This window comes from Citrobacter sp. Cb041 (genome assembly GCF_030336655.1).
GTDB lineage: Bacteria > Pseudomonadota > Gammaproteobacteria > Enterobacterales > Enterobacteriaceae > Citrobacter > Citrobacter braakii.
The window spans coordinates 1-57,671 of the sequence record NZ_JAOWDD010000038.1 but is presented as its reverse complement, the minus strand read 5'-3'; the positions used below and the strand labels follow the sequence as shown (position 1 = coordinate 57,671).

General features: G+C 53.0%; 51 protein-coding genes, 1 rRNA gene and 1 pseudogene (1 of these 53 running past the window's edge). 36 read left to right on the top strand and 17 right to left on the bottom strand.

Features of this window, described 5'->3' with window-relative positions:
- From mrcB to fhuB, 5 genes are all read left to right on the top strand, one after another.
- Nucleotides 1–633, top strand: partial view of a bifunctional glycosyl transferase/transpeptidase gene (gene mrcB, locus OGV52_RS11715; protein ID WP_016151745.1) — the final stretch only. Its footprint begins 1,908 nt before the window's first position; the window shows 633 of its 2,541 coding nt (coding positions 1,909–2,541); its start codon lies off the left edge, out of view; the stop codon is at nucleotides 631–633.
- Between the two features lie 232 nt (nucleotides 634–865).
- Nucleotides 866–3,115, top strand: coding sequence for a ferrichrome porin FhuA (gene fhuA, locus OGV52_RS11710; protein WP_049269202.1), 2,250 nt, complete (start codon nucleotides 866–868; stop codon nucleotides 3,113–3,115).
- Nucleotides 3,116–3,162: 47 nt separating this feature from the next.
- A complete protein-coding gene (gene fhuC / locus OGV52_RS11705; RefSeq protein ID WP_053389224.1) occupies nucleotides 3,163–3,960 on the top strand; it encodes a Fe3+-hydroxamate ABC transporter ATP-binding protein FhuC in 798 nt (265 codons plus the stop codon).
- Nucleotides 3,960–4,850 carry a Fe(3+)-hydroxamate ABC transporter substrate-binding protein FhuD gene (gene fhuD, locus OGV52_RS11700; protein ID WP_019078397.1) on the top strand — a complete coding sequence of 297 codons (891 nt, stop codon included), beginning with the start codon at nucleotides 3,960–3,962 and terminating at the stop codon, nucleotides 4,848–4,850. The genes fhuC and fhuD overlap by 1 nt, the downstream gene beginning before the upstream one ends.
- A complete protein-coding gene (fhuB, locus tag OGV52_RS11695; RefSeq protein WP_137367174.1) occupies nucleotides 4,847–6,829 on the top strand; it encodes a Fe(3+)-hydroxamate ABC transporter permease FhuB in 1,983 nt (660 codons plus the stop codon). The genes fhuD and fhuB overlap by 4 nt, the downstream gene beginning before the upstream one ends.
- Nucleotides 6,830–6,929: 100 nt before the next feature.
- Here the strand turns inward: fhuB and hemL are convergent, their stop codons facing one another.
- Nucleotides 6,930–8,210 carry a glutamate-1-semialdehyde 2,1-aminomutase gene (gene hemL / locus OGV52_RS11690; RefSeq protein ID WP_103766817.1) on the bottom strand — a complete coding sequence of 427 codons (1,281 nt, stop codon included), beginning with the start codon at nucleotides 8,208–8,210 and terminating at the stop codon, nucleotides 6,930–6,932.
- A 168-nt stretch (nucleotides 8,211–8,378) separates the two neighbouring features.
- Between hemL and clcA the strand changes: the two genes are divergently transcribed.
- The 3 genes and pseudogenes from clcA to erpA all read left to right on the top strand — a co-directional run bounded on the left by clcA (nucleotide 8,379) and on the right by erpA (nucleotide 10,226).
- On the top strand, nucleotides 8,379–9,800 hold the full coding sequence (gene clcA, locus OGV52_RS11685; RefSeq protein ID WP_019078400.1) for a H(+)/Cl(-) exchange transporter ClcA: 1,422 nt from the start codon (nucleotides 8,379–8,381) through the stop codon (nucleotides 9,798–9,800).
- A 23-nt stretch (nucleotides 9,801–9,823) separates the two neighbouring features.
- Nucleotides 9,824–9,889, top strand: a pseudogene (gene yadW / locus OGV52_RS11680) (small protein YadW).
- The gene (erpA, locus tag OGV52_RS11675; protein WP_003018581.1) at nucleotides 9,882–10,226 is read left to right on the top strand and encodes an iron-sulfur cluster insertion protein ErpA; all 345 of its coding nucleotides are present in this window, start codon (nucleotides 9,882–9,884) and stop codon (nucleotides 10,224–10,226) included. Before yadW ends, erpA begins: the two are co-directional and overlap by 8 nt.
- 119 nt (nucleotides 10,227–10,345) lie before the next feature.
- Here erpA and OGV52_RS11670 read toward each other — a convergent pair whose 3' ends face one another.
- The 3 genes from OGV52_RS11670 to mtnN are packed head-to-tail and all read right to left on the bottom strand — an operon-like array spanning nucleotide 10,346 to nucleotide 12,498.
- On the bottom strand, nucleotides 10,346–10,969 hold the full coding sequence (locus OGV52_RS11670) for a TRIC cation channel family protein (protein ID WP_006686772.1): 624 nt from the start codon (nucleotides 10,967–10,969) through the stop codon (nucleotides 10,346–10,348).
- Nucleotides 10,970–11,006: 37 nt separating this feature from the next.
- A complete protein-coding gene (btuF, locus tag OGV52_RS11665; RefSeq protein WP_016155723.1) occupies nucleotides 11,007–11,807 on the bottom strand; it encodes a vitamin B12 ABC transporter substrate-binding protein BtuF in 801 nt (266 codons plus the stop codon).
- Nucleotides 11,800–12,498, bottom strand: coding sequence for a 5'-methylthioadenosine/S-adenosylhomocysteine nucleosidase (mtnN, locus tag OGV52_RS11660; RefSeq protein WP_016151752.1), 699 nt, complete (start codon nucleotides 12,496–12,498; stop codon nucleotides 11,800–11,802). Before mtnN ends, btuF begins: the two co-directional genes overlap by 8 nt.
- An 83-nt stretch (nucleotides 12,499–12,581) precedes the next feature.
- Here mtnN and dgt point away from each other — a divergent pair, with 83 nt between their 5' ends.
- The 3 genes from dgt to cdaR all read left to right on the top strand — a co-directional run bounded on the left by dgt (nucleotide 12,582) and on the right by cdaR (nucleotide 16,968).
- Nucleotides 12,582–14,099 (top strand): dGTPase, encoded by a 1,518-nt coding sequence (gene dgt / locus OGV52_RS11655; protein ID WP_046275348.1) that lies wholly within the window; start codon nucleotides 12,582–12,584, stop codon nucleotides 14,097–14,099.
- Between the two features lie 129 nt (nucleotides 14,100–14,228).
- Nucleotides 14,229–15,662 carry a serine endoprotease DegP gene (gene degP, locus OGV52_RS11650; protein WP_287108544.1) on the top strand — a complete coding sequence of 478 codons (1,434 nt, stop codon included), beginning with the start codon at nucleotides 14,229–14,231 and terminating at the stop codon, nucleotides 15,660–15,662.
- 148 nt (nucleotides 15,663–15,810) lie between these two features.
- Nucleotides 15,811–16,968 (top strand): DNA-binding transcriptional regulator CdaR, encoded by a 1,158-nt coding sequence (gene cdaR / locus OGV52_RS11645; RefSeq protein WP_016151755.1) that lies wholly within the window; start codon nucleotides 15,811–15,813, stop codon nucleotides 16,966–16,968.
- Between the two features lie 42 nt (nucleotides 16,969–17,010).
- On the opposite strand, the gene OGV52_RS11640 is transcribed toward cdaR, so the two are convergent.
- The 4 genes from OGV52_RS11640 to map all read right to left on the bottom strand — a co-directional run bounded on the left by OGV52_RS11640 (nucleotide 17,011) and on the right by map (nucleotide 21,944).
- Entirely contained in the window at nucleotides 17,011–17,397 is a 387-nt protein-coding gene (locus OGV52_RS11640; RefSeq protein ID WP_003018562.1) for a DUF3461 family protein, read from the bottom strand.
- 109 nt (nucleotides 17,398–17,506) lie between these two features.
- Nucleotides 17,507–18,331, bottom strand: a complete 825-nt coding sequence (gene dapD, locus OGV52_RS11635) for a 2,3,4,5-tetrahydropyridine-2,6-dicarboxylate N-succinyltransferase (protein WP_003829186.1) — start codon at nucleotides 18,329–18,331, stop codon at nucleotides 17,507–17,509.
- A 31-nt stretch (nucleotides 18,332–18,362) separates the two neighbouring features.
- Nucleotides 18,363–21,035, bottom strand: a complete 2,673-nt coding sequence (gene glnD, locus OGV52_RS11630; RefSeq protein WP_016151756.1) for a bifunctional uridylyltransferase/uridylyl-removing protein GlnD — start codon at nucleotides 21,033–21,035, stop codon at nucleotides 18,363–18,365.
- A gap of 114 nt (nucleotides 21,036–21,149) precedes the next feature.
- On the bottom strand, nucleotides 21,150–21,944 hold the full coding sequence (gene map / locus OGV52_RS11625) for a type I methionyl aminopeptidase (RefSeq protein WP_016151757.1): 795 nt from the start codon (nucleotides 21,942–21,944) through the stop codon (nucleotides 21,150–21,152).
- A gap of 450 nt (nucleotides 21,945–22,394) precedes the next feature.
- Between map and rpsB the strand changes: the two genes are divergently transcribed.
- The 20 genes from rpsB to tilS all read left to right on the top strand — a co-directional run bounded on the left by rpsB (nucleotide 22,395) and on the right by tilS (nucleotide 46,093).
- Nucleotides 22,395–23,120 (top strand): 30S ribosomal protein S2, encoded by a 726-nt coding sequence (gene rpsB, locus OGV52_RS11620; RefSeq protein WP_016151758.1) that lies wholly within the window; start codon nucleotides 22,395–22,397, stop codon nucleotides 23,118–23,120.
- A gap of 134 nt (nucleotides 23,121–23,254) precedes the next feature.
- Nucleotides 23,255–24,106 (top strand): translation elongation factor Ts, encoded by an 852-nt coding sequence (tsf, locus tag OGV52_RS11615; RefSeq protein ID WP_016151759.1) that lies wholly within the window; start codon nucleotides 23,255–23,257, stop codon nucleotides 24,104–24,106.
- Nucleotides 24,107–24,251: 145 nt separating this feature from the next.
- Nucleotides 24,252–24,977, top strand: coding sequence for a UMP kinase (pyrH, locus tag OGV52_RS11610; protein WP_005132114.1), 726 nt, complete (start codon nucleotides 24,252–24,254; stop codon nucleotides 24,975–24,977).
- A 139-nt stretch (nucleotides 24,978–25,116) separates the two neighbouring features.
- Nucleotides 25,117–25,674: a ribosome recycling factor gene (gene frr / locus OGV52_RS11605; RefSeq protein ID WP_016151760.1), complete on the top strand. Its 558-nt coding sequence runs from the start codon at nucleotides 25,117–25,119 to the stop codon at nucleotides 25,672–25,674.
- A gap of 217 nt (nucleotides 25,675–25,891) precedes the next feature.
- Nucleotides 25,892–27,088, top strand: a complete 1,197-nt coding sequence (gene ispC / locus OGV52_RS11600) for a 1-deoxy-D-xylulose-5-phosphate reductoisomerase (protein WP_046275346.1) — start codon at nucleotides 25,892–25,894, stop codon at nucleotides 27,086–27,088.
- Between the two features lie 312 nt (nucleotides 27,089–27,400).
- Complete coding sequence (gene ispU, locus OGV52_RS11595; RefSeq protein ID WP_003018543.1) at nucleotides 27,401–28,159, top strand: (2E,6E)-farnesyl-diphosphate-specific ditrans,polycis-undecaprenyl-diphosphate synthase; 759 nt, start codon at nucleotides 27,401–27,403, stop codon at nucleotides 28,157–28,159.
- Between the two features lie 12 nt (nucleotides 28,160–28,171).
- The gene (gene cdsA, locus OGV52_RS11590) at nucleotides 28,172–29,029 is read left to right on the top strand and encodes a phosphatidate cytidylyltransferase (protein ID WP_016151762.1); all 858 of its coding nucleotides are present in this window, start codon (nucleotides 28,172–28,174) and stop codon (nucleotides 29,027–29,029) included.
- A gap of 11 nt (nucleotides 29,030–29,040) precedes the next feature.
- Nucleotides 29,041–30,393, top strand: a complete 1,353-nt coding sequence (rseP, locus tag OGV52_RS11585) for a sigma E protease regulator RseP (RefSeq protein ID WP_016151763.1) — start codon at nucleotides 29,041–29,043, stop codon at nucleotides 30,391–30,393.
- Nucleotides 30,394–30,422: 29 nt separating this feature from the next.
- Nucleotides 30,423–32,837, top strand: a complete 2,415-nt coding sequence (gene bamA / locus OGV52_RS11580) for an outer membrane protein assembly factor BamA (protein ID WP_016151764.1) — start codon at nucleotides 30,423–30,425, stop codon at nucleotides 32,835–32,837.
- Between the two features lie 122 nt (nucleotides 32,838–32,959).
- The gene (gene skp, locus OGV52_RS11575; protein WP_016151765.1) at nucleotides 32,960–33,445 is read left to right on the top strand and encodes a molecular chaperone Skp; all 486 of its coding nucleotides are present in this window, start codon (nucleotides 32,960–32,962) and stop codon (nucleotides 33,443–33,445) included.
- A 3-nt stretch (nucleotides 33,446–33,448) separates the two neighbouring features.
- The gene (lpxD, locus tag OGV52_RS11570; RefSeq protein WP_046275342.1) at nucleotides 33,449–34,474 is read left to right on the top strand and encodes a UDP-3-O-(3-hydroxymyristoyl)glucosamine N-acyltransferase; all 1,026 of its coding nucleotides are present in this window, start codon (nucleotides 33,449–33,451) and stop codon (nucleotides 34,472–34,474) included.
- 103 nt (nucleotides 34,475–34,577) lie between these two features.
- Nucleotides 34,578–35,033 (top strand): 3-hydroxyacyl-ACP dehydratase FabZ, encoded by a 456-nt coding sequence (fabZ, locus tag OGV52_RS11565; RefSeq protein ID WP_003018528.1) that lies wholly within the window; start codon nucleotides 34,578–34,580, stop codon nucleotides 35,031–35,033.
- A gap of 3 nt (nucleotides 35,034–35,036) precedes the next feature.
- Nucleotides 35,037–35,825 carry an acyl-ACP--UDP-N-acetylglucosamine O-acyltransferase gene (gene lpxA, locus OGV52_RS11560; RefSeq protein WP_003018525.1) on the top strand — a complete coding sequence of 263 codons (789 nt, stop codon included), beginning with the start codon at nucleotides 35,037–35,039 and terminating at the stop codon, nucleotides 35,823–35,825.
- Nucleotides 35,825–36,973 (top strand): lipid-A-disaccharide synthase, encoded by a 1,149-nt coding sequence (gene lpxB, locus OGV52_RS11555; RefSeq protein WP_003829168.1) that lies wholly within the window; start codon nucleotides 35,825–35,827, stop codon nucleotides 36,971–36,973. The genes lpxA and lpxB overlap by 1 nt, the downstream gene beginning before the upstream one ends.
- The gene (gene rnhB / locus OGV52_RS11550; protein WP_049281538.1) at nucleotides 36,970–37,566 is read left to right on the top strand and encodes a ribonuclease HII; all 597 of its coding nucleotides are present in this window, start codon (nucleotides 36,970–36,972) and stop codon (nucleotides 37,564–37,566) included. The genes lpxB and rnhB overlap by 4 nt, the downstream gene beginning before the upstream one ends.
- Nucleotides 37,567–37,590: 24 nt before the next feature.
- Complete coding sequence (gene dnaE, locus OGV52_RS11545; protein ID WP_275395734.1) at nucleotides 37,591–41,073, top strand: DNA polymerase III subunit alpha; 3,483 nt, start codon at nucleotides 37,591–37,593, stop codon at nucleotides 41,071–41,073.
- 12 nt (nucleotides 41,074–41,085) lie between these two features.
- The gene (accA, locus tag OGV52_RS11540; protein WP_003018513.1) at nucleotides 41,086–42,045 is read left to right on the top strand and encodes an acetyl-CoA carboxylase carboxyl transferase subunit alpha; all 960 of its coding nucleotides are present in this window, start codon (nucleotides 41,086–41,088) and stop codon (nucleotides 42,043–42,045) included.
- 99 nt (nucleotides 42,046–42,144) lie between these two features.
- Complete coding sequence (ldcC, locus tag OGV52_RS11535; protein ID WP_046275340.1) at nucleotides 42,145–44,283, top strand: lysine decarboxylase LdcC; 2,139 nt, start codon at nucleotides 42,145–42,147, stop codon at nucleotides 44,281–44,283.
- Between the two features lie 66 nt (nucleotides 44,284–44,349).
- Nucleotides 44,350–44,739 carry a VOC family protein gene (locus tag OGV52_RS11530; protein WP_016151771.1) on the top strand — a complete coding sequence of 130 codons (390 nt, stop codon included), beginning with the start codon at nucleotides 44,350–44,352 and terminating at the stop codon, nucleotides 44,737–44,739.
- Between the two features lie 61 nt (nucleotides 44,740–44,800).
- Complete coding sequence (gene tilS / locus OGV52_RS11525) at nucleotides 44,801–46,093, top strand: tRNA lysidine(34) synthetase TilS (RefSeq protein WP_287108542.1); 1,293 nt, start codon at nucleotides 44,801–44,803, stop codon at nucleotides 46,091–46,093.
- A 54-nt stretch (nucleotides 46,094–46,147) separates the two neighbouring features.
- Here the strand turns inward: tilS and rof are convergent, their stop codons facing one another.
- Nucleotides 46,148–46,408: a Rho-binding antiterminator gene (rof, locus tag OGV52_RS11520; protein ID WP_047417117.1), complete on the bottom strand. Its 261-nt coding sequence runs from the start codon at nucleotides 46,406–46,408 to the stop codon at nucleotides 46,148–46,150.
- The gene (locus OGV52_RS11515; protein ID WP_003018499.1) at nucleotides 46,395–46,595 is read right to left on the bottom strand and encodes a YaeP family protein; all 201 of its coding nucleotides are present in this window, start codon (nucleotides 46,593–46,595) and stop codon (nucleotides 46,395–46,397) included. The genes rof and OGV52_RS11515 overlap by 14 nt, the downstream gene beginning before the upstream one ends.
- A 188-nt stretch (nucleotides 46,596–46,783) precedes the next feature.
- Between OGV52_RS11515 and OGV52_RS11510 the strand changes: the two genes are divergently transcribed.
- The 3 genes from OGV52_RS11510 to nlpE are packed head-to-tail and all read left to right on the top strand — an operon-like array spanning nucleotide 46,784 to nucleotide 48,480.
- Nucleotides 46,784–47,326 (top strand): YaeQ family protein, encoded by a 543-nt coding sequence (locus tag OGV52_RS11510; protein WP_161623123.1) that lies wholly within the window; start codon nucleotides 46,784–46,786, stop codon nucleotides 47,324–47,326.
- The gene (gene arfB / locus OGV52_RS11505) at nucleotides 47,326–47,748 is read left to right on the top strand and encodes an alternative ribosome rescue aminoacyl-tRNA hydrolase ArfB (RefSeq protein ID WP_016151775.1); all 423 of its coding nucleotides are present in this window, start codon (nucleotides 47,326–47,328) and stop codon (nucleotides 47,746–47,748) included. The genes OGV52_RS11510 and arfB overlap by 1 nt, the downstream gene beginning before the upstream one ends.
- Before the next feature lie 30 nt (nucleotides 47,749–47,778).
- A complete protein-coding gene (gene nlpE, locus OGV52_RS11500; RefSeq protein WP_087121852.1) occupies nucleotides 47,779–48,480 on the top strand; it encodes an envelope stress response activation lipoprotein NlpE in 702 nt (233 codons plus the stop codon).
- A 47-nt stretch (nucleotides 48,481–48,527) separates the two neighbouring features.
- Here nlpE and OGV52_RS11495 read toward each other — a convergent pair whose 3' ends face one another.
- The 7 genes from OGV52_RS11495 to metN form a co-directional block, all read right to left on the bottom strand.
- Nucleotides 48,528–49,352: a YaeF family permuted papain-like enzyme gene (locus tag OGV52_RS11495; RefSeq protein WP_287108540.1), complete on the bottom strand. Its 825-nt coding sequence runs from the start codon at nucleotides 49,350–49,352 to the stop codon at nucleotides 48,528–48,530.
- 52 nt (nucleotides 49,353–49,404) lie between these two features.
- Complete coding sequence (proS, locus tag OGV52_RS11490) at nucleotides 49,405–51,123, bottom strand: proline--tRNA ligase (RefSeq protein ID WP_016151778.1); 1,719 nt, start codon at nucleotides 51,121–51,123, stop codon at nucleotides 49,405–49,407.
- 113 nt (nucleotides 51,124–51,236) lie between these two features.
- Entirely contained in the window at nucleotides 51,237–51,944 is a 708-nt protein-coding gene (gene tsaA / locus OGV52_RS11485) for a tRNA (N6-threonylcarbamoyladenosine(37)-N6)-methyltransferase TrmO (protein ID WP_047417110.1), read from the bottom strand.
- On the bottom strand, nucleotides 51,941–52,345 hold the full coding sequence (rcsF, locus tag OGV52_RS11480) for an envelope stress sensor lipoprotein RcsF (RefSeq protein WP_016151780.1): 405 nt from the start codon (nucleotides 52,343–52,345) through the stop codon (nucleotides 51,941–51,943). Before rcsF ends, tsaA begins: the two co-directional genes overlap by 4 nt.
- 116 nt (nucleotides 52,346–52,461) lie before the next feature.
- Complete coding sequence (gene metQ / locus OGV52_RS11475; protein ID WP_006686809.1) at nucleotides 52,462–53,277, bottom strand: methionine ABC transporter substrate-binding lipoprotein MetQ; 816 nt, start codon at nucleotides 53,275–53,277, stop codon at nucleotides 52,462–52,464.
- Nucleotides 53,278–53,321: 44 nt separating this feature from the next.
- Nucleotides 53,322–53,975, bottom strand: coding sequence for a methionine ABC transporter permease MetI (locus OGV52_RS11470; protein WP_016151781.1), 654 nt, complete (start codon nucleotides 53,973–53,975; stop codon nucleotides 53,322–53,324).
- Nucleotides 53,968–54,999, bottom strand: coding sequence for a methionine ABC transporter ATP-binding protein MetN (gene metN, locus OGV52_RS11465; RefSeq protein ID WP_016151782.1), 1,032 nt, complete (start codon nucleotides 54,997–54,999; stop codon nucleotides 53,968–53,970). The genes OGV52_RS11470 and metN overlap by 8 nt, the downstream gene beginning before the upstream one ends.
- Before the next feature lie 189 nt (nucleotides 55,000–55,188).
- Between metN and gmhB the strand changes: the two genes are divergently transcribed.
- Both gmhB and OGV52_RS11455 read left to right on the top strand, forming a co-directional pair.
- Nucleotides 55,189–55,755, top strand: coding sequence for a D-glycero-beta-D-manno-heptose 1,7-bisphosphate 7-phosphatase (gene gmhB / locus OGV52_RS11460; RefSeq protein WP_200047974.1), 567 nt, complete (start codon nucleotides 55,189–55,191; stop codon nucleotides 55,753–55,755).
- Nucleotides 55,756–56,119: 364 nt separating this feature from the next.
- Nucleotides 56,120–57,661: ribosomal RNA gene (locus OGV52_RS11455) — 16S ribosomal RNA — on the top strand.
- Nucleotides 57,662–57,671 lie beyond the last annotated feature (10 nt).

Here is a 57,671-nt window from a genome sequence, read left to right as displayed (position 1 = left end):
CTGTCGGCGCTGCGTTCGGTGATTGCCGAAGATGGTACGGTGCTGTATCAGAGCTTCCCGCAGGCCGAGCGTGCCGTTCCGGCGCAGGCGGCGTATATGACGCTGTGGACCATGCAACAGGTGGTTCAGCGTGGTACGGGGCGTCAGCTTGGCGCGAAATATCCTGGGCTTCATCTGGCAGGGAAAACCGGGACCACTAACAACAACGTGGATACCTGGTTTGCCGGGATCGACGGCAGCCAGGTAACCATCACCTGGGTGGGCCGTGATAACAACCAGCCAACCAAGCTGTACGGTGCCAGCGGTGCGATGTCGATTTATCAGCGTTATCTGGCTAACCAGACGCCAACACCGCTGGTGCTGACGCCGCCGGAAGATGTGGTGGATATGGGCGTGGACTACGACGGTAACTTCGTTTGTAGCGGGGGGATGCGTACGCTTCCGGTATGGACTACCGATCCTGATTCGCTGTGTCAGCAGGGTGAAATGATGCAACAGCCGACCGGGAATCCGTTCGATCAGTCAACGCCGCAGCAGCAGCCTCAACAGCAGCAGCAACAACCGGCTCAGCAGGAGAAGAAAGATAGCGACGGTGTCGCTGGCTGGATAAAGGATATGTTCGGCAGTAACTGATATTGCTCAAAACCCGCTTCGGCGGGTTTTTCTTCTTTGGTCCATTCTCAGGGCCGAATAACATTCCAGCCTAATTTATTAACCCTTTCTTTTCATCTGGTTATTTCTTAACCCCTCAGTTTTAGTAGGGACGCGTATTGCTTGCTATCTCGCCAGAGTTTCGAATATTATGCTGCCGTTATAATAATAATTCTCGTTTACGTTATCATTCACTTTCATCAGAGAAATACCAATGGCGCGTCTTAAAACTGCTCAGCCAAGTTCATCGCTGCGTAAAATCGCAGTAGTGGTAGCCACAGCGGTTAGCGGCATGTCTGTCTATGCACAGGCGGCGGTTGACCCGAAAGAAGAAACCATCACCGTAACTGCTGCACCTGCCGCACAAGAAAGCGCATGGGGGCCAGCGGCAACCATCGCCGCACGACAGTCTGCTACGGCGACCAAAACCGACACCCCGATTCAAAAAGTTCCTCAGTCTATTTCAGTTGTCACCGCCGAAGAGATGGCGTTGCATCAGCCGAAATCAGTTAAAGAGGCGCTCAGCTATACGCCTGGTGTAGCCGTAGGTACCCGCGGCGCGTCTAACACCTATGACTACCTGATTATTCGCGGATTTGCCGCCGACGGCCAAAGTCAGAATAACTATCTGAATGGCCTGAAGATGCAGGGGAACTTCTACAACGATGCGGTAATCGACCCGTATATGCTGGAACGCGCTGAAGTGATGCGCGGTCCGGTTTCCGTTCTTTACGGAAAGAGTAACCCTGGCGGCTTGTTGAACATGGTCAGCAAACGCCCGACCACAGAGCCGTTAAAAGAAATTCAGTTCAAGATGGGCACTGACAGCCTGTTCCAGACCGGTTTTGACTTCAGCGATGCGCTGGATGACGATGGTGTGTACTCATACCGCCTGACCGGCCTGGCGCGTTCCGCGAATGCGCAGCAGCAGGGCGCGGAAGAACAACGCTACGCCATCGCGCCATCGTTCACATGGCGTCCGGATGATAAAACGAACTTTACCTTCCTCTCCTACTTCCAGAACGAGCCGGAAACTGGCTATTACGGCTGGTTGCCGAAAGAGGGGACGGTGACTGAGCTGCCGAACGGCAAGCGTCTGCCTACCGATTTCAACGAAGGTGCGAACAACAATACCTACTCTCGTAACGAGAAGATGGTGGGCTACAGCTTCGACCACGAATTTAACGACACCTTTACCGTGCGTCAGAACCTGCGTTACGCGCAAAACAAGGTTTCGCAGAACAGCGTGTATGGCTACGGTATGTGCTCTGACCCGCTCTATACAAAAGATCCGGCTAACAGTCCTTGCGCCAGCGTTCCTCAGTCCGAGTGGGCTCACACGCTGACTCGTCAGTATGTTGACGATAATGAGAAATTGCAGAACTTCGCTGTTGATACCCAGTTGCAGAGCAAATTCGCTACCGGTTCCGTGGATCACACATTGCTGACCGGCGTTGACTATATGCGGATGCGTAACGATATCAACTCCTGGTTTGGTTGGGCTGGTTCGGTAGCGCCTTCAGATATTTATAACCTTGATCGCAGCGACTTTGATTTTGGGGCACATACTGGACCGGGCGCTCCCTACCGAGTTCTGAATAAACAGGAACAAACGGGCCTGTACGCTCAGGATCAGATGCAGTGGGATAAGGTGCTGGTCACTCTGGGCGGTCGTTACGACTGGGCTAAGCAGGACTCACTGAACCGTGTTTCTGGCGTGCTGGATTCGCGTGATGACAGACAGTTCACCTGGCGTGGCGGTGTTAACTACCTGTTCGACAACGGTGTGACCCCGTATTTCAGCTACAGCGAATCGTTTGAACCTAGTTCTCAGGTCGGGGAAAGCGGTAATATCTTTACTCCATCTAAAGGTAAGCAGTACGAAGCGGGCGTGAAGTATGTGCCGAGCGATCGTCCGATCGTGATCACCGGTGCTGTTTACCAGTTGACCAAAACCAACAACCTGATGGCCGACCCGAACGGATCATTCTGGTCAGTTGAAGGTGGTGAAATTCGCTCACGTGGTGTGGAAATTGAAGCGAAAGCGGCGCTGTCTGCCAGCGTTAACGTGGTCGGTTCTTATACCTATACCGATGCGGAATACACCACTGACACCAACTACAAAGGTAACACGCCTGCTCAGGTGCCAAAACATATGGCATCACTGTGGGGGGATTACACCCTTTATGACGGTGCGCTTTCCGGGCTGACGTTGGGTACGGGTGTTCGTTATACTGGCTCCAGCTATGGCGATCCGGCAAACTCCTTCAAAGTGGGAAGCTATACGCTGGTGGATGCGTTAGTACGTTACGATCTGGCGCGCGTCGGCATGGCGGGTTCCAACGTGGCGCTGCATGTGAACAACCTGTTTGACCGTGAGTACGTCGCCAGCTGCTTCAATACCTATGGCTGCTTCTGGGGCGCAGAACGTCAGGTCGTTGCAACCGCAACCTTCCGTTTCTAATTTCTTTTTGGGCACGCTTTGCGTGCCCGTTTTACAAGTTGGCTGCTATGCAGGAAAACAGATCCCATCCCGACACCACTTTCGCGTTGCGTAATGTCTCCTTTCGTGTGCCTGGCCGCACGCTTTTGCATCCTCTCTCATTAACTTTTCCGGTGGGGAAAGTGACCGGCCTTATCGGACACAACGGGTCCGGAAAATCGACGTTATTGAAAATGCTGGGACGTCATCAGCCGCCATCGGAAGGTGAAATCCTGCTCGACGAACAGCCGCTGGAGAACTGGGGCAGTAAAGCGTTTGCCCGCAAGGTCGCCTATCTGCCGCAGCAGTTGCCTCAGGCCGAAGGGATGACGGTGCGTGAACTGGTGGCGATTGGCCGCTATCCGTGGCACGGGGCGCTGGGACGTTTTGGCGTTGCCGACAGAGAGAAAGTAGAAGAAGCTATTTCGTTGGTCGGCTTAAAACCGCTGGCGCACCGCCTGGTGGATAGCCTGTCCGGCGGAGAACGCCAACGTGCGTGGATTGCCATGCTGGTGGCGCAGGACAGCCGCTGTCTGCTGCTTGATGAGCCGACTTCCGCGCTGGATATCGCTCATCAGGTTGACGTGCTGGCGCTGGTGCATCGCTTAAGCCAGCAGCGTGGGCTAACGGTGATTGCGGTGCTGCATGATATCAACATGGCGGCCCGCTACTGCGATTACTTAGTTGCGCTGCGCGGTGGTGAAATGATTGCGCAAGGAACGCCTGCTGAACTGATGCGCAGTGAAACTCTGGAACAGATTTACGGTATCCCGATGGGCATTTTGCCGCATCCGGCCGGTGCCGCACCCGTGAGTTTTGTCTATTAATGATTGAATTACATCATATTACCCGTCGGCGTCTGCTTACGGCGATGGCGCTCTCGCCGCTGCTGTGGCGGATGAATACGGCGTCCGCCGCAGCGATTGATCCGCAGCGTATTGTGGCGCTGGAATGGCTGCCGGTAGAGCTGTTGCTGGCGCTGGGTATTACGCCGTATGGCATTGCGGATATCCCTAACTACAAGCTGTGGGTCAGTGAGCCACCTCTACCGGACTCGGTGATTGATGTCGGGCTACGCACGGAACCCAATCTCGAACTGCTGACCGAAATGAAACCCTCGTTTCTGCTCTGGTCGGCAGGCTATGGTCCTTCCCCTGAAAAGCTGGCGCGTATTGCACCTGGTCGGGGATTTAACTTCAGCGACGGTAAAAAACCTCTGGTCGTTGCGCGACAATCGCTGCAGGAAATGGCGCAATTGTTCAATCTGCAGGCCTCTGCTGAACGCCATCTGACTGAGTACGATCGTTTTATTGCCAGCCTGAAGCCGCGCTTCATTCAACGCGGTGCGCGCCCTGTGCTTCTCACCTCCCTGCTTGATTCGCGGCATATGCTGGTGTTTGGCCCAAACAGCCTGTTTCAGGACGTGCTGGACGAATATGGGATCCCCAACGCCTGGCAGGGAGAGACAAACTTTTGGGGCAGCACTGCCGTGAGTATTGACCGTCTGGCTGCTTTTCAGGATGTCGATGTATTGTGCTTTGATCACGGCAACGATAAAGAGATGGCTGCACTGATGTCTACGCCGTTGTGGCAGGCGATGCCCTTTGTTCGCAGTGGACGTTTTCAGCGCGTGCCGGCCGTCTGGTTCTATGGCGCAACGCTATCGGCCATGCATTTTGCCCGCATTCTGGATAATGCGCTGGGAGGCAAAGCGTGAGTAAACGTATCGCGCTGTTCCCCATTCTCCTGCTGACGGTTCTGTTTGTTGCCGCCTGTTGGCTCACATGGGTTAACTTCTCCGTTGCGCTACCGCGCAGCCAATGGCAACAGGCTATCTGGTCACCGGATATCGATGCCATTAAACAGATGGTTTTCCACTACAGCCTGCTGCCGAGGCTGGCGATTTCGCTGTTGGTCGGGGCCGGGCTGGGACTGGTCGGCGTATTGTTTCAGCAGGTGCTGCGTAACCCACTGGCGGAGCCAACCACGCTAGGCGTTGCGACCGGTGCGCAGTTGGGCATTACCGTCACGACGCTGTGGGCTATTCCCGGTGCGCTCACCACGCAATTTGCTGCGCTGGCAGGTGCTTGTGTCGTTGGGGCGCTGGTGTTTGGCGTCGCCTGGGGCAAACGTCTTTCTCCGGTGACGTTAATCCTTGCCGGACTGGTGGTCAGCCTGTACTGCGGGGCGATTAACCAGTTGATGGTTATCTTCCATCACGATCAACTGCAAAGCATGTTTTTATGGAGCAGCGGCACGCTAACCCAAACCGACTGGAGCGGCGTACAGCGACTGTGGCCACAGCTGCTGGGCGGCGTGATGCTGACTCTGCTGCTGTTGCGTCCAATGACGCTGATGGGACTGGATGACGGCGTGGCGCGTAACCTCGGTCTGGCGTTGTCGCTGGCGCGCCTGGCGGCCTTATCGCTGGCGATTGTCATCAGCGCCTTGCTGGTTAACGCGGTTGGGATTATCGGCTTTATTGGCCTCTTTGCACCGCTGCTGGCGAAAATGCTCGGCGCGCGGCGTCTGTTGGCGCGTCTGATGCTGGCCCCGCTGATTGGTGCGTTGATCCTCTGGCTCTCTGACCAAATCATTCTGTGGCTGACCCGCGTATGGATGGAGGTCTCTACCGGTTCGGTGACTGCGCTGATTGGTGCGCCATTGCTGCTGTGGTTGTTGCCGCGCCTTAGAAGTATGAGCGCACCGGATATGAATGCCAGCAACCGTATCGCCGCGGAGCGTCAGAATGTACTGATGTTTGCGCTGGCGGGCGGGGTGGTTTTGCTGCTGACTCTGGTGGTGGCGCTGTCGTTTGGCCGCGATGCGCACGGCTGGACATGGGCCAGTGGCGCGATGCTGGATGAACTGATGCCCTGGCGCTGGCCACGTATTCTGGCGGCGTTGATTGCCGGGGTGATGCTGGCGGTAGCGGGCTGTATTATTCAGCGTCTGACCGGAAACCCAATGGCTAGCCCGGAAGTTCTGGGCATTAGCTCCGGCGCGGCATTTGGCGTGGTGTTAATGCTGTTTCTGGTCCCCGGAAATGCCTTTGGCTGGCTGCTGCCCGCAGGGAGCCTCGGGGCTGCGGTCACCTTGCTTATCATTATGATTGCCGCCGGGCGCGGTGGTTTTTCGCCGCACCGTATGCTGCTGGCAGGGATGGCGCTCAGTACGGCGTTTACTATGTTGTTGATGATGCTGCAGGCCAGTGGCGATCCGCGTATGGCGGGCGTGCTGACCTGGATCTCCGGCTCAACCTATAACGCGACGGGCGAACAGGTACTGCGCACCGGGATTGTGATGGTTATCCTGCTGGCGCTGACGCCGCTGTGCCGTCGTTGGCTGACGATTTTACCGCTCGGCGGCGATACGGCGCGTGCGGTGGGTATGGCGATCACGCCGTCACGCGTAGGGTTACTGCTGTTGGCTGCGGGGCTAACGGCGACAGCAACCATGACCATTGGACCGTTGAGTTTTGTCGGGCTGATGGCTCCGCATATTGCCCGAATGATGGGTTTTCGTCGCGCGATGCCGCATATGCTGATTTCGGCGCTGGCGGGAGGTGTGCTGCTGGTCTTTGCTGACTGGTGCGGCAGGATGGTGCTGTTTCCGTATCAGATCCCGGCAGGATTACTGTCGACGTTTATTGGCGCGCCGTACTTTATCTATCTCCTACGTAAGCAGAGTCGCTGAGGTTAATCTCTTCCATTTAGGCTGCGTCGCCATCCGGCAATAAAAAAGCCGGGTGGCGGCTTCGCCTTACCCGGCCTACGTTATTTCTGGACGTTCTCTTTTACAATTTCGCAAACACCCGGCGCGCGGCGTCGATGGTGTTATTGATATCGTTTTCACTGTGCGCGACGGACATAAAGCCCGCTTCGAAGGCGGACGGCGCCAGGTAAATCCCTTCATCCAGCATCATGTGGAAGAAACGCTTGAAGCGTTCAACGTCGCATGCCATCACATCCTGATAGCAGGTCACGGTTTCTGCATCGGTGAAGAAAATCCCGAACATCCCGCCCACATGGTTAACCACCAGCGGAATATTCGTCTCTTCGGCGGCTTCCAGCAGACCTTCCGCCAGACGCGTCGTCAGTTCGTTCAGCGTTTCATGAATACCTGGCTGGGCCACTTCGTTCAGACAAGCAAAACCTGCTGCCATCGCAATCGGGTTACCTGAAAGCGTACCCGCCTGATAAACCGGACCGGTTGGCGCCAGCGCGTCCATCACATCACGGCGACCGCCGAATGCGCCAACGGGCATCCCGCCACCGATGATTTTGCCAAGGCAGGTCAGATCCGGAACGACGCCGTAATAATCCTGCGCACCGGCCAGCGCCACGCGGAAACCGGTCATGACTTCATCGATGATCAACAGTGCGCCAAACTCATCACACAGGGCACGCAGGCCCGGCAGGAATTCTGGCAGCGGCGGGATGCAGTTCATGTTGCCTGCGACCGGCTCAACGATAATGCAGGCGATCTCCTGCGGATACTGTTCAAATGCCGCACGAACTGAAGAGAGATCGTTGTAGGTGCAGGTCAGGGTGTGTTTCGCAAAATCGGCTGGAACGCCCGGGGAGTTTGGCTGACCCAGCGTTAACGCGCCGGAACCAGCTTTAACCAGCAGGCAGTCGGCATGACCGTGATAGCAGCCTTCAAATTTGATGATCTTATCGCGACCGGTGAAACCGCGCGCCAGACGGATTGCGCTCATCGTCGCTTCCGTACCGGAGTTCACCATACGCACCATATCCATGGTCGGCACAAGTTCAGTGACCAGCTCCGCCATTTTCACTTCCATCTCGGTCGGCGCGCCGAAGCTTAAACCGCGCTCCGCGGCTTCAATCACCGCATTGCGAATTGCCGGGTGGTTATGGCCCAGTACCATCGGTCCCCAGGAACCGACGTAATCGACATAGGCTTTACCATCGACATCGTACAGATACGCGCCGTCCGCTTTTTCGATAAACAGCGGAGTACCACCCACGCCAGTAAAGGCGCGAACGGGGGAGTTAACGCCGCCAGGGATAAGTTCGCGTGCTGCGCTGTAGAGATTTTCAGACTTACTCATGGATGGGGTCCTGGTTCGTAGAAAAAGTAAATGCCCGCTATTCTAGTTATTCAGAGAAGGTTATGAAAGTTTTACGCATTTGAAACAATGCGATTTGCAGGGGATTTTCGTGAAATGTGCGAGTAGAATGCCGATTCCGTATTTGTATTACCAATTAATGATCATCTGATGAAGACTGACTCTCCCTCTTTTGAAGCACAACAAATTGTGCGTTTACGCCGCAGGGATCAAATCCGTCGACTCCTGGAACGCGACAAAACGCCGCTGGCGATCCTGTTGATGGCCGCCGTTGTCGGTACCGTGACGGGGCTTGTTGGCGTGGCATTTGAGAAAGCGGTGACCTGGGTGCAAAATCAGCGCATTGGCGCCCTGGCCCAGGTTGCGGACCATGCCATTCTGCTGTGGCCGCTGGCGTTTATTCTCTCTGCATTGCTGGCGATGGTCGGCTATTTTCTGGTTCGTAAATTTGCGCCGGAAGCGGGAGGCTCGGGGATCCCTGAGATTGAAGGCGCGCTGGAAGAGCTACGACCTGTGCGCTGGTGGCGTGTTCTGCCGGTGAAATTTATTGGCGGCATGGGCACGCTGGGAGCCGGTATGGTGCTCGGGCGAGAAGGGCCGACCGTACAGATAGGCGGGAACATTGGGCGCATGGTGCTGGATATTTTCCGCATGCGCAGCGCCGAAGCGCGACATACCCTGCTGGCCACCGGTGCGGCTGCGGGTTTGTCGGCGGCGTTTAATGCGCCTCTGGCGGGGATCCTGTTCATTATTGAAGAGATGCGCCCGCAGTTTCGCTATAACCTCGTCTCGATCAAAGCCGTGTTTACCGGCGTTATTATGTCGAGCATTGTGTTTCGTGTGTTCAACGGTGAAGCACCGATTATTGAAGTCGGGAAGCTGTCTAATGCACCGGTAAATACGCTGTGGCTGTATCTTGTACTCGGGCTTATTTTTGGCTGTGTCGGGCCGTTGTTCAACACCATGGTGTTGCGTACCCAGGATATGTTCCAGCGCTTCCACGGCGGTGAAATTAAAAAATGGGTGCTGATGGGTGGCGCGATTGGTGGCCTGTGCGGGATCCTGGGATTAATTAAACCGGAAGCGGCAGGCGGCGGGTTTAACCTGATTCCTATCGCCGCGGCGGGTAATTTTAGCGTCGGTTTACTGCTGTTTATATTTATTACCCGGGTGATCACCACGCTGCTGTGCTTCTCGTCCGGCGCGCCCGGTGGGATTTTTGCCCCGATGCTGGCGCTGGGTACGTTACTTGGCACCGCGTTCGGTATGGCCGCGGCGGCCTCTTTTCCACAGTATCATCTGGAGGCCGGAACCTTTGCCATTGCCGGAATGGGGGCTTTGCTGGCGGCTTCGGTACGTGCACCACTAACCGGTATTGTACTGGTGCTGGAGATGACCGATAACTATCAGCTCATTTTGCCAATGATTATTACCTGCCTTGGCGCAACACTATTAGCCCAATTTATGGGTGGAAAGCCGCTATACTCGACTATCCTTGCCCGCACGCTGGCAAAACAGGAAGCGGAGCAGGCGGCAAAAAGCCAGAGTACTGCCGCTGGCGAGAATACTTGAACGAAATACCAGGGTATTAGATAATGGCCTTAACCATTGGGTTATAATTTGCCCAATTGCCAATGTCGTTTGGAGCAAAATATGAGTGATGACGTAGCGCTGCCACTGCAATTTACTGAAGCAGCAGCCAATAAAGTAAAAAGCCTGATCGCTGACGAAGATAACCCGAATCTGAAATTACGCGTGTATATCACCGGCGGTGGTTGCAGCGGTTTCCAGTACGGTTTCACCTTTGATGATCAGGTGAACGATGGTGATATGACCATTGAGAAACAAGGTGTGGGTCTGGTGGTTGATCCGATGAGCCTGCAATATCTGGTGGGCGGCGCGGTTGACTATACCGAAGGTCTGGAAGGTTCCCGCTTCGTTGTGACTAACCCCAATGCGAAAAGCACCTGCGGGTGTGGTTCTTCTTTCAGCATCTGATTGCTGCCTGTAATACCGATGGTCTGATGGTGTAGGCCCGGTAAGCGTAGCGCCACCGGGCAATGTGCCGGTTGGCGGCGTAAACGCCTTATCCGGCCTACATGTTCTGCATCATCACATCAACGCCCGTTATCATCCAGAGCAAACGTCGGCAATTTCAAATGCCAGCGAATGGCGGCAAGCCTAATCAGCAGGGTGACGATCATCCCCATCATACTGGCGTTTTCCAGCGATACATTAAAGGTATAAAACGCTGTCGCATGCACGATCCCGCCGATAATACATGCCGTGGCGTAGATTTCGGTGCGCAGAATCATCGGGACTTCACGAGCTAACACATCGCGAATGATCCCGCCGCCGACGCCGGTAATCACCCCCATACAGATCGCCACCAGGGGGCCCGTCCCTGCGAGAAATGCTTTATTGACGCCAATCCCCACGAACACCGCCAGGCCAACGGCATCCAGCACCGGAAGGATCCACTTCGGTAAACGTCGTGGCTGACGTACCAGCAGGATTGTCAGCATGCTGGTGATCATTGCCACCACCAGATCGGTGGGATCCTTAACCCAAAAAACCGGCCCATGATCCAGCGCCATATCGCGGATCGTTCCGCCGCCAACGGCGGTAACCACCCCGAGGACCAGGACGCCAAACGGGTCCATACGCAATTTTCCGGCCAGTAAGACGCCAGAGATAGCAAATACCGCGGTGCCGACAATATCCAGCCAATAGACGAGCATGTTTAAATCCTCACAACAGACCTGGTGGGGGCAGGCGCTAATTTATCTGTGAAAGCGCATTACAGAGTTGTTTTGCGGCGAGGATAATACGCGGGCTCGCGCGTTCGAACCAGTCACTATTAAGTGTAATAATGGGTATTTTTAGCTGGTTTCCCCAGTATTGTTCAATTTTCAGAGTTTCGCCTGGCCCTCCGGTTGCAACAATAGCCTGGGGCGCTCGTGCCAGGACCTGCTCACGGCTAACCTGTGGCCAGGGGACCCGACTGCCGGCAAAGATGTTTTCTCCACCGCATACCTCAAGAACTTCGTGCTGAATGGAGCCTTTTCCACTGGTAAACAGAGGATTTGCGCCAAACTGGAGAAACACGCGTTTTTTCGGTTTGTTGGCATACCGAGATTTTAGTAAAGCATAGTCATCAAGCATGGTTTGCGCCGCCTGTTTTGCCTGCTCAGGCTTTGGGCTCCACGCTGCCAGCTGGCGGAGCGCATCGGCGACCTGCTCGATGGTTACGGCGTCCACCCAGATGACCTTAATTCCCAGGGCGGTCAGCTGATTCACCTGCCGCTCAGCATTTCCCCCGCGCCAGGCGACGACTAAATCCGGTTTAAGCGCCACAATGCGTTCAAGGTTCATACCTTGCCAGGTGGAAACCTCCTCGATATTTTTGGCCGCTGGCGGGTAGTTTGAGTAGCTACTGACGCCTACGGGTGTAATGCCGGCGGCAAAGGCGAGTTCGGTATTGGCTGGAGAAAGCGTCACAACACGCGGTGCGGCGTACAGGAACGCCGGAAGAGTGAAAAGCAGGGCGACCAGCGCCCTGGAGAGTAATTTAGCCATGCGCCAGTTTCTGTACCAGCGTTTCAACCATCAGGCTTGACTGTTTCGCGGCAACAACCAGGAACTCGTCAAAGCTGAGATGGGACTGCTGATCGGCGACGTCAGAGATGGCGCGAACCACGACAAACGGCACATTGAAGTTATGGCAAACGTGCGCAATCGCGGTCGCTTCCATCTCAACGGCAATGGCCTGCGGGAAGTTATGCTTAATTTTAGCCAGACCCACGGAGCCATTAATGAAGGCATCGCCGCTGACGATAAGTCCGCGAACGGCGTTCAGATTGAGTTGCGCAATGCAGGATTCTGCTGCAGCAATCAGCGCAGGATCGGCTTTAAAACCAGCCGGGCAGCCCGGTAACTGACCAAATTCATAGCCAAAGGCGGTAACGTCGGCATCGTGATAGCGCGCTTCGTCAGAAACCACGATATCGCCGACTTTCAGCGTAGAGGCCAGGCCGCCCGCGGAACCGGTGTTAATGATGGCATCCGGCTTGCAGCGTTCAAGCAGCAGCGTAGCGCCCAGCGCCGCCGCCACTTTACCGATACCTGATTTCAGTAGCGCAACCTCTGTACCGTTCAGTTGGCCGGTGTAAATTTCACAACCGCCGAGAGAGAGGGTCTGACGGTTTTCGATTTTGTCACGCAGCAGCGTAACTTCTTCTTCCATTGCACCAATGATGCCGATTTTCATAGATTTACTCGCGATAAGCCAGATTTGAGGGCATAGTCTATCATGCGCTTAAGGGGTAGCGCATTTCTCAGGCGGGAGAGGATATGGTACAGATCGATTTCCGAAAAAAAATAAACTGGCATCGTCGTTACCGTTCGCCGCAGGGCGTGAAGACGGAGCATGAGATCCTGCGTATTTTCGAAAGCGATCGTGGACGTATTATCAATTCTCCGGCTATTCGCCGACTGCAACAAAAAACCCAGGTCTTTCCGCTGGAGCGTAACGCGGCGGTGCGCACGCGGCTGACGCACTCGATGGAAGTTCAGCAAGTTGGGCGCTATATCGCTAAAGAGATCCTCAGCCGACTGAAAGAACTAAAACTGCTGGAGCAGTATGGTCTGGATGAACTGACGGGACCGTTTGAGAGTATTGTCGAAATGTCGTGCCTGATGCATGACATTGGCAATCCGCCGTTTGGTCATTTTGGTGAAGCGGCGATTAATGACTGGTTCCGCCAGCGGCTGTATCCCGCCGACGCGGAAAGTCAGCCCCTCAGCGACGACCGCTGCCTGGTGGCGGCGTTACGTTTGCGCGAAGGCGAAGAGTCGCTGAATGATATTCGCCGTAAGGTGCGTCAGGACCTGTGCCATTTTGAAGGTAATGCCCAAGGTATTCGTCTGGTGCATACTTTGATGCGTATGAATCTTACCTGGGCCCAGGTTGGTGGTATTTTAAAATATACCCGTCCGGCGTGGTGGCGTGGAAGTACGCCTACGACGCATAACTATTTAATGAAGAAACCGGGCTATTACCTTTCTGAAGAACCGTATATTGAACGGTTACGTAAAGAATTATCATTAGCGCCTTACAGTCGCTTTCCATTAACCTGGATTATGGAAGCTGCCGATGATATCTCTTATTGCGTGGCCGACCTGGAAGATGCCGTTGAGAAAAGAATCTTTAGCGTCGAGCAACTTTATCACCATCTGCATGAGGCGTGGGGGCACCACGAAAAAGGTTCCCTGTTTAGCCAGGTTGTTGAGAATGCCTGGGAGAAATCACGGTCAAATACATTAAGCCGGAGCACGGAAGATCAGTTCTTTATGTATTTACGCGTCAATACGCTGAATAAACTGGTGCCGTATGCAGCCCAGCGGTTTATTGATAATTTACCGCAGGTTTTTGACGGCAGCTTTAATCACGCGCTGTTAGAAGATGCCAGTAGCTTTAGTCAGTTGCTGGGGGTCTATAAAAATGTGGCGGTAAAACACGTATTTAGTCATCCGGACGTTGAGCAGTTGGAATTGCAGGGGTATCGGGTGATCAGCGGGTTGCTGGAGATCTATCAGCCTTTATTAAAAATGTCCCAGTCAGATTTTACTGAGCTGGTCGACAATGAAAGAGTTAAACGTTTTCCTATCGAATCACGATTATTTCAGAAGTTGTCTACTCGCCATCGCCTTGCTTATGTCGAGGCGGTTAGTAAAATATCAACGGGTTGCGCTGAGTTTTCGGTAATGGAATATTATTATCGCTGCCGGCTGATTCAGGATTATATCAGCGGGATGACCGATCTGTATGCCTGGGATGAATATCGTCGCTTGATGGCCGTAGAACAATAAATACTCATTTGTAAAGACGGCCAATAAAATTTTACTTTTTCCTTAAACTCAATTCTGGAACTTAGCGTTATAAAACGACTCTGACGTATACAGCAATTTTGCGTTACCTGTTAATCGAGAACGAAACACATGAAAAAAACCACATTAGCAATGAGTGCACTGGCTCTGAGTTTAGGTTTGGCGTTGTCCCCCCTGTCTGCCACAGCGGCTGAGACGTCGTCTTCAGCAATGACCGCCCAACAGATGCCAAGCCTGGCCCCGATGCTCGAAAAAGTGATGCCATCGGTGGTAAGCATTAACGTCGAGGGGAGCACGACGGTAAATACGCCGCGTATGCCGCGTAATTTCCAGCAGTTCTTCGGTGATAATTCACCATTCTGCCAGGACGGTTCACCGTTCCAGAGTTCACCGTTCTGCCAGGGCGGCGCACCGGGCGCTGACAACGGCGGCGGCCAGCAGCAGAAATTTATGGCGCTGGGTTCCGGCGTAATTATTGATGCCGCGAAAGGGTATGTCGTGACCAACAACCACGTGGTGGATAACGCCACGGTGATTAAGGTTCAGTTGAGCGATGGCCGTAAATTTGATGCGAAGATCGTGGGTAAAGATCCGCGCTCCGATATCGCGCTGATCCAAATTCAGGATCCGAAAAACCTGACGGCGATTAAGCTGGCAGATTCCGACGCGCTGCGTGTGGGTGATTACACCGTAGCAATTGGTAACCCGTTTGGCCTCGGTGAGACCGTGACCTCCGGTATTGTTTCTGCGCTGGGCCGTAGCGGCCTGAACGCGGAAAACTACGAAAACTTTATTCAGACGGATGCCGCGATCAACCGGGGTAACTCCGGTGGCGCACTGGTCAACCTGAACGGTGAGCTGATCGGTATTAACACCGCGATCCTTGCGCCGGACGGCGGTAACATCGGTATCGGCTTTGCAATCCCGAGCAACATGGTGAAAAACCTGACGTCGCAGATGGTTGAGTTTGGTCAGGTTAAACGCGGTGAGCTGGGTATTATGGGTACCGAGCTGAGCTCTGAGCTGGCGAAAGCGATGAAAGTTGATGCTCAGCGTGGCGCATTTGTCAGCCAGGTGATGCCGAACTCTTCCGCAGCGAAAGCAGGTATTAAAGCCGGGGATGTGATTACCTCCCTGAACGGTAAACCGATCAGCAGCTTCGCCGCCCTGCGTGCGCAGGTGGGTACGATGCCGGTAGGCAGCAAAATTAACCTTGGTCTGTTGCGTGACGGTAAACCGGTCACTGTGAATCTGGAACTGCAGCAGAGCAGCCAGACTCAGGTTGATTCCAGCTCTATCTTCAAAGGCATTGAAGGGGCTGATATGAGCAACAAAGGCCAGGACAAAGGGGTCGTGGTCAGCGAGGTGAAAGCGAATTCTCCGGCTGCACGGATTGGCCTGAAGAAAGGGGATGTGATTATCGGTGCGAACCAGCAGCCGGTGAAAAATATCGCCGAACTGCGCAAAATCCTCGACAGCAAACCGGCTGTACTGGCGCTGAACATTCAGCGTGGTGACAACTCCATCTATCTGTTGATGCAGTAATCTCACTAAACCCCTTCCTGCACAGGAAGGGGTTTCTTTTTGTGATACTTCCCACAACTCCATACTTCTCCCTCTCGCTTTGTGCAGTTGCACAATGCCGCCGCTTATTATCTTCCCTATGCTTGAGCTCTGCTCACAGGAGGGGTTTATGGCTGGCTGGCATCTTGATACCAAAATGGCGCAGGATATCGTAGCGCGAACCATGCGCATCATTGATACCAATATCAACGTAATGGATGCCCGCGGGCGGATCATTGGCAGCGGCGATCGCGAACGAATTGGTGAATTGCACGAAGGCGCGCTGCTGGTGCTTTCGCAAGGTCGGGTGGTCGATATTGACGATGCGGTAGCCCGGCATTTACATGGTGTGCGTCAGGGGATAAACCTGCCGCTGCGTCTGGAAGGCGAAATCGTTGGCGTTATCGGTCTTACTGGCGAGCCGGAACATCTGCGCAAGTATGGCGAACTGGTGTGCATGACCGCCGAAATGATGCTGGAACAGTCGCGTCTGATGCATCTGTTAGCGCAGGATAGCCGTCTGCGTGAAGAGCTGGTGATGAACCTGATTCAGGCGGAAGAGAATACCCCGGCACTGATGGAATGGGCACAGCGATTGGGCATTGATTTGAACCAGCCGCGCGTGGTGGCGGTAGTGGAGGTCGACAGCGGTCAGCTTGGCGTTGATAGTGCGATGGCGGAGCTACAGCAATTGCAGAACGCGTTGACTACACCCGAACGTAATAATCTGATTGCGATTGTTTCTCTGACCGAGATGGTGGTGCTGAAACCAGCGCTCAATCAGTTTGGCCGCTGGGACGCTGAAGATCATCGCAAGCGCGTTGAGCAACTCATTGCCCGCATGAAAGAGAATGGACAACTGCGTTTTCGCGTGTCGCTGGGCAACTATTTTACCGGGCCCGGCAGCATTGCCCGTTCGTATCGTACGGCGCGCACCACCATGATGGTCGGCAAGCAGCGGATGCCGGAAAGCCGGAGCTATTTCTATCAGGACTTGATGCTGCCGGTGCTGCTGGACAGCCTGCGCGGCGGCTGGCAGGCCAATGAGCTGGCGCGCCCGCTGGTAAGGCTGAAAGCGATGGATAACAACGGTTTGCTGCGTCGAACATTATCGGCATGGTTTCGACATAACGTTCAGCCGCTGGCGACCTCAAAAGCATTGTTTATTCACCGCAATACGCTGGAGTATCGCCTGAACCGTATTTCAGAGCTGACCGGGCTGGATCTGGGGAATTTTGACGATCGACTGCTGCTGTATGTGGCGTTGCAGCTGGATGAGCAGCATTGATTAATTGCCTGATAAGCGTAGCGCTATCAGGCAACAATCGACTTATTTGCGCGTCAGTTTTTCCAGATCGGCTTCAATCTCGCTGATCTTGTTGGTCACGACGCTTTCCAGGTGACGTAAATCATCGAGGATCTTGCGTTTAAGATCGACTTCGCTGCGATCTCTCTGGCAGATCTGATCCAGTTCGTCGATCACGTAGCGCAGGTTGGGACTGATCTCCTGCACTTCTTTGTAACCCTGACCGACGCCATCGGCGACAACCGTTTTACGCTGACGGGGATATTTGAACTTCACGCTCTTGGCAAAAAACTCGCCTTTATCCTTCTGGAAATAGATTTTCAGGATATCGTTGTTGGCTTCTTGCCGCAGGCTGTAACGATCGATCTCTTCAGGATTAGTAATGCCCAGACTTTTCAGATTGTCATACATAGCGGTACCCTTAAGCTCACTATAACCATTGAATAATTAACGAAAAGCCTTGTTTATGCCACTCGCAGATGTAAAAAAAGCGGGCTAAGCCCGCTTTTTCAAATCGCTGTTAGTCGATGGTGCGTAACAGTTCGTTGATTCCCACTTTGCCACGCGTTTTGGCATCGACTTTCTTCACAATCACCGCGCAGTACAGGCTGTATTTGCCATCTTTCGACGGCAGGTTGCCGGAGACGACCACGGAGCCAGCCGGAACGCGGCCGTAATGCACTTCGCCGGTTTCGCGATCGTAAATACGGGTGCTCTGGCCGATATACACACCCATGGAGATGACGGAGCCTTCTTCGACGATCACGCCTTCAACCACTTCAGAGCGCGCGCCGATGAAGCAGTTGTCTTCGATGATGGTCGGGTTAGCCTGCAACGGTTCCAGTACGCCGCCGATACCAACGCCACCAGACAGGTGTACATTCTTACCGATTTGCGCACAGGAACCCACTGTCGCCCAGGTATCAACCATCGTACCTTCATCAACATAAGCGCCGATGTTCACGTAAGACGGCATCAGCACGGTGTTACGGGCGATAAACGCGCCCTGACGCACTGCCGCAGGCGGAACCACGCGGAAACCTTCTTTCTGGAAGCGCGCTTCGTCGTAGTTGGCGAATTTCATCGGCACTTTATCGAAGTAACGGCTTTCCGCACCCTCGATAACCTGATTATCGTTAATACGGAAAGAGAGCAGGACCGCCTTTTTCAGCCACTGATGCGTGACCCACTGACCCTCAATCTTTTCTGCGACGCGCAGTGCACCGGAATCCAGTAAAGAAATAACCTGATTCACCGCTTCGCGGGTTACGGTATCTACATTTGCCGGAGTAATGTCGGCACGGCGCTCGAAAGCGGACTCAATAACGTTCTGTAACTGCTGCATTGTTAAACTCTTTCCATAATAAATAAAAACATTACCCTTTATCGTTTGGATTGAGGGCCTCTGTCAACCGTTGATGCACTTCCTGCTGCAGCTCATTATTAAGGGCGCGCCGGTCGGCGGTGGCGATTATGAATAAATCTTCTACTCGCTCGCCAATAGTTGTAATTCGGGCGCCATGCAGCGAAATTCCCAGATCGGCAAAAATCTGCCCGACCCGCGCCAGCAGTCCTGGCTGGTCGAGAGCGATAAGCTCAAGAAATGATTTTCGGTCGGTATGGGTCGGCAGAAAAGTGACCTCGGTATCGACGGTAAAGTGACGTAATTTTGCCGGCTGGCGACGCGGTTGCGGCGGCTGCCAGCTACGCTGGGTGATCGCCTGTTCCAGCCCAAAACGGATCGCTTCGTGTCGGTCTGACGACAGCGGGCTACCGTCTGGTTCCAGCACAATGAACGTATCCATCGCCATCCCATCGCGGGTGGTGAAAATCTGCGCATCGTGGACGCTAAGGTTGCGCCTGTCCAGTTCGGCGCAGACGGCAGCAAACAGGTAAGGGCGGTCAGGGCTCCAGATGAAAATTTCCGTCCCGCCTCGCGTGGCCTGCGGGCTGAGCAGGATCAGCGGCTTGCTGAGATCGTGTTGCAGCAGATGACGTGCATGCCAGGCCAACTGATTTGGGCTGTGACGTACGAAATAGTTGGCGCGACAGCGCGACCAGATATGGTGTAGCGCTTCTTCATCAATGTTGTCCATGCGCAGTAGCGCCAGCGCCTGAAGCTGATGATGGCGTACGCGCTCACGCATATCCGGCGTGTTTTGCATCCCGCGCCGTAACTGTTTCTCCGTCGCGAAGTACAGCTCGCGCAGCAAGCTTTGCTTCCAGCTATTCCACAGCGTTTCGTTGGTGGCGCAAATATCTGCGACGGTCAGGCACACCAAAAAGCGCAGACGATGTTCCGTTTGCACCTCTTCGGCGAATTGCTTAATGACTTCGGGATCCTGAATATCGCGGCGTTGAGCGGTAACCGACATCAGCAAATGCTGGCGCACCAGCCACACGATCAGTTGCGTTTCGCGGGAGTTCAGACCGTGCAGTTCGGCGAATTTGAGCACATCCTGGGCGCCGAGAACCGAGTGATCGCCGCCGCGACCTTTGGCGATATCGTGGAACAGCGCGGCAATCAGAATCAGCTCCGGCTGTCGTAGACGCGGCCACAGATCCACGCACAGCGGATGGCGCTGACGGGTCTCTTCGTTAGCAAAACTTTCCAGCTTGAGCATTACGCGAATGGTGTGTTCATCCACCGTATAGGCATGAAACAGGTCAAACTGCATTTGGCCGACAATATGCGACCATTGCGGCATATAGGCCCACAACACGCTGTGGCGATGCATAGGCAGCAGGCCGCGACTCACCGCGCCCGGATGGCGCAACATACTGAGAAACAGCGAACGCGCTTCCGGGATGTAGCACAGCGGCTGCGTTAAATGACGGCGGGCATGACGTAAATGGCGCAGCGTAGTGGAGTAAATTCCGCTGATCGCGCTATTACGCACCATGATGTAAAACATCCGCAATATTGCTTCGGGTTTGCGAATAAACAGGTCGTCGTCGCGCAAATCAATCAACGTGCCGCGCAGTTGAAAGTCGTCATCAATCGGACGTGGTTTTTCATCGGCGGGCAGGGCGAGGATCGCCTCGTCGAACAGTTGCAACAGCATGTGGTTCAGTTCGCTGACCCGCCGTGTGACGCGGAAATAGTCTTTCATCATCCGCTCGATAGGCTCGTTGCCTTCACCGCCGTAGTTCAGGCGTTGCGCCACGCTGAGCTGACGATCAAACAGCAGACGGTTGTCGTAACGACTAACGACCAGATGCAGGGCAAAGCGAATGCGCCACAGGATATGCAAACATTCATTCAGCTCGGCACGTTCTGCCTGCGTCAAAAAGCCGAAACCGACCATTTCATCCAGTGAGGTGGCGCCAAAATGGCGGCGGGCCACCCATTGCAGGGTATGAATATCGCGCAGGCCGCCGGGGCTACTTTTGATATCCGGCTCCAGGTTGTAGCTGGTGCCGTGATAGCGCTGGTGGCGCTGATTCTGCTCTTCAACTTTGGCTGCGTAAAACTTATCGGACGGCCAGAAACCTTCGCTAAAAATATGCTTTTGTAGCTCAAGAAACAGCGCCACATCACCAATCAGCAGGCGCGTTTCAATCAGGTTGGTGGCGACGGTTAAATCTGACAATCCTTCCAGCAGACACTCTTCCAGCGTGCGCACGCTGTGCCCAACCTCGAGCCTCACGTCCCATAGCAGCGTTAACAGTTCGCCAACTTTTTCGGCCTGCGCGTCTGGTAGCTTTTTACGACTCAGGATCAGCAGGTCAATATCGGAAAGCGGATGCAGTTCGCCGCGCCCGTAACCGCCAACGGCAACCAGCGCCAGGTCGGCAATTTGACCGAAACCGGCTTCAATCCACAGACGTTGCAGTAACTGGTCAATAAATTCGGTGCGGGCCTCAATCAGCTGCTCTGCGGAAATCCCGCTGTCAAACGCGTCACCTAACCAGTGCTGGAAAGTGTCGATATGCGCTTTAATGCCGGGGCAGTTGAGATCGTGCTGCGGCCAGGTTCCGGGGTTCTGCGGTTGGCCTGGCAGGGTAGGGAGGGCAGTATTTGCGTGTTGTTCAGGAAGAGTATTCATTATGCGCCACCCATTAAAAAAGCCGGATGACGGCGTGAACGCCTTACCCGGCCTACGAAGTAGTACAATTTGTAGGCCTGATAAGATGCGGGTGCATCGCCATCAGGCAAAACATTATTCGTCGTGTGTGATGATCGCCGGGATGGTGTCATCCTTGCGTAATGTCAGAATTTCACAGCCTTTTTCCGTCACCACAATAGTATGCTCGTACTGAGCAGACAAGCTCCGATCTTTAGTTTTCACCGTCCATCCGTCTTTCATGGTGCGGATGCGGTAATCACCGGCATTCAGCATGGGTTCTACGGTGAAGGTCATGCCCGGCTGCAGTACCACACCGCCGTCGTCTGCATCGTAGTGCAGAACCTGGGGCTCTTCATGGAAGCCGCGACCGATGCCGTGACCGCAATATTCACGGACCACAGAGAAGCCTTCGCCTTCCGCGTATTTCTGAATCGCAGCGCCCAGCGTGCGCAGGCGAATACCCGGTTTTACCATCCGCAGCGCCAGATACAGGCTTTCCTGCGTGACGCGGCACAAACGCTCGCCCAGAATGGTTGGTTTGCCGACGATGAACATTTTCGAGGTATCACCGTGGAACTCGTCTTTAATCACGGTTACGTCGATGTTGACGATATCGCCGTCTTTCAGGAGCTTGGCGTCGTCCGGGATCCCATGGCACACCACTTCATTAATAGAGATGCACACGGACTTCGGATAACCGTGATAGCCCAGGCAGGCGGAAATGGCCTGCTGCTCATTCACGATGTAGTCATTACAGATGCGATCCAGTTCGCCGGTGCTGACGCCTGGCTTAACAAACGGTTCGATCATTTCCAGTACATCGGCGGCCAGACGGCCAGCGACGCGCATTTTTTCGATTTCTTCAGGGGTCTTGATTGAGATAGCCATGAATTCTGTCCATCAGTGCCGATGATATCGGCAATAATTGTTTAAGTGGTGCCAATGGTATCAGTCCGGCATACATGCTGCCAAATTGAGAATCATTCTGAACTTCGCCTTTCGTGCCACAGGTGTGTTGGCTGAAATTTTTCACTCCAGTCGCTTACTGCATGTAAGCGCCCGGAGATGCAAAAAATTGGCTGCCTCCCTGTAACACGAAATTCATCGTTCATTCAGCACGCACCGCCAACAATTATTGGTGTCGGTAGCGTATTTGTGGTATAAAGCGCGCCGGACTTCCGATCCATTTGAAGACTACACACGATGGACGGGAGCGACAAATCTCACTTTGTGTAACAACACACACGTATCGGCACATATTCCGGGGTGCCCTTTGGGGTCGGTAATATGGGATGCGTGGAGGCTTAACCCCAACTTTTATATATAGAGGTTTTAATCATGGCAACTGTTTCCATGCGCGACATGCTCAAGGCTGGTGTTCACTTCGGTCACCAGACCCGTTACTGGAACCCGAAAATGAAGCCGTTCATCTTCGGTGCGCGTAACAAAGTTCACATCATCAACCTTGAGAAAACTGTACCGATGTTCAACGAAGCTCTGGCTGAACTGAACAAGATCTCTGCTCGTAAAGGTAAAATCCTTTTCGTTGGTACTAAACGCGCTGCAAGCGAAGCGGTGAAAGAAGCTGCTAACAACTGCGACCAGTTCTTCGTGAACCATCGCTGGTTGGGCGGCATGCTGACTAACTGGAAAACCGTTCGTCAGTCCATCAAACGTCTGAAAGATCTGGAAACTCAGTCTCAGGACGGTACTTTCGAAAAGCTGACCAAGAAAGAAGCGCTGATGCGTACTCGTGAGCTTGAGAAACTGGAAAACAGCCTGGGCGGTATCAAAGACATGGGCGGTCTGCCGGACGCTCTGTTCGTAATCGATGCTGACCACGAGCACATTGCTATCAAAGAAGCAAACAACCTGGGTATCCCAGTATTTGCTATCGTTGATACCAACTCTGATCCGGACGGTGTTGACTTCGTTATCCCGGGTAACGACGACGCAATCCGTGCTGTGACCCTGTACCTGGGCGCTGTAGCTACTACCGTTCGTGAAGGCCGTTCTCAGGATCTGGCTTCCCAGGCGGAAGAAAGCTTCGTAGAAGCTGAATAATAAGGCACGCTCGTTCGAGCCCCCTTATAAACCAGGTAGTATCACGTTTGGTTAGGGGCCCTTTAGGCCCCTTTTTCACTTTTAAATCTGTGCGGTTTCATGCCGGGCAGATCAAATCTTCCGAGGATTTTAGAATGGCTGAAATTACCGCATCCCTGGTAAAAGAGCTGCGTGAGCGTACTGGCGCAGGCATGATGGATTGCAAAAAAGCACTGACTGAAGCTAATGGCGACATCGAGCTGGCAATCGAAAACATGCGTAAGTCCGGCGCAATCAAAGCGGCGAAAAAAGCAGGCAACGTTGCTGCTGACGGCGTAATCAAAACCAAAATCGACGGCAACATCGCTTTCATTCTGGAAGTTAACTGCCAGACTGACTTCGTTGCTAAAGATGCTGGTTTCCAGGCATTTGCTGACAAAGTACTGGACGCTGCCGTTGCTGGCAAAATCACTGACGTTGAAGTTCTGAAAGCGCAGTTCGAAGAAGAACGCGTTGCTCTGGTTGCTAAAATCGGTGAGAACATCAACATCCGTCGCGTTGCTTCCCTGGAAGGCGAAGTTCTGGGTAACTACCAGCACGGTGCTCGTATCGGTGTTCTGGTTGCTGCAACTGGCGCTGACGAAGAGCTGGTTAAACAGCTGGCAATGCACGTTGCTGCAAGCAAACCAGAATTCGTTAAGCCGGAAGACGTTTCTGCTGAAGTGGTAGAGAAAGAATACCAGGTTCAGCTGGACATCGCGATGCAGTCTGGTAAGCCGAAAGAAATCGCAGAGAAAATGGTTGAAGGCCGCATGAAGAAATTCACCGGCGAAGTTTCTCTGACTGGTCAGCCTTTCGTTATGGATCCGAGCAAATCTGTTGGTCAGCTGCTGAAAGAGCACAATGCTGACGTAACTGGCTTCATCCGCTTTGAAGTGGGCGAAGGCATCGAAAAAGTTGAGACTGACTTTGCAGCAGAAGTTGCTGCGATGTCCAAGCAGTCTTAATTTTTAAAGGAGCCGCCTGAGGGCGGCTTCTTTTTGTGTCTGGCTTGTAAATTCAGCGAACCGCTATAGTGGTCATGCTGAAAAGCGACATACAATGTCGCCGGAATTAATTCATCTCATTCGTTGACAGTCTCAGGAAAGAAACATGGCTACCAATGCAAAACCCGTCTACAAACGTATTCTGCTTAAGTTAAGTGGCGAAGCTCTGCAAGGTTCAGAAGGCTTCGGTATTGATGCAAGCATCCTTGACCGTATGGCTCAGGAAATCAAAGAGCTGGTTGAGCTGGGTATCCAGGTTGGCGTAGTGATTGGTGGTGGTAACCTGTTCCGTGGCGCTGGTCTGGCGAAAGCAGGGATGAACCGCGTTGTGGGCGACCACATGGGCATGTTAGCCACCGTCATGAACGGTCTGGCGATGCGCGATGCGCTTCACCGCGCCTATGTGAACGCTCGCTTGATGTCCGCAATTCCTCTGAATGGCGTGTGTGATAACTACAGCTGGGCGGAAGCAATCAGCCTGCTGCGTAACAACCGCGTTGTTATTTTGTCTGCGGGTACTGGCAATCCGTTCTTCACTACCGACTCTGCGGCTTGCCTGCGTGGTATTGAAATTGAAGCGGATGTGGTACTGAAAGCCACCAAAGTCGATGGCGTATTTACGGCTGACCCGGCTAAAGATCCAACGGCGACTATGTACGAACAGTTGACCTATGCTGAAGTACTGGATAAAGAGCTGAAAGTGATGGATCTTGCGGCGTTTACACTGGCTCGTGACCACAAATTACCGATTCGTGTCTTTAACATGAACAAACCGGGTGCGCTGCGCCGTGTTGTTATGGGTGAAAAAGAAGGCACGTTAATCACGGAATAATTCCCGTTGCGGCTAAATGCAGGTAATATTCCGCTTTAATGTCGCGGGATACGTCCCTCAAAATTAATCAAGACTATACTTGTCACATCTTGCGTGGTGGGTATGGTCTGACTGAAACAAGCTTTCAAGGATTCGTAACGTGATCAACGATATCAGAAAAGATGCTGAAGTACGCATGGACAAATGCGTCGAAGCGTTCAAAAACCAAATCAGCAAAATTCGCACGGGCCGTGCTTCTCCTAGCCTGCTGGATGGTATTGTCGTGGAATATTACGGCACACCGACCCCGCTGCGCCAGCTGGCAAGCGTAACGGTTGAAGATTCCCGTACCCTGAAAATCAACGTGTTCGACCGTTCTATGGGGCCAGCCGTTGAGAAAGCAATTATGGCTTCCGACCTCGGTCTGAATCCAAGCTCTGCGGGTTCCGACATCCGCGTTCCGCTGCCGCCGCTGACTGAAGAACGTCGTAAAGATCTGACCAAGATCGTGCGTGGCGAAGCTGAAGGCGCGCGCGTTGCCGTACGTAACGTACGCCGCGATGCCAACGACAAAGTGAAAGCGTTGTTGAAAGAAAAAGAGATCAGCGAAGATGACGATCGCCGTTCTCAGGACGACGTACAGAAACTGACTGACGCAGCTATCAAGAAAGTTGATGCGGCGCTGGCAGAGAAAGAAACGGAACTGATGCAGTTCTGATTCGCCTGTACGCTAAAAACGCCGCTTAGAAGGCCTGAGAAGGCTGGATGGCGGCGTTTTGCTTTTTTCTGTCTATATACTCTAAATATTCGAGTTGCAGGAAGGCGGCGACGCAGGGCATCCCCGGGAGCGTACACCTGTGCGTGCAGGGGTGAACGAGGAGAGCCAACGTACATGCAACTTGAAATATGACGAGTAAAATTCTTCTGGATGTCTGATGAAGCAATTAACCATCCTGGGATCAACCGGTTCCATTGGTTGCAGTACGCTGGATGTAGTACGCCATAACCCGGAAAAATTTCGCGTTGCTGCGTTGGTGGCGGGTAAAAATGTCGTCCGTATGGTTGAGCAATGTCTGGAATTTTCTCCTCGCTATGCGGTAATGGACGATGAAAAAAGCGCTGCGTTGGTAAAAGCAGCTCTGCTGGAGCAGGGTAGTCGTACTGAGGTTATGAGCGGGCAGCAGGCTGCCTGTGATATGGCTGCGCTGGATGATGTTGATCAGGTTATGGCGGCGATTGTCGGCGCGGCGGGCTTGCTACCGACGCTGGCGGCAATCCGCGCGGGCAAAAGCATTTTGCTGGCGAATAAAGAGTCTCTGGTGACCTGCGGGCGTCTGTTTATGGACGACGTGCAACGCCACAAAGCACAGCTTTTGCCGGTAGATAGCGAACATAACGCGATTTTTCAGAGTTTACCGCAACCTATCCAACACAATCTGGGATACGCTGACCTTGAGCAAAATGGCGTCATATCAGTTTTGCTTACCGGGTCTGGTGGCCCTTTCCGTGAAACGCCATTGCGCGATCTGGTTTCTATGACCCCCGATCAGGCATGTCGTCATCCGAATTGGTCGATGGGACGAAAAATCTCTGTCGATTCAGCCACCATGATGAATAAAGGTCTGGAATACATTGAAGCGCGTTGGTTATTTAATGCCAATGCAAGCCAGATGGAAGTGCTGATTCACCCGCAATCGGTTATTCATTCGATGGTGCGTTATCAGGATGGTAGCGTTCTGGCGCAGTTGGGGGAACCTGATATGCGTACACCTATTGCTCATACGATGGCATGGCCAGAACGAGTGACGTCCGGCGTTAAGCCTGTCGACTTTTGCAAGCTCAGTGCGTTGACGTTTTCCGCACCTGATTACCAGCGTTATCCATGCCTGAAACTGGCGATGGACGCGTTTGAGCAAGGGCAGGCGGCGACGACCGCTTTGAACGCAGCGAATGAAATTACCGTTGCCGCATTCCTGGCGCAGCAGATCCGATTTACCGATATTGCTGACCTGAATTTATCCGTACTGGATAAGATGGATTTGCAGGAGCCACAGAGCGTTGATGACGTGCTGAAGGTTGATGCTATCGCGCGGGAAGTCGCCAGAAAAGAAGTGATGCGACGCTCAAGCTGATGATAATCCCTCCTCGGAGAATCGCGCTATTTGTTAGCGTTGGGCTTCAGTGATATAGTCTGCGCCACTCGATCGCGGGTATTTGTTTTTTTTCGGTCGGGTAAGCCGTGGTTTGACACGGCTTTTTTGTGGATGCACAAAATCATTCAGGTTGCATCAAGGTGGCAAGTGGATGAGTCCCCTGGAGCATACAAAGAGTATGTGACTTGGGCGAAGATCACAGCCAACGAAGGAGCAGCCTGAAGGATGAAGCGCAAAAGGCTTCAGTATTCCTGAGTACCGTATAATCCTTTCAGGGACTAAAAACGCGTTATGTTGTCTGCAACTAAACCATTAAGCGAAAATTTGCCAGCACATGGTTGTCGCCATGTAGCAATTATCATGGATGGCAATGGCCGCTGGGCGAAAAAGCAAGGGAAGATTCGCGCCTTTGGACATAAGGCCGGAGCAAAGTCCGTCCGCCGGGCTGTCTCTTTTGCTGCCAATAACGGTATTGATGCGTTAACGCTGTATGCCTTTAGCAGTGAGAACTGGAACCGACCTGCGCAGGAAGTGAGCGCGTTAATGGAGCTGTTTGTGTGGGCGCTTGATAGCGAAGTGAAAAACCTGCACCGCCATAACGTACGTCTGCGTATTATCGGGGATATCAGTCGATTTAACTCACGTTTGCAAGAACGGATTCGCAAATCAGAAGCGATTACCGCCCAGAATACCGGGTTGACGCTAAATATTGCAGCGAATTACGGTGGACGGTGGGATATAGTCCAGGGAGTCAGACAACTGGCACAACAGGTGCAGGACGGTCTGCTGCGTCCAGAGCAAATCGATGAAGAGATGCTGGGGCAGCAAATTTGTATGCATGAACTGGCTCCTGTGGATTTAGTGATAAGGACTGGGGGAGAGCATCGAATTAGTAATTTTCTGTTGTGGCAAATTGCCTATGCCGAACTTTACTTTACGGATGTTCTCTGGCCCGATTTCGATGAACAAGACTTTGAAGGTGCGCTGCATGCCTTTGCTAATCGTGAGCGTCGTTTCGGCGGCACCGAGCCCGGTGATGAAAAAGCCTGATGGGGGTCGCTTTTGCTGAAGTATCGCCTGATTTCTGCTTTTGTTTTAATACCCGTTGTCATCGCGGCGCTGTTTTTGCTGCCGCCGGTGGGGTTCGCCATTGTTACGCTGGCCGTCTGTATGCTGGCCGCCTGGGAATGGGGACAGTTAAGCGGTTTTACCACGCGTACGCAGCGAGTCTGGCTGGCTGTTTTGTGCGGGCTATTGCTGGCACTGATGCTATTTTTGTTGCCGGAATACCATCGCAATATTCATCAGCCGCTGGTTGAAGTATCGCTGTGGGCGTCGCTGGGCTGGTGGGTCGTGGCGCTGTTACTGGTGCTGTTTTATCCCGGCTCTGCGTCGGTCTGGCGTAATTCCAAAACATTACGCATAATTTTCGGCGTGTTAACCATAGTCCCTTTCTTTTGGGGAATGCTGGCGCTACGTGCATGGCACTATGATGAGAATCATTATAGTGGCGCGCTATGGCTGCTGTATGTCATGATCCTCGTCTGGGGAGCGGACTCGGGTGCCTATATGTTTGGTAAGTTGTTTGGCAAACATAAGCTGGCGCCGAAGGTTTCTCCTGGTAAAACCTGGCAGGGTTTTATTGGCGGACTCGCCACTGCGGCCGTGATCTCATGGGGTTATGGCATGTGGGCGAATCTTGAGGTTGCGCCTGTCACCTTGCTTATTTGCTCCATCGTTGCTGCCCTGGCCTCCGTGCTGGGTGACCTGACCGAGAGTATGTTTAAGCGTGAAGCAGGTATTAAGGACAGTGGTCACTTAATACCAGGACACGGCGGTATTTTGGATCGTATTGATAGCCTGACGGCTGCGGTACCGGTCTTTGCCTGCCTGTTGTTACTGGTATTCAGGACGCTCTAACGGATGGTCTTATGCTGAGTATTCTCTGGAATCTGGCTGCATTCATCGTTGCACTTGGTGTGCTTATCACCGTGCATGAATTTGGTCATTTCTGGGTTGCACGGCGCTGCGGAGTCCGCGTCGAACGCTTTTCCATTGGCTTTGGAAAAGCGCTTTGGCGGCGTACCGATAAATCAGGTACGGAATACGTCATCGCCCTGATTCCCCTCGGCGGTTACGTCAAAATGCTGGATGAGCGCGCTGAACCGGTCGCACCGGAGCTGCGCCATTACGCTTTCAACAATAAAACGGTTGGACAACGCGCAGCCATCATCGCCGCAGGTCCGATTGCCAACTTCCTTTTTGCTATTTTCGCGTATTGGCTGGTGTTTATCATCGGTGTCCCTGGCGTTCGTCCGGTTGTTGGTGAAATAACACCCAACTCGATTGCCGCACAGGCGCAAATTCAGCCGGGTACGGAACTAAAAGCGGTTGATGGTATCGAAACCCCTGATTGGGATGCCGTGCGATTACAACTGGTATCCAAAATTGGCGATGAACATACGACTCTCAGCGTGGCGCAGTTTGGCAGCAACCAGCGGCAGGACAAAACGCTGGATTTACGCCATTGGGCATTTGAGCCAGACAAAGAGGATCCTGTTTCCAGTTTAGGGATTCGCCCGCGCGGTCCGCAGATTGAATCGGTGCTGTCAGAAGTGCAGGTAAACTCCGCTGCAAGTAAGGCGGGTTTGCAAGCTGGCGACAGGATCGTTAAAGTCAATGGTCAGCCGCTAACGCAATGGATGACGTTCGTGACGCTGGTGCGCGATAATCCGGATAAGCCGTTAGCGCTAGATATTGAAAGACAAGGAAGTTCCTTGTCTTTAACGTTAACCCCAGATTCAAAACAGGTTAACGGGAAGGCTGAGGGTTTTGCGGGCGTGGTGCCTAAAGTTATTCCTCTGCCTGATGAGTATAAGACTGTACGCCAGTATGGGCCATTCAGCGCCATCCTCGAAGCCTCGGATAAAACGTGGCAGTTGATGAAGCTGACGGTCAGTATGCTGGGAAAATTGATTACCGGTGATGTAAAACTGAACAACCTCAGTGGGCCGATTTCTATCGCCCAGGGGGCTGGGATGTCAGCGGAGTTCGGGGTTATTTATTACCTGATGTTCCTTGCGCTTATCAGCGTGAACTTAGGGATAATTAACCTGTTTCCGTTGCCCGTTCTTGACGGGGGGCATCTGCTGTTCCTGGCGATTGAAAAGCTGAAGGGCGGTCCGGTATCCGAGCGGGTTCAAGACTTTAGTTATCGCATTGGCTCTATCTTGCTGGTGTTGTTAATGGGGCTTGCACTTTTCAATGATTTCTCTCGGTTGTAAGAGAGTGTTAGGAAGAACGCATAATAACGATGGCGATGAAAAAGTTGCTCATAGCGTCGCTGCTGTTTAGCAGCGCCACCGTATACGGTGCTGAAGGGTTCGTAGTGAAGGACATTCATTTCGAAGGCCTACAGCGAGTCGCCGTTGGTGCGGCTCTCCTCAGTATGCCGGTGCGCACAGGCGACACGGTTAATGATGAAGACATCAGTAATACCATTCGTGCTCTGTTCGCCACCGGTAACTTTGAGGATGTCCGCGTCCTGCGCGATGGTGATACCCTTCTGGTTCAGGTAAAAGAACGTCCGACGATTGCCAGCATCACTTTCTCCGGTAACAAATCGGTGAAAGATGACATGCTCAAGCAAAACCTCGAGGCTTCTGGTGTGCGTGTTGGCGAGTCTCTGGATCGCACCACGCTAGCCGATATCGAAAAAGGGCTGGAAGATTTCTACTATAGCGTCGGTAAGTACAGCGCCAGTGTGAAAGCGGTGGTAACGCCGTTGCCGCGTAACCGCGTTGACCTCAAGCTGGTCTTCCAGGAAGGCGTTTCGGCGAAGATCCAACAGATCAATATCGTCGGCAACCATGCTTTCTCGACCGACGAACTGATCTCTCACTTCCAACTGCGTGATGAAGTGCCGTGGTGGAACGTGGTGGGCGATCGTAAATACCAGAAACAGAAACTGGCGGGCGATCTTGAAACCTTGCGCAGCTACTATCTGGATCGCGGTTATGCCCGCTTCAATATCGATTCCACCCAGGTTAGCCTGACGCCGGATAAAAAAGGTATCTACATTACCGTTAACATCACTGAAGGCGATCAATACAAGCTTTCAGGGGTACAGGTGAGCGGTAACCTGGCTGGGCACTCCGCCGAAATTGAGACCCTGACCAAAATCGAGCCAGGCGAACTCTATAACGGCACCAAAGTGACCAAAATGGAAGATGATATCAAGAAGCTTCTGGGTCGCTATGGCTATGCCTATCCGCGCGTACAGTCGCAACCTGAAATCAACGACGCCGACAAAACCGTTAAATTACGCGTAAACGTGGATGCAGGTAACCGTTTCTACGTGCGTAAGATTCGTTTTGAAGGTAACGACACCTCTAAAGATTCCGTTCTGCGTCGCGAAATGCGCCAGATGGAAGGTGCCTGGTTGGGTAGCGATCTGGTCGATCAGGGTAAAGAGCGTCTGAACCGTCTGGGTTACTTTGAAACTGTCGATACCGATACTCAGCGTGTACCGGGTAGCCCGGATCAGGTTGATGTGGTCTATAAGGTCAAAGAGCGTAACACCGGTAGCTTTAACTTCGGCGTTGGTTACGGTACTGAAAGCGGCGTGAGCTTCCAGGCTGGCGTTCAGCAAGATAACTGGTTAGGTACCGGTTATTCAGTCGGCATCAACGGCACCAAAAACGACTATCAGACCTATACTGAGTTGTCTGTCACCAACCCATATTTCACCGTTGATGGGGTGAGCCTTGGTGGTCGCGTTTTCTACAATGACTTTAAAGCGGATGATGCAGACCTGTCCGACTATACCAACAAAAGTTATGGTACTGACGCAACGCTCGGCTTCCCGATCAACGAATACAACACCTTGCGTGCGGGTGTGGGTTATGTGCATAACTCCTTGTCTAACATGGATCCACAGGTTGCAATGCAACGTTATCTGGTTTCAATGGGTAAGGATCCTGACGCTGATAGCTTTAAATCAGACGATTTCACCTTCAACTATGGGTGGACATATAACAAGCTGGACCGTGGGTACTTCCCAACGGAAGGTACGCGTGTCAACCTGAACGGTAAAGTAACCATTCCGGGTTCTGACAACGAATACTACAAAGCGACGTTGGATACCGCGACCTATGTGCCGATCGATGACGATCACAAATGGGTTGTTCTGGGTCGCACGAAGTGGGGCTATGGTGACGGCATCGGCAGCAAAGAGATGCCGTTCTACGAGAACTTCTATGCCGGTGGTTCCAGCACCGTGCGTGGTTTCCAGTCCAACACCATCGGTCCAAAGGCTGTCTATTTACCGGCTAATCGTTATAACAACGATAGCGATTACGATAACGAATGTGACGCCACCAATACTTCACCGTGTAAATCGGATGATGCGGTAGGCGGTAACGCCATGGCTGTCGCCAGCCTGGAATTTATTACCCCGACGCCGTTTATCAGCGACAAGTATGCCAACTCGGTCCGTACCTCATTCTTCTGGGATATGGGTACCGTTTGGGATACGAACTGGGATTCAGCTAAGTACTCTGGTTATCCGGACTACAGCGATCCGAACAATATCCGTATGTCAGCGGGTATCGCTTTACAATGGATGTCCCCATTGGGGCCGTTGGTTTTCTCCTACGCCCAGCCGTTCAAGAAGTACGATGGAGACAAAGCGGAACAGTTCCAGTTTAACATTGGTAAAACCTGGTAATTGTTCTTCGCAAAGGAATGTAGTGGTAGTGTAGCGATGACTTTAGGCGATCTTGCATGGGATCGCCTGGCCACGCAAAGAACTGTACCTTCGGGTGCAAATGGGATGGTAAGGAGTTAATTGTGAAAAAGTGGTTATTAGCTGCAGGTCTCGGTTTAGCGATGGCAACGTCCGCACAGGCTGCTGACAAAATTGCAATCGTCAACATGGGTAGCTTGTTCCAACAGGTTGCACAGAAGACGGGCGTTTCTGCTACGCTGGAAAACGAGTTCAAAGGCCGTGCCAGCGAACTGCAGCGTATGGAATCTGATCTGCAATCTAAAATGCAGCGTCTGCAATCCATGAAAGCGGGTAGCGATCGTACTAAGCTGGAAAAAGACGTCATGGCTCAGCGTCAGACTTTCTCTCAGAAAGCTCAGGCTTTTGAGCAGGATCGTGCGCGTCGTTCCAACGAAGAACGTGGCAAACTGGTTACTCGTATCCAGACAGCTGTGAAATCTGTTGCTAACAGTCAGAGCATCGATCTGGTTGTTGACGCAAACACCGTTGCATACAACAGCAGCGATGTAAAAGACATCACCGCTGACGTACTGAAACAGGTTAAATAAGTAATGCCTTCAATTCGACTGGCTGATTTAGCAGAGCAGTTGGATGCAGAATTACACGGTGATGGCGATATCGTCATCACCGGCGTAGCGTCCATGCAATCTGCGCAAACTGGCAATATCACGTTCATGGTGAATCCTAAGTACCGTGAACACTTAGGCGTATGCCAGGCCTCTGCCGTTGTGATGACGCAGGACGATCTTCCTTTTGCTAAGAGTGCAGCGCTGGTAGTGAAGAATCCCTACCTGACCTATGCACGTATGGCGCAAATCTTAGATACCACGCCGCAGCCCGCACAAAACATTGCACCGAGTGCAGTGATCGATGCGACGGCGAAGCTGGGTAATAATGTTTCTGTGGGCGCAAATGCGGTCATTGAGTCTGGCGTAGAACTGGGCGATAACGTCGTTATCGGCGCAGGCTGCTTCGTCGGAAAAAATACTAAAATCGGCGCAGGTTCACGCTTGTGGGCGAATGTGACGATTTACCACGACATTCAGATCGGTGAGAATTGCCTGATCCAGTCCAGCACTGTCGTCGGATCTGATGGATTTGGTTACGCGAACGATCGCGGTAACTGGGTGAAGATCCCGCAGCTTGGTCGCGTGATTATTGGCGATCGCGTCGAGATCGGCGCTTGTACCACCATTGACCGTGGTGCGCTGGACGATACTGTGATCGGTAATGGTGTTATCATTGATAACCAGTGCCAGATTGCGCATAACGTTGTGATTGGCGACAATACGGCGGTAGCCGGTGGCGTCATTATGGCGGGTAGCCTGAAGATTGGCCGTTACTGCATGATTGGCGGCGCCAGCGTGATCAATGGGCATATGGAAATATGCGATAAAGTCACGGTTACTGGCATGGGTATGGTGATGCGTCCTATCACCGAATCTGGCGTCTATTCCTCAGGCATTCCGCTACAGCCCAATAAGGTATGGCGTAAAACAGCTGCACTGGTGATGAATATTGATGATATGAGCAAGCGTCTCAAAGCGATTGAGCGCAAGGTTAATCAACAAGACTAAAGCACCGTTTTTGCATGTCTGACTTTTCGGCCTGTCCCATTCATACGATTGCGACAGGCCGTGTTATTATTGCCTTTTAGTATATTTTGACAGGAAGAGTATTTTGACTACTAACACTCATACTCTGCATATTGAAGAGATTTTAGAACTTCTGCCGCACCGTTTTCCGTTTCTGCTGGTTGACCGCGTGCTGGATTTTGAAGAAGGTCGTTTTCTGCGCGCAGTGAAAAATGTATCTGTTAACGAGCCTTTCTTCCAGGGCCACTTCCCGGGTAAACCTATTTTCCCAGGCGTACTGATTCTGGAAGCAATGGCGCAGGCCACCGGTATCCTTGCGTTTAAAAGCGTAGGGAAACTGGAACCAGGTGAACTGTACTATTTTGCGGGTATTGACGAAGCGCGCTTTAAGCGTCCTGTCGTGCCAGGCGATCAGATGATCATGGAAGTGACTTTCGAGAAAACGCGCCGCGGCCTGACCCGTTTTAAAGGGGTTGCGCTGGTCGACGGTAAAGTTGTGTGCGAAGCAACGATGATGTGTGCCCGTAGCCGGGAGGCCTGATACGTGATTGATAAATCCGCCTTTATTCACCCAACTGCCATTGTGGAAGAAGGCGCCAGCATTGGCGCTAACGCTCACATTGGCCCATTTTGTATTGTTGGACCCCATGTTGAAATTGGTGAGGGTACCGTACTGAAGTCTCACGTTGTCGTGAATGGCCATACAAAAATTGGTCGCGATAATGAGATCTATCAGTTTGCCTCCATCGGTGAAGTTAACCAGGATCTGAAATATGCTGGCGAACCGACCCGCGTGGAAATTGGCGATCGCAACCGCATCCGCGAAAGCGTCACCATTCATCGTGGCACAGTGCAGGGCGGTGGAGTGACGAAGGTGGGCAGCGATAACTTACTGATGATTAATGCGCACGTCGCGCATGATTGTACGGTAGGCAACCGCTGTATTCTGGCGAATAACGCCACGCTTGCCGGGCATGTGTCGCTGGATGATTTTGTTATCATCGGCGGCATGACTGCGGTGCATCAGTTCTGCATCATCGGCGCGCATGTGATGGTTGGCGGCTGTTCTGGCGTTGCGCAAGACGTGCCTCCATACGTTATCGCCCAAGGCAACCACGCAACGCCATTTGGCGTCAATATCGAAGGTCTGAAGCGTCGTGGATTCACCCGCGAAGCGATTACCGCGATTCGTAATGCCTACAAAGCGTTGTACCGTAGCGGTAAAACGCTGGAAGAAGTGAAACCGGAAATCGCGGAACTGGCGAAACAGTACCCTGAAGTTCAGGCTTTCAGCGACTTCTTTGAGCGCTCAACGCGTGGTCTGATTCGTTAATGACTGAGCAGCGTCCTTTAACGATTGCCCTCGTCGCCGGAGAAACCTCCGGCGATATTCTTGGTGCAGGGTTAATTCGTGCACTCAAGGCTCGCGTTCCCAATGCGCGTTTTGTTGGCGTGGCGGGTCCGCTGATGCAGGCCGAAGGCTGTGAAGCCTGGTACGAAATGGAAGAGCTGGCGGTAATGGGCATTGTTGAAGTGCTCGGACGCCTGCGCCGTTTACTGCATATTCGCGCCGATCTCACTCGCCGATTCACCGACTTAAAGCCGGATGTTTTCGTCGGTATTGATGCGCCTGATTTCAATATTACCCTCGAAGGGAATTTGAAAAAGCAGGGCATTAAAACCATTCATTACGTCAGCCCCTCTGTGTGGGCCTGGCGACAGAAACGCGTTTTCAAAATAGGCAGATCCACCAATATGGTGCTGGCCTTTCTGCCTTTCGAAAAAGCGTTTTATGACAAATTTAACGTCCCGTGCCGCTTTATCGGTCATACCATGGCAGATGCCATGCCGTTGGACCCGGATAAAAACGCGGCTCGCGATGTTCTGGGTATTCCCCATGACGCTCACTGCCTGGCGCTATTGCCAGGAAGCCGTGGCGCAGAAGTGGAGATGCTCAGCGCCGATTTTCTGAAAACGGCGCAGTTGTTACGCCAGCATTATCCAGATCTCGAAGTGGTAGTGCCGTTGGTGAATGCCAAACGTCGCGAGCAGTTTGAGCGCATTAAAGCTGAAGTTGCACCGGAGCTTTCCGTACATCTGCTTAATGGGATGGGACGTGAAGCGATGGTTGCCAGCGATGCCGCACTGCTGGCTTCTGGCACCGCTGCGCTGGAATGTATGCTGGCAAAATGCCCGATGGTGGTTGGCTATCGTATGAAACCTTTCACCTTTTGGCTGGCAAAGCGTCTGGTGAAGACCGATTACGTTTCGCTACCTAACCTGCTGGCGGGAAGAGAACTGGTTAAAGAGCTGTTGCAGGAAGAGTGCGAACCGCAGGCGCTGTCGCAAGCGTTGTTGCCGTTGCTGGCGAATGGCAAAACCAGCCATGCGATGCACGACACATTCCGTGAACTGCATCAGCAGATCCGTTGCAACGCTGATGAGCAGGCGGCGGATGCGGTCCTGGAGTTAGCGCAATGATTGAATTTGTATATCCGCATACGCATTTAGTGGCGGGTGTAGATGAAGTTGGACGTGGTCCTTTGGTCGGCGCGGTCGTCACTGCCGCCGTCATTCTGGATCCGGTTCGCCCTATTATCGGTCTTAACGACTCAAAAAAACTGTCGGAAAAACGTCGCCTGGCGCTATTCGATGAGATTAAAGAAAAAGCGTTAAGCTGGAGCCTGGGGCGTGCGGAACCACATGAAATCGACGAGTTGAATATTTTACATGCCACTATGCTGGCCATGCAGCGTGCGGTTGCGGGTCTACATATAGCGCCGGAATACGTACTGATCGACGGCAATCGTTGCCCGGCATTACCGGTGCCATCGCTGGCGGTGGTAAAAGGTGATAGCCGTGTGGCGGAGATTAGCGCGGCGTCGATACTGGCAAAAGTCACTCGTGATGCTGAAATGGCGGCCCTGGATACGGTGTTCCCGCAGTATGGCTTTGCACAGCACAAAGGCTATCCAACCGCTTTTCATCTGGAAAAGTTGGCAATGCATGGCGCAACAGAGCACCATCGCCGTAGTTTTGGCCCCGTCAAACGCGCACTGGGACTCACGTCCTGATTCTTGTGTCGAAGGAATCTGAAGATGTCTGAACCTCGTTTCGTCCACCTGCGGGTGCACAGCGACTACTCCATGATCGATGGGCTGGCGAAAACCGGGCCGCTGGTGAAAAAGGCGGCCGCGTTAGGCATGCCTGCGCTGGCGATCACCGATTTTACCAACCTGTGTGGTCTGGTGAAGTTTTACGGAGCGGGTCACGGTGCGGGTATCAAGCCGATAGTTGGCGCAGATTTTCATGTCCGTAGCGAGCTGCTGGGCGATGAACTCACGCAGCTCACCGTGCTGGCCGCAAACAATACTGGCTATCAGAACCTGACGTTGTTGATATCGAAAGCCTATCAGCGTGGTTATGGCGCAGAAGGGCCGGTCATCGACCGGGATTGGCTGGCCGAGTTAAAAGAAGGTTTGATTTTGCTCTCCGGCGGCCGCATGGGCGACGTCGGGCGCAGCCTGCTGCGCGGTAATAACGCGCTGGTTGATGAGTGCGTAGCGTTTTACGAAGAACATTTTCCAAATTGCTATTTCCTCGAGCTTATCCGTACCGGCAGACAAGATGAAGAAAATTATCTGCATGCAGCGGTAGAGCTGGCGGAAAGGTGTGGTCTTCCGGTGGTGGCGACCAACGATGTTCGTTTCCTTGAAACCGGTGATTTTGACGCGCATGAAATCCGCGTGGCAATCCACGACGGGTTCACCCTTGACGACCCGAAACGCCCGCGTAATTATTCGCCGCAGCAGTACATGCGTAGCGAAGATGAGATGTGCGAGCTGTTTTCCGATATTCCGGAAGCGCTGCAAAACACCGTTGAGATAGCTAAGCGCTGTAACGTGACGGTACGTCTGGGTGAGTATTTCCTGCCACAGTTCCCGACCGGTGATATGACCACCGAGGATTTCCTCGTGGCGAAATCGCGCGAAGGTCTGGAAGAGCGTCTGGCGTTTTTGTTCCCGGACCCTGAAGTTCGCGCGCAGAAGCGCCCGCCTTATGACGAACGTCTGGAAGTTGAACTTAAAGTTATCAACCAGATGGGATTTCCTGGCTACTTCCTGATCGTGATGGAATTTATCCAGTGGTCGAAAGATAACGGCGTACCGGTAGGCCCGGGACGTGGTTCCGGTGCCGGCTCGCTTGTTGCCTATGCGCTGAAAATTACCGACCTGGATCCGCTGGAATTTGACCTGCTGTTCGAACGATTCCTGAACCCGGAACGTGTCTCAATGCCCGACTTCGACGTTGACTTCTGTATGGAGAAACGCGACCGGGTAATTGAACACGTGGCGGAAATGTACGGTCGTGATGCGGTTTCGCAGATTATTACCTTCGGTACGATGGCGGCCAAAGCGGTTATCCGCGACGTGGGGCGCGTGCTGGGACACCCGTACGGCTTCGTTGACCGTATTTCGAAACTGGTGCCGCCCGACCCGGGCATGACGCTGGCAAAAGCCTTTGAAGCCGAACCCCAACTGCCGGAAATCTATGAGGCAGATGAAGAGGTTAAAGCGCTGATCGATATGGCGCGTAAGCTGGAAGGCGTCACGCGTAACGCCGGTAAACACGCCGGTGGTGTAGTTATCGCGCCGACCAAAATTACCGATTTTGCGCCGCTGTACTGCGATGAACAGGGGCTGCACCCGGTTACTCAGTTTGATAAGAACGACGTGGAATATGCCGGCCTTGTGAAGTTCGACTTCCTCGGCCTGCGTACGCTCACCATCATCAACTGGGCGCTGGAAATGATTAACGCGCGCCGTGAAAAGAACGGCGAGCCGCCGCTGGATATCGCCGCTATCCCGCTGGATGACAAGAAAAGCTTCGACATGCTGCAACGCTCGGAGACCACGGCGGTCTTCCAGCTAGAATCCCGCGGCATGAAAGATCTTATCAAACGTCTGCAGCCTGACTGCTTCGAAGATATGATCGCCCTGGTGGCCCTGTTCCGTCCTGGTCCGCTACAGTCGGGGATGGTAGATAACTTTATCGACCGTAAGCATGGTCGCGAAGAGATTTCCTACCCGGACGTACAATGGCAGCATGAGTGTCTGAAACCGGTACTGGAGCCGACCTACGGCATTATCCTGTATCAGGAACAGGTTATGCAGATTGCCCAGGAGCTGTCCGGATATACCCTTGGCGGTGCGGACATGTTGCGTCGTGCGATGGGTAAGAAAAAGCCGGAAGAGATGGCTAAGCAGCGCGGCACCTTTGAAGAAGGGGCGAAAAAGCGCGGCGTCGACGGCGAACTGGCGATGAAAATCTTTGACCTGGTGGAGAAATTCGCCGGTTACGGATTTAACAAATCGCACTCCGCTGCCTATGCGCTGGTCTCTTACCAGACGCTATGGCTGAAGGCGCATTACCCCGCCGAGTTTATGGCGGCGGTAATGACCGCCGATATGGATAACACCGAGAAAGTGGTCGGGCTGGTGGATGAATGCTGGCGTATGGGGCTCAAAATCCTGCCGCCGGACATCAACTCCGGGCTTTATCATTTTCACGTGAATGATGATGGCGAAATTGTCTATGGCATCGGCGCGATAAAAGGCGTGGGTGAAGGGCCAATTGAAGCTATTATTGAGGCGCGCAACGAAGGCGGTTACTTCCGCGAGCTGTTTGATCTCTGTGCGCGCACGGACATCAAAAAACTCAACCGCCGGGTGCTGGAAAAGTTAATCATGTCCGGGGCGTTTGACCGCCTTGGTCCGCATCGTGCGGCGCTGATGAATTCGCTCAACGATGCGCTAAAAGCCGCCGATCAGCATGCGAAAGCCGAGGCAACGGGTCAGGCGGACATGTTTGGCGTGCTGGCTGAAGAGCCGGAACAAATTGAACAGTCTTATGCTAACTGTACACCGTGGCCGGAGCAGGTGGTATTAGAAGGGGAACGTGAAACGTTAGGGCTTTACCTGACGGGACACCCCATCAACCAGTATTTAAAAGAAATTGAGCGCTATGTTGGAGGCCACAGGCTGAAAGACATGCATCCGACAGAACGTGGTAAAGTCACCACGGCTGCGGGGCTCGTCATTGCTGCGCGGGTAATGGTCACCAAGCGCGGCAATCGTATCGGCATCTGTACCCTGGATGACCGTTCCGGGCGTCTGGAAGTTATGTTGTTTACCGATGCTCTGGATAAATACCAGCAATTGCTGGAAAAAGACCGCATACTTATCGTCAGCGGACAGGTCAGCTTTGATGACTTCAGCGGCGGGCTTAAAATGATGGCCCGTGAAGTCATGGATATTGACGAAGCCCGGGAAAAATATGCTCGCGGGCTTGCTATCTCGCTGACGGACAGGCAAATTGATGACCAGCTTTTAAACCGACTCCGTCAGTCTCTGGAACCCCACCGCTCGGGGACAATTCCAGTACATCTCTACTATCAGAGGGCGGATGCACGTGCGCGATTGCGTTTTGGCGCAACGTGGCGTGTCTCTCCGAGCGATCGTTTGCTAAACGATCTCCGTGGCCTTATTGGTTCGGAGCAGGTGGAACTGGAGTTTGACTAATACAGGAATACTATGAGTCTGAATTTCCTTGATTTTGAACAGCCGATTGCAGAGCTGGAAGCAAAAATCGATTCTCTGACTGCGGTTAGCCGTCAGGATGAGAAACTGGATATTAACATCGATGAAGAAGTGCATCGTCTGCGTGAAAAAAGCGTAGAGCTGACGCGTAAAATCTTCGCCGATCTTGGCGCATGGCAGGTAGCCCAGTTGGCGCGCCATCCACAGCGTCCGTACACCCTGGATTATGTCCGCCTGGCATTTGATGAATTTGATGAGCTGGCGGGCGATCGTGCCTATGCGGATGATAAAGCTATTGTCGGCGGCATCGCGCGTCTGGATGGTCGTCCGGTGATGATCATTGGTCATCAGAAAGGCCGTGAGACCAAAGAAAAAATTCGTCGTAATTTCGGCATGCCGGCACCGGAAGGCTATCGCAAAGCGCTGCGTCTGATGGAAATGGCCGAGCGCTTCAATATGCCGATCATTACTTTCATCGACACCCCAGGGGCTTATCCGGGCGTGGGCGCGGAAGAACGTGGTCAGTCTGAAGCGATTGCGCGCAACCTGCGTGAAATGTCGCGTCTGAGTGTACCGGTAATCTGCACCGTTATTGGTGAAGGTGGTTCCGGCGGCGCGCTGGCGATCGGCGTAGGCGATAAAGTGAATATGCTGCAATACAGCACCTATTCCGTTATCTCCCCGGAAGGTTGTGCCTCCATTCTGTGGAAAAGCGCCGACAAAGCGCCGCTGGCTGCAGAAGCGATGGGGATTATCGCGCCGCGTCTGAAAGAGCTGAAGCTTATCGACTCTATCATCCCGGAACCGCTGGGCGGCGCGCACCGCAACCCGGAAGTGATGGCAGCGTCCCTGAAAGCACAACTGCTGGCCGATCTCGCCGATCTCGACGTGTTAAGCAAAGATGATTTGAAAAACCGTCGTTACCAGCGTCTGATGAGCTACGGTTACGCGTAAACTGCATTAATTCTGAAAAGGGCCACAACGCTGTGGCCCTTTTTTTTACCTGTGGTTTCACCAGGCTATGATTAACTAAGGTTTTTCCAGGAGGAACGCATGAATATCATTGCCATCATGGGACCGCATGGCGTCTTTTATAAAGATGAGCCCATCAAGGAACTTGAGCGTGCGCTGCAACAGCAGGGGTTTCAGATTATCTGGCCGCAGAATAGCGTCGACCTGCTTAAGTTTATCGAACATAACCCACGAATTTGCGGTGTTATTTTTGACTGGGATGAATACAGCCTGGATCTGTGCAGTGATATCAACCAGCTCAACGAGTATCTCCCGCTCTACGCCTTTATTAATACCCATTCGACGATGGATGTCAGCGCGCACGACTTGCGCATGGCGCTGTGGTTTTTTGAGTATGCGCTGGGCCAGTCTGAAGATATTGCAACCCGCATCCGTCAGTACACCAGCGAATACCTCGATAACATCACGCCTCCTTTCACCAAGGCGCTGTTTACCTATGTGAAGGAAGGAAAGTACACCTTCTGCACGCCCGGACATATGGCGGGAACGGCGTATCAGAAAAGCCCGGTAGGCTGCCTGTTCTATGATTTCTTTGGCGGCAATACGCTGAAGGCCGACGTGTCTATTTCCGTGACTGAACTCGGATCGCTGCTGGATCATACCGGCCCGCATCTGGAAGCGGAGGAGTATATCGCGCGCACCTTTGGCGCCGAGCAGAGCTATATGGTGACCAACGGCACCTCGACGTCGAACAAGATTGTCGGCATGTATGCCGCGCCTTCAGGCAGTACGCTCCTGATTGATCGCAACTGTCATAAGTCGCTGGCGCATTTGCTAATGATGAGCGATGTGGTGCCAATCTGGCTGAAGCCTACGCGCAATGCGCTGGGGATCCTCGGCGGTATACCTCGTCGGGAATTCACCCGCGCAAGCATTGAACGCAAGGTAGAAGAGACCCCTCAGGCACTATGGCCGGTACATGCGGTGATCACCAACTCCACCTATGACGGCCTGTTGTATAACACTAACTGGATCAAGCAAACCCTGGATGTGCCCTCCATTCATTTTGATTCTGCCTGGGTGCCGTATACCCATTTTCACCCAATCTATCAGGGGAAAAGCGGGATGAGCGGTGAACGGGTGCCGGGGAAAGTGATTTTTGAAACCCAGTCAACCCACAAGATGCTGGCGGCACTATCACAGGCTTCTCTGATCCACATTAAGGGCGACTACGACGAAGAGACGTTCAACGAAGCCTTTATGATGCACACTTCCACTTCCCCGAGCTACCCGATTGTCGCGTCGATAGAAACGGCGGCGGCAATGCTGCGTGGCAATTCAGGCAAGCGGTTGATCAATCGTTCGGTGGAGCGGGCGCTGCATTTCCGTAAAGAAGTGCAGCGGCTACGCGAAGAGTCGGATGGCTGGTTCTTTGATATCTGGCAGCCGGAAAGGGTAGATGAAGCGGAGTGCTGGCCGGTAGCGCCTGGTGAAGACTGGCACGGATTTGTTGATGCTGACGCCGACCATATGTTCCTCGACCCGGTGAAGGTCACCATTCTTACGCCGGGAATGGATGAACAGGGAAATATGAGTGAAGAGGGGATCCCTGCGGCGCTGGTGGCGAAATTCCTTGATGAGCGCGGCGTCGTTGTCGAGAAAACGGGACCGTATAATCTGTTGTTCCTGTTCAGTATTGGCATTGATAAAACCCGGGCGATGGGGCTACTGCGCGGCCTGACGGAATTTAAACGCTCGTACGATCTGAATTTACGCGTGAAAAATATACTGCCGGATCTGTATGCCGAAGATCCCGATTTCTATCGTAATATGCGTATTCAGGATCTGGCGCAGGGGATCCATAAGCTGATCCGCCAGCACGATCTCTCCGGGCTGATGCTGCGGGCATTTGATACCTTACCGGAAATGAAAATGACCCCGCACCAGGCCTGGCAGCGGCAGATCAAAGGTGAGGTCGAAACGGTGGCGCTCGATCAACTGGTGGGGCGCATTTCTGCCAATATGATTCTGCCTTATCCTCCCGGTGTGCCGCTCTTGATGCCCGGGGAAATGATCACGGCCAAAAGTCGGGCTGTACTCGATTTTCTGCTGATGTTGTGTTCGGTGGGCCATCACTATCCTGGATTTGAAACCGATATCCATGGCGCTAAACTGGGTGAAGATGGCGTGTATCGCGTGCGAGTCCTAAAAATGGCATGACGACTTGCGTGAACCCATTACGCACGAGTAACGTGCTGGCAGAAAAACGAAAGAGGCGATGACGCTATGCTGGGATTAAAACAGGTTCACCATATTGCCATTATTGCGACGGATTACGCGGCGAGTAAGGCATTTTACTGTGATGTGCTGGGCTTTACGCTAATCAGCGAAGCCTACCGGGAAGAACGTGACTCGTGGAAGGGTGATCTGGCATTGAACGGTCAGTATGTGATTGAGCTTTTTTCTTTTCCATTTCCGCCTTGCCGTCCGAGCCGACCGGAAGCCTGCGGTTTACGCCATCTGGCGTTCAGCGTAGATGACGTGGAAAAAGCGATCGCGCATCTGGAAGCTCACCACGTGAAGTGCGAATCCGTGCGTATCGATCCGTTTACCGGCAAACGCTTTACGTTTTTTAACGATCCGGACGGATTACCGCTCGAACTGTACGAGCTGTAAGTCTTATCATTGTGGCATTAGCCCGGCAATGTGCCGGGCAATGCCATTGTAAGTAACCATCATGACGACACTCACGCTGAACACTTCACTGCTAAATTCTCAATCGATTCTGGTCGCCTTTAGCGGCGGGCTGGACTCCACCGTGCTGCTGCATCAGCTGGTACTGTGGCGAGCGCAAAATCCTGAGGTTGCCTTGCGTGCAATCCATATTCATCACGGATTAAGCCCGCAGGCAGACAGTTGGGTGCAACACTGTGAGTCGGTATGCGCACAGTGGCAGGTGCCGCTGGTGGTTGAACGGGTCCAACTTGAGGATGATGGTCTGGGCATCGAAGCTCAGGCGCGACGCGCGCGCTATCAGGCATTTGCGCAGACCTTACTACCGGGTGAAGTGCTGATGACCGCCCAGCATCTCGACGACCAGTGTGAAACCTTTCTACTGGCGCTTAAGCGCGGCAGTGGTCCTGCTGGGCTTTCCGCCATGGGCGAAAGCTCACCATTTGCCGGAACCCAACTGATTCGACCGCTGCTGGCGCAAACGCGAGAGGCGCTTGAAGTATGGGCGCGACAGCATGAATTATGCTGGATCGAAGATGAAAGTAATCAGGATGATGCCTACGATCGCAATTTTCTCAGATTGCGCGTTACCCCGTTGCTCCAACAACGATGGCCGCACTTCGCGCAAGCCGCAGCCCGTAGCGCCGCGCTGTGCGCCGAGCAGGAGAGTTTACTGGATGAACTGCTGGCCAATGATTTAGCCGACTGCGTGACTGCCCAAGGCACGCTGTTACTGGCACCGTTAATGATGATGAGTGGCGTGCGGCGTGCCGCTCTGCTGCGTCGCTGGCTGGCGGGGTTAAATGCGCCGATGCCTTCCCGGGACGGGCTGGAACGTATCTGGCAGGAAGTGGCGTTGGCGCGAGAAGATGCTTCCCCCTGTTTTCGTCTAGGAGAATATGAGGTCCGTCGCTATCAGTCACAGCTATGGTGGGTTAAATCGGTCGACGGGCAAAGCGAAACCGTCATCCCGTGGTCATGCCGGGAAACGCCGTTGATGCTGCCAGCCGGGTTAGGCTCAGTGCAGCTAATCTCTGCTGGCGAATTGCGCATGCCGCAAGCAGATGAAGCCGTCAGTATTCGTTTTAAAGCGCCAGGCGTATTGCATATTGTCGGGCGTAACGGTGGACGTAAATTAAAGAAAATCTGGCAGGAGCAGGGGATCCCGCCCTGGCGACGAGATACCACGCCGTTGTTGTTTTACGGTGAAACGTTGATTGCGGCTGCGGGTGTTTTTGTGACGCGTGAGGGTGCGGCGGTAGATGAAGAAGGTATGAGTCTGATTTGGCATGCCTGATGGCAGTGCGATTATCAGGCCTGGTCATTTAGGCCTGATAAGGCGCAAGAAAAGCTAAGATTCGCTGACGACCACGGTACCGATTTGCGGGTGGCTGAAGCTGGCAATTTTATCGAGACGAAGCTCCCGGGTTTCACCTGCGACATCTGCGACCAGATACTCCACGTTTTTGCGTGAAACCAGGTCATTCGCTTTCGCCTGCAAAACTTCGCCATCTTTTAGCGCCAGCGTCAGTAACAAATGGTTCTGGCAGGCGAGTTCAAGATTGTCGTAATCATCACAATTGATGGGTTGATACGTTTCATTCATTGACATAATCGCTCACCAGTAAGTTGGCGGCAGCATAGGCCGCTTTTTCCCTGACCGACTCTGGAAGGGCGCTGTCTGCCGCCACTTCATTAAGCACCTTCAATACGCAACCCAGCGCATCCGGGATATACCCTAAGTCTCCGCTGGCGATTTCCGCGTACCGCTTGCGTATTAACTCACAATATTTTTCCACATGCCCTCCTGTCAGCACTCTGACTTAACCGTGGATGCAAGTCTAAGCCTACGAAGATAAACTCTGTTTAGCAAGGTGACTATACCATACTCATTCAAGCAATATCAGCGCCTTGATTGAGGAGCTGTTAGCAGCCTTTTGCCGCGGTTTTCGCTACAATGAGCGCCTGATTCGAAAGGAGTTCTCTCATGGCGCTTAAAGCGACAATTTATAAAGCCGTCGTCAACGTAGCGGATCTCGACCGCAACCAGTTCCTTGACGCGGCCTTGACGCTGGCGCGTCATCCCTCTGAAACCCAGGAGCGCATGATGCTGCGCCTGCTGGCCTGGATTAAATATGCCGATGAACGGCTGCAGTTCACGCGTGGCCTGAGTGCTGAAGACGAGCCTGAAGCATGGCTGCGTAACGACCATCTGGGCATCGATCTCTGGATTGAACTGGGTCTGCCGGATGAGCGTCGTATTAAAAAAGCCTGTACCCAGTCTGGTGAGGTTGCTCTGTTTACTTACAACAGCCGTGCGGCCCAGATCTGGTGGCAGCAAAACCAGAGCAAGTGTGCGCAGTTTAAAAATCTCACCGTGTGGTATCTGGATGATGAACAGCTGGCGCAACTGAGTGATTTTGCTGGTCGTACAATGGCGCTGCAGGCAACTATCCAGGATGGCGCCATCTGGCTGTCTGATTCTCAGAACAATCTGGAAATTCATCTGACCGCGTGGCAGCCGCGTTGATGATTGTTATCTCCCGAAACGTCTCTATCCCTGACAGTGAGCTGGAAATCACGGCGATTCGGGCACAGGGCGCGGGCGGTCAGCACGTTAACAAGACCTCCACGGCTATCCATTTGCGCTTTGACATTCGGGCCTCAGGCCTGCCAGAGTATTACAAGGAGCGTCTGCTGGCCGCCAGCCATCATCTGATTAGCAGCGATGGCGTTATTATCATAAAGGCGCAGGAATACCGTAGCCAGGAGCTAAATCGGGAAGCGGCAATCTCCCGACTGGTGGCGGTGATAAAAGAATTAACCGCGGTGCAAAAAAGCCGACAGGCAACACGTCCTACGCGCGCCTCGAAAGAGCGCAGGTTGTCATCGAAGGCGCAAAAATCCACAGTGAAAGCACTGCGTGGCAGAGTTCGTCGAACGCAAGACTGACGAGCGGGAATAAAAAATCATAAGGAATTCATAGTGAAAACAGCAATATTGTCCGTGGTCGCTGCATGCACGCTTTTTTCCTTGATCGGCTGTAACAACCGTACTGAAGTCGATGTACTACAGCCGACGCGGGCGGCAGAATTAAAACCGATGCAGCAAAGCTGGCGTGGCATTTTGCCTTGCGCGGACTGCGAAGGAATTGAAACCTCTCTGTTCCTGGAAAAAGACGGCACATGGGTGATGAACGAACGCTATCAGGGCGTGCGGGATGAACCGTCCTCCTTTGCTTCTTATGGTACATGGGCGCGCACTGCCGATAAGCTGGTGCTGACTGACAGCAAAGGTGAAAAGTCGTACTACCGGGCAAAAGGTGAAGCGCTGGAGATGCTCGATCGTGAAGGTAACCCGATTGAGTCACAGTTCAACTACACGCTTGAGCCAGTTTCTGCCAGCTTACCGGTGACGCCAATGCCGATGCGGGGGATGTACTTCTATATGGCTGACGCGGCAACCTTCACTGATTGTGCGACGGGTAAAAGAGTCTCTGTCGCGAACAATGCACAACTGGAGCGAGATTATCTGACTGCGCGTGGTGCAACGGATAAGGCAGTTCTGCTTACTGTGGAAGGGCACTTCACGATGGAAGAAAATCCTGATACGGGCACACCAGTGAAAACCTTAAGAGCGGATAAAGAAATTAAGTTTATCCCTGGCCAGAGTTGCGATGATTAATCTGCAGCTTATAAAAACTGTCCGGCGATCGCCCGGACAGTTTTTCCTTATCGGATCAATCCAACAAAACGGCTGGTTTTGATATAAATCCCTAACTTCAGGTGGCCGATATACTGTAGTTGCGTTTCAGACTTAAAAGCGGAAATGTCACCTTCGCGCATATGCATCAGGTCGGAAGGGCTAATCCAACCCGGCTGCGCCATTGTTAGCGGGTGCCCGGCTGTGGCAAACGCATCGGTTACGAATTCGGAGCAAAACCACGCCTTCTTTTCTCCTTCACTGGTATTGTTCAACTGTGCTTTTGCCAGCCCGCTGACGCATTGCTGGCGAAAATCCTCTGAGAAAGGATTCAATGAACATATTTGCCGGGTCACCATAAACGGAATAAATTCGACGATGCCACGGTAGTTATAGCCGCTATCTTTGATTTTATAAGCGAATGTTTTGATTTCTTCGGCCTGCTGCGGTGTGAGGTTGGGGACCCGCAGAGCAAAAAGCTTATCGCTGTGATTTTCAGCCTTTTTGAGCGAAATGATTTGTACTCCCGCCCCGGTCGCTTCGGCAACTTCATTATCGCCAAGGTAAACGGCGACATGGCTGACAGAAGAGGTGCTGAACGCGCGAATACCAAATGAGGTCACCCCAAGACTAGAGGAAAACAGCAGGTCGCCCGGCCTGAGGTCGGTATCCGTAATTTCATGCAGCGCTTGATCGGTAAATGAGCTTTGATGCTGGAGTTTTATCTCCCATTTCTTTGCCTGGGCATCAACAGCGGTTGCTGATGAATTTTGCTGACTGACGTCAATCGTGCAGGCTGAAAGCAGAAGAACGAAGGGGAGGCGCAGGCGGTAATACGCCGTTGGTTTAGCCATTTTATACAATCCATGTAAAAAAGGCCCTGATCCTCAGGGCCTTGTGCTGGTATTAGCCTTTAATAGCTTTGACCAGGTAGTCGACGATGTCGCCGGTTTTAATCAGCTCTTTCTCGCCGTTACGACGGTATTTGTATTCGATATCGTCGTTGTCGAGGTTACGGTCGCCCAGCACGATGGTATGCGGAATACCGATGAGCTCCATATCAGCAAACATCACGCCTGGACGCTCTTTACGATCGTCCATCAGCACTTCAATACCCTGCGCGCGCAGCTCCGCGTACAGCTTCTCAGCCAGCTCCTGCACACGGTAGGATTTGTGCATGTTCATCGGCAGAATAGCAACCTGGAACGGGGCAATGGCGTCTGGCCATACAATGCCGCGATCGTCGTAGTTCTGTTCAATCGCAGCAGCCACAACGCGAGTGACCCCGATACCGTAGCAGCCCATGGTCAGCGTCTGGTTACGACCATCTTCTCCCTGAACGGCGGCTTTCATCGCTTCAGAGTACTTGGTACCCAACTGGAAGATGTGGCCCACTTCGATACCGCGTTTGATCATCAGCGTACCTTTGCCATCCGGGCTTGGATCGCCGGCGACCACGTTACGAATGTCAGCCACTTCCGGGGTGGCCACGTCACGATCCCAGTTGATACCGAAATAGTGTTTACCGTCGATGTTGGCACCGGCAGCAAAATCGCTCATTACCGCAACGGTACGGTCGATAACCACCGGAATCGGCATGTTCACCGGACCCAGAGATCCAGGACCTGCTTTAACCAGCGCACGAATTTCTTCTTCGGTGGCGAAGGTCAGCGGGCTGGCAACCTGCGGCAGTTTTTCCGCCTTGACTTCGTTCAGCTCGTGATCGCCACGAACCAGCAGCGCAACCAGCGGGTAGCTGCTGCCTTCAACCGCTTTCACCAGCAGGGTTTTCACGGTTTTCTCGATAGGCAGGTTGAATTGTTCAACCAGCTCGGCGATAGTTTTAGCGTTCGGCGTATCAACCAGCGTCATTTCCTGCGTTGCAGCGGCGCGCGGTTCTTTCGGTGCAACAGCTTCGGCAAACTCGATGTTTGCCGCATAGTCGGAAGAGTCAGAGAAGATCACATCGTCTTCACCGCTCTGCGCCAGCACCTGGAATTCGTGAGAGGCGCTGCCACCGATAGAACCGGTATCCGCTTGTACCGCACGGAAATCCAGCCCCATACGGCTGAAGATTTTGCTGTACGCAGCGTACATCGCGTCGTAGGTTTCCTGCAGAGATTCCTGAGAGGTGTGGAAAGAGTAGGCATCTTTCATCAGGAATTCGCGGGAACGCATCACGCCGAAGCGCGGACGCACTTCGTCACGGAATTTGGTCTGGATCTGATAGAAGTTCAGCGGCAGCTGTTTGTAAGAGCTCAGCTCATTACGGATCAGGTCGGTGATCACTTCTTCATGCGTTGGGCCGAGTACGAACGAACGATCGCCACGGTCAGCAATACGCAGCAGTTCCGGGCCGTATTGTTCCCAACGGCCGCTCTCTTCCCACAGTTCAGAAGGCTGAACGACCGGCATCAACACCTCGATCGCACCGGCGTTGTTCATCTCTTCACGCACGATGTTTTCGACTTTTTTCAGGACGCGCACGCCGGTCGGCAGCCAGGTATATAACCCGGAGGCCAGCTTGCGGATCATCCCGGCGCGCAGCATCAGCTGGTGGCTGATGACCTCGGCGTCGGCAGGTGTCTCCTTCAGAGTGGAGAGCAGATATTGGCTAGTACGCATGTTGTTACGGTTCCAGTTGAACGATCGAACAGGCTCAAAATGAGCCTGGCACAAAACAAAAGTGGTTTAGTTTACCAGCGAGAAGGGGATGTCAAAAGAGTACGCGATGCAAATTAGCGGGCTTCCAGAGCAAAGACCTCAAATCCTGACGGTGTCACGCGCCAGCGGACGTTAAAGTCCAGCAACCAGACGGCATAGGTTTTGCCTTCTTCCTCGTTTTTACGGTAGGCAGGACGCGGATCCTGCGCCAGCACTTCGGCAATAAACTGACGAAGATGCGGGTAACGCTGTTCGAGCTTTGGTAGTTGCTCAGCGAGCTCTTCACTGAACGTCACGTCTACACTGGCCTGCGGCGCGTCCTGAGCATAGCTGGCGCGAGCATCAGGCAGCGATTCGGCAAACGGCAGATACGGTTTTATATCCACTACCGGCGTGCCATCAACAAGATCCAGCCCGCCGAGCTCAAGGATTACATGCTCTTTATGGCAACGGATGCCCCGCAGCTCAACCAACGACATGCCAACAGGGTTCGGACGAAACGTTGAACGCGTGGCAAAGACGCCCATTCTGGCATTGCCGCCAAGACGGGGAGGGCGCACGGTTGGACGCCATCCACCTTCCATTGTCTGGTGAAAAACAAAAATCACCCACAAATGGCTGAAGGCTTCCAGGCCGCGAACGGCATCGGCCTGGTTATAAGGTGCGAGCAAATGCAGTTCACCGCTGGCACTTTTCACCAGACCTGGCTGGCGTGGAACGGCGAACTTTTCTTTATAAGGTGAGCGGATAACGCCTATTTGCTCGAACTGAAAATGGCTCATTTCGCCGAAATGTTCAGTGCAGAACCGATGCAAACCGCCTGGCGATAGCAACCCGGCGTTCCGCTGGTTACTTCGCAACTGTGCAGCAATACCGCATTTGCTTTCATTTTAGATGCGTTAATCTGCATGCGTTTGCGTGCGGTTGGAATGCTCGGTGGAGAATCCTGGTTGGATGCCTGGCAGGATTCGCCGCTGACTTCGCCGAGATCGCGGAACGGTTTGCCAACTAAATCTTCAGCGTTAGTAATGATTCTTACCGGCGCCGCGCGCGGTGCTTTGGGTTTTTCCGGCTCCGCTTTAGGCGGGGTAGCGGTGCTTTGAACGGGTTCAACAGGGGATCTGCTTAACATAGAACAGCCGCTCAGCATGAGTGCTACTAAACAGATCGGTAAAGCACGCATAATATTTCCTCAATGAATGATCTAAACGTCAGATATTGAATCAGGTGCTTGCATAAATGACAAGACGGGCAAGCGCCCGTCCTGATGATATTACAGATTCTGGAAACAGCCTAAAATTACCAGCCCTTAACAGCACCGCCGTTGAAGACTTTGTTTGCTGCTTCGTACACTTCGTCAGACTGGTATGCCTGAACGAATTTCTTCACATTCTCAGCATCTTTATTGTCTTCACGAGTCACGATCAGGTTTACGTACGGAGAATCTTTATCTTCAACAAAGATACCGTCTTTAGCCGGGGTCAGGCCGATCTGGCTGGCGTAGGTCGTGTTGATGACCGCCAGTGCGATTTGTGCATCGTCCAGGGAACGCGGCAGCTGCGGCGCTTCCAGTTCAACCAGCTTCAGGTTTTTCGGGTTTTCAATCACGTCCAGCGCGGTCGGCAGCAGACCAACACCGTCTTTCAGTTTGATTAAGCCCACTTTTTGCAGCAGCAGCAGGGAGCGGCCAAGGTTAGTCGGATCGTTTGGAATCGCGACCTGAGAACCTTCCTGCAACTCATCCAGTGACTTGATTTTTTTAGAGTAGCCCGCAATCGGGTAAACAAAAGTATTACCTGCGGCAACCAGTTTGTAGCCGCGATCTTTGATCTGTTGATCCAGATACGGTTTGTGCTGGAAGGCGTTAGCATCGATATCGCCTTTGCTCAGTGCTTCGTTAGGCAGGACGTAATCGTTAAACGTGACCAGCTCAACGTCCAGACCGTATTTTTCTTTAGCCACTTTCTGCGCGACTTCTGCGACCTGCTGCTCTGCGCCAACAATAACGCCCACTTTGATGTGGTTAGGATCTTTTTCATCCTGACCGCAACCCACAAGTGCCAGAGAACCGATCAGGGCTCCAACTGCCGCAAAGGTTTTGAATTTGAACGCCATGCTTATTTCCTTTTCTTAATGAGTTTTTAGTGTTGTGTGCAACGTTATTTGTGCGTGACAGCCCGGACGATGCGATCGCCGGATAACTGAATTAAATAAACCAGAATGACGAGCAATACCAGCACTGTATTCATGACGGTAGCGTTGTAGCCAATATAACCGTACTGATAACCAATCTGGCCAAGACCACCGGCACCGACGGCACCGCCCATCGCGGAATACCCCACCAGCGTGATAAGGGTGATGGTGGCCGCATTGACCAGTCCAGGCAGTGCTTCTGGTAGTAATACCTTACGTACAATTTGCAGCGGCGTGGCACCCATTGCACGAGAGGCTTCAATCAGCCCGGTCGGGATTTCGAGCAGCGCGTTTTCCACCATACGGGCGATAAACGGCGCGGCGCCGACGGTCAGCGGGACGATAGCGGCCTGCAGCCCAATAGAGGTGCCAACGATCATGCGGGTGAACGGAATCATCCACACCAGCAAGATAATGAACGGGATGGAACGGAAAATATTCACCAGTGCAGAGAGCGTGCGGTAGAGCTTCGCGTTCTCAATGATTTGCCCCGGCCGCGTTACGTACAGCAACACGCCAACCGGCAGGCCAATCACAAAACCAAAAAAACCGGACACAAAGGTCATTGCCAGCGTTTCCCATACGCCGCGAACCAGTAGCCACATCATCGGCTCAGACATAACCCAGTACCTCTACTTTTACATGGTGTTCCTGCAACCAGTTAATGGCCGCTTGTGTATCTTCCTGTGTGCCGTGCATTTCAGTCAGCATGATGCCGAACTTCACGCCGCCGGCGTAATCCATCTGCGCGCTAATAATGTTGTTATTCACATTAAAGCGACGGGCCGTCTCAGAAAGTAATGGCGCATCAACCGAATGACCGGTGAATTCCATGCGCAGCATTGGCACGCTGTCGGCTTCTGGCTTTGCTTTTAAACGTTCCAGATAATCTTCCGGGATATCCAGGTGTAGCGTGGACTGGATAAATTTCTGTGCCAGCGGCGTTTTCGGGTGGGAGAACACTTCGCTGACGGTGTCCTGCTCAATCAGCTCACCATTACTGATGACCGCCACGCAGTCACAAATGCGTTTTACAACGTCCATCTCATGGGTAATCAGCAGAATGGTGAGTCCCAAACGACGGTTAATGTCTTTCAATAATTCCAGAATCGAGCGGGTTGTTGCCGGATCGAGTGCGCTGGTGGCTTCATCACACAGCAACACTTTTGGATTGCTGGCCAGCGCACGCGCAATCGCCACTCGCTGTTTTTGTCCACCGGAAAGGTTGGCCGGGTAGCTGTCGTGCTTGTCGCCAAGGCCGACTAAATCCAGCAGTTCTGTTACACGGCGTTTGATCTCTTCCTTTGGCGTGTTATCCAGTTCCAGCGGCAGCGCGACGTTGCCAAACACAGTACGGGAAGAGAGCAGGTTAAAGTGTTGGAAAATCATGCCGATTTGACGGCGAGCTTTAGTCAGCTCGGATTCAGAAAGCGTCGTCAGCTCCTGACCGCCAACCTGAACACTGCCTTCGGTTGGGCGTTCAAGTAAGTTAACGCAGCGAATGAGCGTACTTTTACCGGCACCGGAGGCGCCAATGACGCCATAAATCTGCCCGGCAGGAACGTGCAGGCTGACTTTATTTAGCGCCTGAATGGTGCGAGTCCCCTGCTGGAACACTTTGGTGATATTCGAAAGTTTAATCATTGGTTATTTATTATCGTAATTAAGTTAGCCGTGGCATTTTCGTCTGTCTGGGACGGTCGAAGCCGTCAACAAGATGGATGTTAAGGCATCCAGACGTCTAAATCAATCTAGCTTTGCACGATGAGCACTTTCTTGCCCGCCGAAACATGCGATACTAGAGCCACATGCCTTATTCAGGAGCTATAAAAGGTGGCAAAATCTGTACCCGCAATTTTTCTCGACCGCGACGGCACCATTAATGTGGACCACGGTTACGTACATGAGATTGACGAGTTCGAGTTTATCGACGGCGTTATTGATGCCATGCGTGAACTTAAAAATATGGGTTACGCGCTCATTATCGTGACAAACCAGTCTGGTATCGCTCGTGGCAAATTTACTGAGTCACAGTTTGAAACGTTGACCGAATGGATGGACTGGTCGCTGGCCGATCGCGACGTTGATTTGGATGGTATCTACTATTGCCCGCATCATCCGCAGGGCACAGTAGAAGAGTATCGTCAGGTCTGCGACTGTCGTAAACCGCATCCTGGAATGTTGATCTCCGCCCGAGACTTCCTGCATATCGATATGGCCGCTTCCTATATGGTAGGCGACAAGATAGAAGATATGCAGGCAGCGGCAGCGGCGAATGTTGGAACGAAGGTTCTGGTGCGCACGGGTAAACCTGTTACGCCGGAAGCAGAAAATGCGGCAGATTTGGTCATAAATAGTCTGGCAGACCTGCCAATGGCGATAAAAAAGCAGCAAAAGTAAGCGTAATGGATAAAAGGTGAGCGGTTGAAACAAAAATGCATTTTTCCGCTTGTCTTCCTGAGTCGACTCCCTATAATGCGCCTCCATCGACACGGCGGATGTGAATCACTTCACACAAACAGCCGGTTCGGTTGAAGAGAAAAACCTGAAAATGAGGGTTGACTCTGAAAGAGGAAAGCGTAATATACGCCACCTCGCGACAGAGCGCTAAAGCGCGTCGCAACTGCTCTTTAACAATTTATCAGACAATCTGTGTGGGCACTCGAAGATACGGATTCTTAACGTCGCAAGACGAAAAATGAATACCAAGTCTCTGAGTGAACACGTAATTCATTACGAAGTTTAATTCACGAGCATCAAACTTAAATTGAAGAGTTTGATCATGGCTCAGATTGAACGCTGGCGGCAGGCCTAACACATGCAAGTCGAACGGTAGCACAGAGGAGCTTGCTCCTTGGGTGACGAGTGGCGGACGGGTGAGTAATGTCTGGGAAACTGCCCGATGGAGGGGGATAACTACTGGAAACGGTAGCTAATACCGCATAACGTCGCAAGACCAAAGAGGGGGACCTTCGGGCCTCTTGCCATCGGATGTGCCCAGATGGGATTAGCTAGTAGGTGGGGTAACGGCTCACCTAGGCGACGATCCCTAGCTGGTCTGAGAGGATGACCAGCCACACTGGAACTGAGACACGGTCCAGACTCCTACGGGAGGCAGCAGTGGGGAATATTGCACAATGGGCGCAAGCCTGATGCAGCCATGCCGCGTGTATGAAGAAGGCCTTCGGGTTGTAAAGTACTTTCAGCGAGGAGGAAGGCATTGTGGTTAATAACCGCAGTGATTGACGTTACTCGCAGAAGAAGCACCGGCTAACTCCGTGCCAGCAGCCGCGGTAATACGGAGGGTGCAAGCGTTAATCGGAATTACTGGGCGTAAAGCGCACGCAGGCGGTCTGTCAAGTCGGATGTGAAATCCCCGGGCTCAACCTGGGAACTGCATCCGAAACTGGCAGGCTAGAGTCTTGTAGAGGGGGGTAGAATTCCAGGTGTAGCGGTGAAATGCGTAGAGATCTGGAGGAATACCGGTGGCGAAGGCGGCCCCCTGGACAAAGACTGACGCTCAGGTGCGAAAGCGTGGGGAGCAAACAGGATTAGATACCCTGGTAGTCCACGCCGTAAACGATGTCGACTTGGAGGTTGTGCCCTTGAGGCGTGGCTTCCGGAGCTAACGCGTTAAGTCGACCGCCTGGGGAGTACGGCCGCAAGGTTAAAACTCAAATGAATTGACGGGGGCCCGCACAAGCGGTGGAGCATGTGGTTTAATTCGATGCAACGCGAAGAACCTTACCTACTCTTGACATCCAGAGAAGTTTGCAGAGATGCGAACGTGCCTTCGGGAACTCTGAGACAGGTGCTGCATGGCTGTCGTCAGCTCGTGTTGTGAAATGTTGGGTTAAGTCCCGCAACGAGCGCAACCCTTATCCTTTGTTGCCAGCGGTTCGGCCGGGAACTCAAAGGAGACTGCCAGTGATAAACTGGAGGAAGGTGGGGATGACGTCAAGTCATCATGGCCCTTACGAGTAGGGCTACACACGTGCTACAATGGCATATACAAAGAGAAGCGACCTCGCGAGAGCAAGCGGACCTCATAAAGTATGTCGTAGTCCGGATTGGAGTCTGCAACTCGACTCCATGAAGTCGGAATCGCTAGTAATCGTGGATCAGAATGCCACGGTGAATACGTTCCCGGGCCTTGTACACACCGCCCGTCACACCATGGGAGTGGGTTGCAAAAGAAGTAGGTAGCTTAACCTTCGGGAGGGCGCTTACCACTTTGTGATTCATGACTGGGGTGAAGTCGTAACAAGGTAACCGTAGGGGAACCTGCGGTTGGATCACCTCCTTACCTTAAAGAA

Coding starts and splice junctions, on each gene's coding strand:
- fhuA (WP_049269202.1), top strand. CDS start 866: ATGGCGCGTCTTAAAACTGCTCAGCCAAGTTCATCGCTGCGTAAAATC.
- fhuC (WP_053389224.1), top strand. CDS start 3,163: ATGCAGGAAAACAGATCCCATCCCGACACCACTTTCGCGTTGCGTAAT.
- fhuD (WP_019078397.1), top strand. CDS start 3,960: ATGATTGAATTACATCATATTACCCGTCGGCGTCTGCTTACGGCGATG.
- hemL (WP_103766817.1), bottom strand. CDS start 8,210: ATGAGTAAGTCTGAAAATCTCTACAGCGCAGCACGCGAACTTATCCCT.
- clcA (WP_019078400.1), top strand. CDS start 8,379: ATGAAGACTGACTCTCCCTCTTTTGAAGCACAACAAATTGTGCGTTTA.
- erpA (WP_003018581.1), top strand. CDS start 9,882: ATGAGTGATGACGTAGCGCTGCCACTGCAATTTACTGAAGCAGCAGCC.
- OGV52_RS11670 (WP_006686772.1), bottom strand. CDS start 10,969: ATGCTCGTCTATTGGCTGGATATTGTCGGCACCGCGGTATTTGCTATC.
- btuF (WP_016155723.1), bottom strand. CDS start 11,807: ATGGCTAAATTACTCTCCAGGGCGCTGGTCGCCCTGCTTTTCACTCTT.
- mtnN (WP_016151752.1), bottom strand. CDS start 12,498: ATGAAAATCGGCATCATTGGTGCAATGGAAGAAGAAGTTACGCTGCTG.
- dgt (WP_046275348.1), top strand. CDS start 12,582: ATGGTACAGATCGATTTCCGAAAAAAAATAAACTGGCATCGTCGTTAC.
- degP (WP_287108544.1), top strand. CDS start 14,229: ATGAAAAAAACCACATTAGCAATGAGTGCACTGGCTCTGAGTTTAGGT.
- cdaR (WP_016151755.1), top strand. CDS start 15,811: ATGGCTGGCTGGCATCTTGATACCAAAATGGCGCAGGATATCGTAGCG.
- OGV52_RS11640 (WP_003018562.1), bottom strand. CDS start 17,397: ATGTATGACAATCTGAAAAGTCTGGGCATTACTAATCCTGAAGAGATC.
- dapD (WP_003829186.1), bottom strand. CDS start 18,331: ATGCAGCAGTTACAGAACGTTATTGAGTCCGCTTTCGAGCGCCGTGCC.
- glnD (WP_016151756.1), bottom strand. CDS start 21,035: ATGAATACTCTTCCTGAACAACACGCAAATACTGCCCTCCCTACCCTG.
- map (WP_016151757.1), bottom strand. CDS start 21,944: ATGGCTATCTCAATCAAGACCCCTGAAGAAATCGAAAAAATGCGCGTC.
- rpsB (WP_016151758.1), top strand. CDS start 22,395: ATGGCAACTGTTTCCATGCGCGACATGCTCAAGGCTGGTGTTCACTTC.
- tsf (WP_016151759.1), top strand. CDS start 23,255: ATGGCTGAAATTACCGCATCCCTGGTAAAAGAGCTGCGTGAGCGTACT.
- pyrH (WP_005132114.1), top strand. CDS start 24,252: ATGGCTACCAATGCAAAACCCGTCTACAAACGTATTCTGCTTAAGTTA.
- ispC (WP_046275346.1), top strand. CDS start 25,892: ATGAAGCAATTAACCATCCTGGGATCAACCGGTTCCATTGGTTGCAGT.
- ispU (WP_003018543.1), top strand. CDS start 27,401: ATGTTGTCTGCAACTAAACCATTAAGCGAAAATTTGCCAGCACATGGT.
- rseP (WP_016151763.1), top strand. CDS start 29,041: ATGCTGAGTATTCTCTGGAATCTGGCTGCATTCATCGTTGCACTTGGT.
- bamA (WP_016151764.1), top strand. CDS start 30,423: ATGGCGATGAAAAAGTTGCTCATAGCGTCGCTGCTGTTTAGCAGCGCC.
- lpxD (WP_046275342.1), top strand. CDS start 33,449: ATGCCTTCAATTCGACTGGCTGATTTAGCAGAGCAGTTGGATGCAGAA.
- lpxB (WP_003829168.1), top strand. CDS start 35,825: ATGACTGAGCAGCGTCCTTTAACGATTGCCCTCGTCGCCGGAGAAACC.
- rnhB (WP_049281538.1), top strand. CDS start 36,970: ATGATTGAATTTGTATATCCGCATACGCATTTAGTGGCGGGTGTAGAT.
- dnaE (WP_275395734.1), top strand. CDS start 37,591: ATGTCTGAACCTCGTTTCGTCCACCTGCGGGTGCACAGCGACTACTCC.
- accA (WP_003018513.1), top strand. CDS start 41,086: ATGAGTCTGAATTTCCTTGATTTTGAACAGCCGATTGCAGAGCTGGAA.
- ldcC (WP_046275340.1), top strand. CDS start 42,145: ATGAATATCATTGCCATCATGGGACCGCATGGCGTCTTTTATAAAGAT.
- OGV52_RS11530 (WP_016151771.1), top strand. CDS start 44,350: ATGCTGGGATTAAAACAGGTTCACCATATTGCCATTATTGCGACGGAT.
- tilS (WP_287108542.1), top strand. CDS start 44,801: ATGACGACACTCACGCTGAACACTTCACTGCTAAATTCTCAATCGATT.
- rof (WP_047417117.1), bottom strand. CDS start 46,408: ATGTCAATGAATGAAACGTATCAACCCATCAATTGTGATGATTACGAC.
- OGV52_RS11510 (WP_161623123.1), top strand. CDS start 46,784: ATGGCGCTTAAAGCGACAATTTATAAAGCCGTCGTCAACGTAGCGGAT.
- arfB (WP_016151775.1), top strand. CDS start 47,326: ATGATTGTTATCTCCCGAAACGTCTCTATCCCTGACAGTGAGCTGGAA.
- OGV52_RS11495 (WP_287108540.1), bottom strand. CDS start 49,352: ATGGCTAAACCAACGGCGTATTACCGCCTGCGCCTCCCCTTCGTTCTT.
- proS (WP_016151778.1), bottom strand. CDS start 51,123: ATGCGTACTAGCCAATATCTGCTCTCCACTCTGAAGGAGACACCTGCC.
- tsaA (WP_047417110.1), bottom strand. CDS start 51,944: ATGAGCCATTTTCAGTTCGAGCAAATAGGCGTTATCCGCTCACCTTAT.
- rcsF (WP_016151780.1), bottom strand. CDS start 52,345: ATGCGTGCTTTACCGATCTGTTTAGTAGCACTCATGCTGAGCGGCTGT.
- metQ (WP_006686809.1), bottom strand. CDS start 53,277: ATGGCGTTCAAATTCAAAACCTTTGCGGCAGTTGGAGCCCTGATCGGT.
- OGV52_RS11470 (WP_016151781.1), bottom strand. CDS start 53,975: ATGTCTGAGCCGATGATGTGGCTACTGGTTCGCGGCGTATGGGAAACG.
- metN (WP_016151782.1), bottom strand. CDS start 54,999: ATGATTAAACTTTCGAATATCACCAAAGTGTTCCAGCAGGGGACTCGC.